This is a genomic window from Hymenobacter jeollabukensis, assembly GCF_005771675.1.
Lineage (GTDB): Bacteria > Bacteroidota > Bacteroidia > Cytophagales > Hymenobacteraceae > Solirubrum > Solirubrum jeollabukense.
Window position 1 is genome coordinate 1 of sequence record NZ_VAJM01000006.1, and the last position, 56,155, is coordinate 56,155.

Annotated in this window: 52 protein-coding genes (1 of these 52 cut by a window edge); 33 read left to right on the forward strand and 19 right to left on the reverse strand. The window is 64.9% G+C overall.

What is annotated here, in order from left to right; all coding sequences use genetic code 11:
• The first annotated feature begins 284 nt into the window (after positions 1-284).
• Positions 285-1,199: a helix-turn-helix domain-containing protein gene (locus tag FDY95_RS13755; RefSeq protein ID WP_138078428.1), complete on the forward strand. Its 915-nt coding sequence runs from the start codon at positions 285-287 to the stop codon at positions 1,197-1,199.
• 54 nt (positions 1,200-1,253) lie between these two features.
• Positions 1,254-2,003, forward strand: coding sequence for an ATP-grasp domain-containing protein (locus FDY95_RS13760; protein ID WP_138078430.1), 750 nt, complete (start codon positions 1,254-1,256; stop codon positions 2,001-2,003).
• A gap of 28 nt (positions 2,004-2,031) precedes the next feature.
• Here the strand turns inward: FDY95_RS13760 and FDY95_RS13765 are convergent, their stop codons facing one another.
• Both FDY95_RS13765 and FDY95_RS13770 read right to left on the reverse strand, forming a co-directional pair.
• Positions 2,032-4,476: a TonB-dependent receptor gene (locus FDY95_RS13765; protein ID WP_138078432.1), complete on the reverse strand. Its 2,445-nt coding sequence runs from the start codon at positions 4,474-4,476 to the stop codon at positions 2,032-2,034.
• A gap of 5 nt (positions 4,477-4,481) precedes the next feature.
• The gene (locus FDY95_RS13770; RefSeq protein WP_138078434.1) at positions 4,482-5,420 is read right to left on the reverse strand and encodes a DUF4249 domain-containing protein; all 939 of its coding nucleotides are present in this window, start codon (positions 5,418-5,420) and stop codon (positions 4,482-4,484) included.
• Between the two features lie 181 nt (positions 5,421-5,601).
• Here FDY95_RS13770 and parS point away from each other — a divergent pair, with 181 nt between their 5' ends.
• Complete coding sequence (gene parS, locus FDY95_RS13775) at positions 5,602-6,063, forward strand: type II RES/Xre toxin-antitoxin system antitoxin (protein ID WP_138078436.1); 462 nt, start codon at positions 5,602-5,604, stop codon at positions 6,061-6,063.
• Positions 6,064-6,066: 3 nt separating this feature from the next.
• Entirely contained in the window at positions 6,067-6,534 is a 468-nt protein-coding gene (locus FDY95_RS13780; RefSeq protein ID WP_138078438.1) for an RES family NAD+ phosphorylase, read from the forward strand.
• 131 nt (positions 6,535-6,665) lie between these two features.
• Here FDY95_RS13780 and FDY95_RS13785 read toward each other — a convergent pair whose 3' ends face one another.
• Both FDY95_RS13785 and FDY95_RS13790 read right to left on the reverse strand, forming a co-directional pair.
• The gene (locus FDY95_RS13785; RefSeq protein ID WP_138078440.1) at positions 6,666-7,085 is read right to left on the reverse strand and encodes a hypothetical protein; all 420 of its coding nucleotides are present in this window, start codon (positions 7,083-7,085) and stop codon (positions 6,666-6,668) included.
• 67 nt (positions 7,086-7,152) lie between these two features.
• Positions 7,153-7,803 carry a hypothetical protein gene (locus FDY95_RS13790; protein WP_138078442.1) on the reverse strand — a complete coding sequence of 217 codons (651 nt, stop codon included), beginning with the start codon at positions 7,801-7,803 and terminating at the stop codon, positions 7,153-7,155.
• 168 nt (positions 7,804-7,971) lie between these two features.
• On the opposite strand from FDY95_RS13790, the gene FDY95_RS13795 reads away from it, so the two are divergent.
• A complete protein-coding gene (locus FDY95_RS13795; protein WP_138078444.1) occupies positions 7,972-8,499 on the forward strand; it encodes a hypothetical protein in 528 nt (175 codons plus the stop codon).
• A 96-nt stretch (positions 8,500-8,595) separates the two neighbouring features.
• Here FDY95_RS13795 and FDY95_RS13800 read toward each other — a convergent pair whose 3' ends face one another.
• On the reverse strand, positions 8,596-9,099 hold the full coding sequence (locus tag FDY95_RS13800; RefSeq protein WP_138078446.1) for a hypothetical protein: 504 nt from the start codon (positions 9,097-9,099) through the stop codon (positions 8,596-8,598).
• A gap of 319 nt (positions 9,100-9,418) precedes the next feature.
• Between FDY95_RS13800 and FDY95_RS13805 the strand changes: the two genes are divergently transcribed.
• The 9 genes from FDY95_RS13805 (at position 9,419) to FDY95_RS13845 (ending at position 21,227) form a co-directional block, all read left to right on the forward strand.
• A complete protein-coding gene (locus tag FDY95_RS13805; RefSeq protein WP_138078448.1) occupies positions 9,419-12,631 on the forward strand; it encodes a tetratricopeptide repeat protein in 3,213 nt (1,070 codons plus the stop codon).
• A gap of 106 nt (positions 12,632-12,737) precedes the next feature.
• Positions 12,738-14,453, forward strand: coding sequence for a TonB-dependent receptor (locus FDY95_RS13810; protein ID WP_138078450.1), 1,716 nt, complete (start codon positions 12,738-12,740; stop codon positions 14,451-14,453).
• Between the two features lie 104 nt (positions 14,454-14,557).
• Positions 14,558-15,715 carry an HU domain-containing protein gene (locus FDY95_RS13815; protein ID WP_138078452.1) on the forward strand — a complete coding sequence of 386 codons (1,158 nt, stop codon included), beginning with the start codon at positions 14,558-14,560 and terminating at the stop codon, positions 15,713-15,715.
• A gap of 2 nt (positions 15,716-15,717) precedes the next feature.
• Positions 15,718-16,419 carry a MotA/TolQ/ExbB proton channel family protein gene (locus FDY95_RS13820; RefSeq protein WP_138078454.1) on the forward strand — a complete coding sequence of 234 codons (702 nt, stop codon included), beginning with the start codon at positions 15,718-15,720 and terminating at the stop codon, positions 16,417-16,419.
• 104 nt (positions 16,420-16,523) lie between these two features.
• Positions 16,524-16,928, forward strand: coding sequence for an ExbD/TolR family protein (locus tag FDY95_RS13825; protein WP_111476790.1), 405 nt, complete (start codon positions 16,524-16,526; stop codon positions 16,926-16,928).
• Between the two features lie 196 nt (positions 16,929-17,124).
• The gene (locus tag FDY95_RS13830; protein WP_138078456.1) at positions 17,125-18,039 is read left to right on the forward strand and encodes a hypothetical protein; all 915 of its coding nucleotides are present in this window, start codon (positions 17,125-17,127) and stop codon (positions 18,037-18,039) included.
• Between the two features lie 96 nt (positions 18,040-18,135).
• Positions 18,136-19,467, forward strand: coding sequence for a bifunctional folylpolyglutamate synthase/dihydrofolate synthase (locus tag FDY95_RS13835; RefSeq protein ID WP_138078458.1), 1,332 nt, complete (start codon positions 18,136-18,138; stop codon positions 19,465-19,467).
• Between the two features lie 142 nt (positions 19,468-19,609).
• Positions 19,610-20,269 (forward strand): tRNA (guanosine(46)-N7)-methyltransferase TrmB, encoded by a 660-nt coding sequence (gene trmB / locus FDY95_RS13840; RefSeq protein WP_138078460.1) that lies wholly within the window; start codon positions 19,610-19,612, stop codon positions 20,267-20,269.
• 118 nt (positions 20,270-20,387) lie between these two features.
• Positions 20,388-21,227 (forward strand): maleylpyruvate isomerase N-terminal domain-containing protein, encoded by an 840-nt coding sequence (locus FDY95_RS13845; RefSeq protein ID WP_138078462.1) that lies wholly within the window; start codon positions 20,388-20,390, stop codon positions 21,225-21,227.
• 84 nt (positions 21,228-21,311) lie between these two features.
• Here FDY95_RS13845 and trpF read toward each other — a convergent pair whose 3' ends face one another.
• On the reverse strand, positions 21,312-21,935 hold the full coding sequence (gene trpF, locus FDY95_RS13850) for a phosphoribosylanthranilate isomerase (RefSeq protein ID WP_171025680.1): 624 nt from the start codon (positions 21,933-21,935) through the stop codon (positions 21,312-21,314).
• 182 nt (positions 21,936-22,117) lie between these two features.
• Here trpF and mnmA point away from each other — a divergent pair, with 182 nt between their 5' ends.
• The 6 genes from mnmA to FDY95_RS13880 all read left to right on the forward strand — a co-directional run bounded on the left by mnmA (position 22,118) and on the right by FDY95_RS13880 (position 29,943).
• Positions 22,118-23,296, forward strand: coding sequence for a tRNA 2-thiouridine(34) synthase MnmA (gene mnmA / locus FDY95_RS13855; RefSeq protein WP_138078466.1), 1,179 nt, complete (start codon positions 22,118-22,120; stop codon positions 23,294-23,296).
• 21 nt (positions 23,297-23,317) lie between these two features.
• Positions 23,318-24,028: a hypothetical protein gene (locus FDY95_RS13860; protein ID WP_138078467.1), complete on the forward strand. Its 711-nt coding sequence runs from the start codon at positions 23,318-23,320 to the stop codon at positions 24,026-24,028.
• 141 nt (positions 24,029-24,169) lie between these two features.
• Complete coding sequence (locus FDY95_RS13865; protein WP_138078469.1) at positions 24,170-25,840, forward strand: S8 family serine peptidase; 1,671 nt, start codon at positions 24,170-24,172, stop codon at positions 25,838-25,840.
• A gap of 163 nt (positions 25,841-26,003) precedes the next feature.
• On the forward strand, positions 26,004-26,324 hold the full coding sequence (locus FDY95_RS13870; protein ID WP_138078471.1) for a hypothetical protein: 321 nt from the start codon (positions 26,004-26,006) through the stop codon (positions 26,322-26,324).
• Positions 26,325-26,710: 386 nt separating this feature from the next.
• The gene (gene rpe, locus FDY95_RS13875) at positions 26,711-27,409 is read left to right on the forward strand and encodes a ribulose-phosphate 3-epimerase (protein WP_138078473.1); all 699 of its coding nucleotides are present in this window, start codon (positions 26,711-26,713) and stop codon (positions 27,407-27,409) included.
• Positions 27,409-29,943, forward strand: a complete 2,535-nt coding sequence (locus FDY95_RS13880; RefSeq protein WP_138078475.1) for a TonB-dependent receptor — start codon at positions 27,409-27,411, stop codon at positions 29,941-29,943. The genes rpe and FDY95_RS13880 overlap by 1 nt, the downstream gene beginning before the upstream one ends.
• 135 nt (positions 29,944-30,078) lie before the next feature.
• Here FDY95_RS13880 and FDY95_RS13885 read toward each other — a convergent pair whose 3' ends face one another.
• The 4 genes from FDY95_RS13885 to FDY95_RS13900 form a co-directional block, all read right to left on the reverse strand.
• Positions 30,079-30,516, reverse strand: a complete 438-nt coding sequence (locus FDY95_RS13885) for a hypothetical protein (protein ID WP_138078477.1) — start codon at positions 30,514-30,516, stop codon at positions 30,079-30,081.
• A 9-nt stretch (positions 30,517-30,525) separates the two neighbouring features.
• Positions 30,526-31,254 carry a sterol desaturase family protein gene (locus tag FDY95_RS13890; protein WP_138078479.1) on the reverse strand — a complete coding sequence of 243 codons (729 nt, stop codon included), beginning with the start codon at positions 31,252-31,254 and terminating at the stop codon, positions 30,526-30,528.
• A 70-nt stretch (positions 31,255-31,324) separates the two neighbouring features.
• Positions 31,325-31,906 (reverse strand): Crp/Fnr family transcriptional regulator, encoded by a 582-nt coding sequence (locus FDY95_RS13895; protein WP_138078481.1) that lies wholly within the window; start codon positions 31,904-31,906, stop codon positions 31,325-31,327.
• 110 nt (positions 31,907-32,016) lie between these two features.
• The gene (locus FDY95_RS13900; protein WP_138078483.1) at positions 32,017-32,877 is read right to left on the reverse strand and encodes a DUF2911 domain-containing protein; all 861 of its coding nucleotides are present in this window, start codon (positions 32,875-32,877) and stop codon (positions 32,017-32,019) included.
• Between the two features lie 515 nt (positions 32,878-33,392).
• Here FDY95_RS13900 and hisG point away from each other — a divergent pair.
• The 8 genes from hisG (at position 33,393) to hisIE (ending at position 40,976) form a co-directional block, all read left to right on the forward strand.
• Entirely contained in the window at positions 33,393-34,244 is an 852-nt protein-coding gene (gene hisG, locus FDY95_RS13905; protein WP_138078485.1) for an ATP phosphoribosyltransferase, read from the forward strand.
• 115 nt (positions 34,245-34,359) lie between these two features.
• Complete coding sequence (hisD, locus tag FDY95_RS13910; protein WP_138078487.1) at positions 34,360-35,649, forward strand: histidinol dehydrogenase; 1,290 nt, start codon at positions 34,360-34,362, stop codon at positions 35,647-35,649.
• A gap of 104 nt (positions 35,650-35,753) precedes the next feature.
• Positions 35,754-36,803 carry a histidinol-phosphate transaminase gene (gene hisC, locus FDY95_RS13915; RefSeq protein ID WP_138078489.1) on the forward strand — a complete coding sequence of 350 codons (1,050 nt, stop codon included), beginning with the start codon at positions 35,754-35,756 and terminating at the stop codon, positions 36,801-36,803.
• 64 nt (positions 36,804-36,867) lie between these two features.
• Entirely contained in the window at positions 36,868-37,971 is a 1,104-nt protein-coding gene (hisB, locus tag FDY95_RS13920; protein WP_138078491.1) for a bifunctional histidinol-phosphatase/imidazoleglycerol-phosphate dehydratase HisB, read from the forward strand.
• A gap of 122 nt (positions 37,972-38,093) precedes the next feature.
• Positions 38,094-38,681 carry an imidazole glycerol phosphate synthase subunit HisH gene (gene hisH / locus FDY95_RS13925; protein WP_138078493.1) on the forward strand — a complete coding sequence of 196 codons (588 nt, stop codon included), beginning with the start codon at positions 38,094-38,096 and terminating at the stop codon, positions 38,679-38,681.
• Between the two features lie 10 nt (positions 38,682-38,691).
• Positions 38,692-39,411, forward strand: a complete 720-nt coding sequence (gene hisA / locus FDY95_RS13930; RefSeq protein ID WP_138078495.1) for a 1-(5-phosphoribosyl)-5-[(5-phosphoribosylamino)methylideneamino]imidazole-4-carboxamide isomerase — start codon at positions 38,692-38,694, stop codon at positions 39,409-39,411.
• A 64-nt stretch (positions 39,412-39,475) separates the two neighbouring features.
• Positions 39,476-40,234: an imidazole glycerol phosphate synthase subunit HisF gene (gene hisF / locus FDY95_RS13935; RefSeq protein ID WP_138078498.1), complete on the forward strand. Its 759-nt coding sequence runs from the start codon at positions 39,476-39,478 to the stop codon at positions 40,232-40,234.
• A 97-nt stretch (positions 40,235-40,331) separates the two neighbouring features.
• A complete protein-coding gene (hisIE, locus tag FDY95_RS13940; RefSeq protein ID WP_138078500.1) occupies positions 40,332-40,976 on the forward strand; it encodes a bifunctional phosphoribosyl-AMP cyclohydrolase/phosphoribosyl-ATP diphosphatase HisIE in 645 nt (214 codons plus the stop codon).
• Positions 40,977-41,060: 84 nt separating this feature from the next.
• Here the strand turns inward: hisIE and FDY95_RS13945 are convergent, their stop codons facing one another.
• The gene (locus FDY95_RS13945; protein ID WP_138078502.1) at positions 41,061-41,687 is read right to left on the reverse strand and encodes an autotransporter outer membrane beta-barrel domain-containing protein; all 627 of its coding nucleotides are present in this window, start codon (positions 41,685-41,687) and stop codon (positions 41,061-41,063) included.
• A 47-nt stretch (positions 41,688-41,734) separates the two neighbouring features.
• A complete protein-coding gene (locus tag FDY95_RS13950) occupies positions 41,735-42,409 on the reverse strand; it encodes a hypothetical protein (protein ID WP_138078504.1) in 675 nt (224 codons plus the stop codon).
• Between the two features lie 176 nt (positions 42,410-42,585).
• On the opposite strand from FDY95_RS13950, the gene FDY95_RS13955 reads away from it, so the two are divergent.
• Both FDY95_RS13955 and FDY95_RS13960 read left to right on the forward strand, forming a co-directional pair.
• Complete coding sequence (locus FDY95_RS13955) at positions 42,586-43,338, forward strand: glycosyltransferase (protein WP_138078506.1); 753 nt, start codon at positions 42,586-42,588, stop codon at positions 43,336-43,338.
• A gap of 15 nt (positions 43,339-43,353) precedes the next feature.
• Positions 43,354-44,052, forward strand: a complete 699-nt coding sequence (locus tag FDY95_RS13960; protein ID WP_138078508.1) for a lipid-A-disaccharide synthase N-terminal domain-containing protein — start codon at positions 43,354-43,356, stop codon at positions 44,050-44,052.
• Between the two features lie 93 nt (positions 44,053-44,145).
• Here the strand turns inward: FDY95_RS13960 and FDY95_RS13965 are convergent, their stop codons facing one another.
• On the reverse strand, positions 44,146-45,123 hold the full coding sequence (locus FDY95_RS13965; RefSeq protein WP_138078510.1) for a GDP-mannose 4,6-dehydratase: 978 nt from the start codon (positions 45,121-45,123) through the stop codon (positions 44,146-44,148).
• A gap of 155 nt (positions 45,124-45,278) precedes the next feature.
• Here FDY95_RS13965 and FDY95_RS13970 point away from each other — a divergent pair, with 155 nt between their 5' ends.
• The gene (locus tag FDY95_RS13970) at positions 45,279-46,955 is read left to right on the forward strand and encodes an ArnT family glycosyltransferase (protein WP_138078512.1); all 1,677 of its coding nucleotides are present in this window, start codon (positions 45,279-45,281) and stop codon (positions 46,953-46,955) included.
• 100 nt (positions 46,956-47,055) lie between these two features.
• On the opposite strand, the gene FDY95_RS13975 is transcribed toward FDY95_RS13970, so the two are convergent.
• The 6 genes from FDY95_RS13975 to FDY95_RS14000 form a co-directional block, all read right to left on the reverse strand.
• A complete protein-coding gene (locus FDY95_RS13975; RefSeq protein WP_138078514.1) occupies positions 47,056-48,063 on the reverse strand; it encodes a hypothetical protein in 1,008 nt (335 codons plus the stop codon).
• A gap of 722 nt (positions 48,064-48,785) precedes the next feature.
• Positions 48,786-49,907, reverse strand: coding sequence for a tetratricopeptide repeat protein (locus tag FDY95_RS13980; protein WP_138078516.1), 1,122 nt, complete (start codon positions 49,905-49,907; stop codon positions 48,786-48,788).
• Between the two features lie 67 nt (positions 49,908-49,974).
• The gene (gene gyrA / locus FDY95_RS13985; protein WP_138078518.1) at positions 49,975-52,521 is read right to left on the reverse strand and encodes a DNA gyrase subunit A; all 2,547 of its coding nucleotides are present in this window, start codon (positions 52,519-52,521) and stop codon (positions 49,975-49,977) included.
• 112 nt (positions 52,522-52,633) lie between these two features.
• Entirely contained in the window at positions 52,634-52,882 is a 249-nt protein-coding gene (locus FDY95_RS13990; RefSeq protein WP_138078520.1) for a hypothetical protein, read from the reverse strand.
• 61 nt (positions 52,883-52,943) lie between these two features.
• A complete protein-coding gene (locus tag FDY95_RS13995) occupies positions 52,944-53,621 on the reverse strand; it encodes an HD domain-containing protein (protein ID WP_138078522.1) in 678 nt (225 codons plus the stop codon).
• Between the two features lie 110 nt (positions 53,622-53,731).
• Complete coding sequence (locus FDY95_RS14000) at positions 53,732-54,961, reverse strand: hypothetical protein (protein ID WP_138078524.1); 1,230 nt, start codon at positions 54,959-54,961, stop codon at positions 53,732-53,734.
• A gap of 247 nt (positions 54,962-55,208) precedes the next feature.
• Between FDY95_RS14000 and FDY95_RS14005 the strand changes: the two genes are divergently transcribed.
• On the forward strand, positions 55,209-55,577 hold the full coding sequence (locus tag FDY95_RS14005; protein ID WP_138078526.1) for a 4-fold beta flower protein: 369 nt from the start codon (positions 55,209-55,211) through the stop codon (positions 55,575-55,577).
• A gap of 459 nt (positions 55,578-56,036) precedes the next feature.
• A protein-coding gene (locus FDY95_RS26965; RefSeq protein ID WP_262710185.1) for a hypothetical protein crosses the window boundary here: on the forward strand, positions 56,037-56,155 show its 5' portion. It continues 7 nt past the right edge of the window; only the first 119 of its 126 coding nucleotides appear in the window; the start codon lies at positions 56,037-56,039; its stop codon lies off the right edge, out of view.

Here is a 56,155-nt window from a genome sequence, read left to right on the forward strand (position 1 = left end):
GTTCATCTGCGCCCAACACCAGAAAAACCCGGCTATCTTCACTCGCGACCCGAACCACCTCACGCTGGGACTATACACCTAGCACGTCATGCTGAGCCCCGCGAAGCATCTCTACCGCTTCGTTGAATGGTATCCGACGAAGCGGTAGAGATGCTTCGCGGGGCTCAGCATGACGTTCTTTTATCCACTGTTCACACTCCCAGCCAACGTCAGCACGCGAGATGTCTCGACTTCGCTCGACATGACGTTCTTATTACCCCACCTAGCCGCCCGAATAACCGCCCATGAAACCCGCCGCCAAGGAATTTCGCGTGCTCAACACCGTGACGGACTACACCCGCTTCTACGGGCTGCCCGCGCCGGCGCACCCCTTGCTCACCGTCATCGACCTGGCGCAGGCCCGCTGCCTGCCGGCGGTGACCACGCCGGTGGTGCAGCAGCTCTACACCGTGGCCCTGAAGCGCGGGCTGAAGGGCACCATCATCTACGGCCGGCAGTCCTACGACTTCCGCGAGGGGGTGCTGTTCTTCGTGGGGCCGGGCCAGGTTTTCGCCGCCGACCCCGACCTGGACGTTTCCGAGCTGGAGGGCTGGATGCTGGTGTTTCACCCCGACCTGCTGCTGAAGTACCCGCTGGGCCGCAAGCTGGCCGGCTACGGGTACTTTTCCTACCAGACCAACGAGGCGCTGCACCTCTCGGCCCGGGAAGAGGAGCTGCTCAACGGCCTGCTGCTGGGCATCCGGCGCGAGTACGAGCTGCCCATCGACGGCTTCAGCCAGGACGTGCTGGTGGCCCAGCTGGAAGTGCTGCTCAGCTACGCCAACCGCTTCTACCACCGGCAGTTTCTCACCCGCGGGGCCGCCCAGCACGATGTGCTCAGCCGCTTCGAGCAGCTGCTCACCGACTATTTCGCCCAAGAGGGGCCGCAGCCGCTGCCCACCGTGCAGCACTTCGCCGACGCGCTGCACCTGTCGCCGGCCTACCTGAGCGACCTGCTGCGCAGCCTCACCGGCCAGACCACCCAGCAGCACCTGCACCACGCCCTCATCGATAAAGCCAAGCGCCTGCTGCTGAGCACCTCGCTGTCGGTCAACGAAACTGCCTTTCAGCTCGGCTTCGAGTACCCGCAGTACTTCAGCCGGCTGTTCAAGAGCAAAACCGGGCTGACGCCGGCCGCGTTTCGGTTTTCGGCCCAGTAGCCCGTCGGCAAGTGCGGTTTTATCCGCATTTTGGCGCCTCTGTCCCCCCGCCTTATGCGCGTTTTTATTCATCAGGACGCCGACGGCCACTGGTCGAACCCCAACAGCTTCGTGGCCCTCGACGGCTTCCGCCACATGGGCTGGGAAATCGTGCCCTTCCGCCAAACCGCCGAGCTGGAAGCCGTAACCCTGCCCGACCGGGAGCCCGCCGACGTGGTGGTGGGCCCCATCGGCGCGGTGCAGGCGGCGCTGCGGCAGCTGGGCGTGGCGGTGCCGGCCGAGGCCAGCTACCCCGAGGCCCTGCGGCCGTTTCTGGGCCGCCGCCTCTGGCAGTCCACCCTCGATACCGTGGCCGCTTCGCCCGACCTGTGGCCGGTGTTCGTCAAGCCCGTGCACGCGCTCAAGCAGTTTACCGGCGTGCTGGTGCGCAGCCCCCGCGACCTGGTGGGCTGCGGCACCCAGGGCCAGGACACCGCCGTGTGGTGCGCCGAGCCGGTGCGCTTCGTGGCCGAGTGGCGCTGCTTCGTGCGCTACGGCCGCATCCTCGACCTGCGCCTCTACCGCGGCGACTGGGCCGCCGCCCCCAGCCGGCAAGTGGTGGAGCTGGCCGTGGCCGCCTACGCCGCCGCGCCCCACGGCTACGCCCTGGACTTCGGCCTGACCGACAGCGGCGCCACGCTCATCGTGGAGGCCAACGAGGGCTACGCCATCGGCGCCTACGGCCTGGCCCCGGTGCCCTACGCCAAGCTGCTCGCCGCCCGCTGGGCCCAGCTCACCGGCACCAAGGACTATTGCGCCTTTTGACCGGGGCCAGCCGCCCCGCGCCGCGCCCTCAAAAGCTGCGTTCGTAGCTGATGGCCGGCAGAATGGGAAACAGGCTGAGCTGGTAGAGCTTTTTCTGCCCGGGCGTAAAATAGCTGTCCTCGGAGCCCCCGCTGTAATAGATGTAGTAGGGGTTGTGGCGGCTGTAGGCGTTGTAGGCGCCCACCCGCCAGATACGCTCCCCGTGCTTCACGAACTTGGTAAACGTAGCGCCCAGGTCCAGCCGGTGGTAGGCCCGCATCCGGAAGCTGTTCTTGCTGCCGTACAGCTCGGCCGAGGGAAAGAGGTAACGGTCCGCCGCCCGGCCGGCCAGGCGCCCGTAGCTCTGGTCGATGACGTTGTAGTGGGCCTGGGCCAGGGTCAGCGCGTTGCCCGTGCCGTACACCCAGGTGGCCGAGAGAGAGACGCCGGGGCGCAGCGCGTAGAGCAGGACCACCGAAGCGTCGTGCCGCCGGTCGTACTTGTAGGGGTACCAGTTGCCGGCGTTGAGTTGGGCAAACTGCCGCTCGTTGCGGCTGAGCGTATACCCGACCCAACCCGTGAGACGCCCGGTCTTGCGCTGCACTAGGGCCTCCACGCCCTGCACGCGGCCCCGGCCCCCGGTTACCACTTTGTCCTGCCAATCCTGCGAGCTGTTGTAGAACGTGGCGCCCTCCCGAAACTCGATCAGGTTGCGCAGGGTCTTGTGGAAGGCTTCCAGGCTGAGTTCCCACGCCCCGCCCGGCAGCGTGTGGGCCAGCCCCACGGCCACTTGCCGGGCCCGCTGCGGCGCTATCCGGGCCGTGGCCGGCACCCACAGGTCGGTCGGCAGGCCCGCGCCGTTGTTGGAGAGCAGGTGCAGGTACTGCCGCATGCTCGCGTACGAGGCCTTGAGGGCCGTTCGCTCGCCCACCAAGTAAGTCGTCAGCAGGCGCGGCTCCAGGCCCCCGTGGGCGCGGCCGTCCACCCAATAGCGCACGGCGCGCAGGCCGGCGTTGGCCGAGAGGCGCGGCGTGAGGCGCATCTCGTCTTCGGCGTACACGGCCGTTTCCCACGCCCCGATTCGCCGCGAGCCGAAGGTGGTGTCCTGCGCCTGGGTTGGGGTGCGGCTGGTGAAGTAGTTGCTGCCGGGCATAAACGAGTGGCGGATACCGGTGACGCCAAAGCGAATCTGGTGCGCCGGGCGCGGGTAGTACTCGAAGTCGGCCTTGGCCAGTAGGTCGCGCACGCCGGAAGTGAAGCTGGCGCGGCTGTCCTCGGCCTGCCCGCCCGCCGCCGAGCGGTCCTCCAGGCGGAAGGTCTGCCCGTTGTTGTAGTTAAAGCGCGTGGCCGCCACGGTGGTGGTGCCGAACAGCTGACGGGCCAGCTGCCGGTTCCAGCGCAGCGACCCCAGCGCGTTGCCGTAGCGCAGGTTGCTGGCGTTCTGGTAGCGCAGCTCGCCCTGCGGCCCCTGAATCGTCTGCGGCTTCTGGCGCACGAACAGCCGGTCGCCGCCCAGGTACAGCGCCACCAGCAGCTGGTCTTTCGGTGTGAGCTGATGACTCACCTTCGCGCTGGCGTCGTAGAAAGAGTAGCCCACCACGCTGTTGCCCTCGGAGGAGCGCTTGCTGGCCAGGCGCGAGAACAGGTCGAGGTTGCCGCGGCGGCCCGAGACGAGGAAGGTGGTCTTCCCGTTTTTCAGCGGGCCTTCCAGGGAGAAGTGCGTCGCCAGCACCCCCAGCCCGGCGTTGCCGCTGAGCTTTTGCCGGTTGCCTTCCTTCAGGCGCACGTCGAGCACCGAGGACAGGCGCCCCCCGTAGCGGGCCGGGAAGCCGCCCTTGATCAGGCGCACGTCGCTGACGGCGTTGGCATCGAAGACCGACAAAAAGCCGCCGACGTGACTGACGTAGTAGAGGGGCACGTCGTCGAGCAGGGTCAGGTTCTGATCGGGGGAGCCGCCGCGCACGTACAGGGCCCCGCTGCCCTCGCGGCCGGCCTGCACGCCGGGCATGAGCTGGAAGGCCCGCAGCACGTCGGCCTCGCCCAGCAGGGCCGGCAGCTGCTTGAGCTGCGCCACCGGAATCTGCAGCGTGCTCATCTCCACCCGCCGCTCCAGCGGGGCATCGGCGGCCCCGCGGATGCGCACCTCGGCCAGCTCCGTGTTCGGCGCCAGGGCAAAGGAATACGCGGCAGATTGGCGGGCGGGCAGCACGGCCACCCGCCGCGCATAGCCCAGGTAGCTGGCCGCTAGGCGAATGGTGTCCTGCGCCGGGAGCGTGAGCGAGTAGAAGCCCGCTGCGTTGGTGGTCGTGCCCGCCGTCCCGCCCACCACGTACACGGCCGCGCCCAGCAGCTTTTCGCCCGTGCGGGCATCCTGCACCGTGCCGGTGAAGGTGACGCGGGCGGGGCTCTGGCCGCGGGCCAGGGGCGTACTCAGCAGCAATAGTCCGGCGGCCAGGGCAGGCGCCAGCGGCCCGCGAAAGGAGGCGTACGACATAAACCCTAACGCAACGGTACCACGCGGTCTTCCTGGGCGTGGCCCACCACCACGCCGTAGCCCGGCTCCACGTTGGAGTACATGCGGGTCGGGTCGCCCAGGAACAGGAGCTGCGCCAGGTTGCCGTTGGGGCCGTGCGTGCCCTGGTTGTAGAGGTGCCGCGTCCAGCTTTTGCGGTACTGGTAATAGGCCCGGCTCACCGTGCGCAGCACCACGCGGACGCTGCCCAGGACGCGGGGCGGCACGGGCTGGCCGTTAACGGTGCCGCCGCTGCCGTAACCCTGGGCCTTGAAGGTCGCACGTAACTCGAAGGCTTGCCCGTTGAAAAGCTGGTCGGAGAAAACCAGCGTGGCCGGCATGAATTCCGCGTCGCCTTCCGCCGCCAGCGCCGCGTTGCCGCGCACGTCCAGTTCGTAGTCCTGGCTGCGGATAACGCGCGAGGGCGTTGCTTGCTCCTGGTAGGCCACTAGCTCGTAGTAGTTGCGGGTGGCGGCCGGGTCGTCGAAGCGCACCACGAGGGTGCCCAGCGGCTCGTTGTTGCGGTCGGTGCCGGTCGGGAACGAGTACCACGCCTCCCGGATGGGCACCCGCACCGGCAGCGTGTCGGTGGCCTGGGCAGTGGGGTAGCCCGGCGCCTGCACCCGCACCGTGTAGACGCCGCCGTCGGCCGGCCGGCGGACCGACGCGTACAGGCCCCGGCCCTGGTTGCGCAGCACCTCGGCCGGCTGGCCCGGCGCGAGCAGCCGGACCTCGGCAGCGGCCAACGCGCGCGCGGACGTATCCACGGCGCTGGCCACCCGGCTGACCTGCACCCGCACCACGCTGTCGGGCGTCAGGATGCTGTTTACCACCAGTACTTTGGGCGGGGCCGGCAGATCGGCGCTGATCTGATCGACGCAGCCGCTCAGGCCGAAGCCCAGCAGCAGGTATCGTTTCGGTAGCATCAAGCGGTTAATTAGGAGTTGACACGCTAATGGCCGCCTAAACGCTGCCGGGCGGCAAAAAGTACGGGCGAGGGGCCCGGCTCTACACTTGTTTATAATCTGCCACGGAACCCAAAAGAAAAATTTCCGCGTTATAAGGAAAAATTTCCCTAAGTTTCGACCGCCAATTCAACCGCCCGCTATGGCCACTGCCAGCCTCAAACCCAAAGACCCGACGGCCCTGCCCGTGGCCCTGCGCAAGAAATGGGCGGCCTGGGGCCGCACCGGCAAGGACTCCTTCGCCCTGGTGCTGGAAGCCCGCAAGGGCGTGCCCGCGGCCACGGCCTTCGAGGTGGCCCAGGCCTACCAGCTGCAGCCCAACGAGCTGGAGGCCATCTACGAGCTGTCGACCAAGACGCTGCGCAGCTACTCCCAGGAAAACCGCCCCCTGAGCGCCGCCAGCAGCGAGAAGACGCTCAAGATTATTGCCCTCTACAACCTCGGCGTGGAAGTTTTTGGCGAAGCGGCGGCCTTTCTGCGCTGGCTCGACAAGCCCGCCCACGGCCTCGACCAGGAGGTGCCCCTGCGCCTGCTCGAAACCTCCGGCGGCATCGACCTGGTGGCCGAGGAGCTGCAGCGCATTGCCCACGGCGACCTGTCCTAGCCCGTGCTGCTCTACCGCATCTGCCTGGCCAAGTACGCCGATGGCCTCTTCGCCTCGGGCTACCGGGCGCGCTGGAACTACAAGGACCAGTTCGTCATCTACTGCGCCAGTAGCCGCGCCCTGGCCTGCCTCGAAAACGTGGTCCACCGCAGCGGGGAGGGCCTCAACGAGCAGTTCCGCGTGCTCGTCATCGAAGTGCCCGACGACCTGCTGGTGGAAGAGGTGCTGCTGACCGAGCTGCCGCCCGACTGGGCCAAGGCCAGCCGCTACGCCCTGTGCCAGCCCCGGGGCAGCCAGTGGTACGAAGCCCGCCAGTCGGCCGTGCTGCGCGTGCCCTCGTCCATCGTGCCCCAGGAAAGCAACTATCTGCTCCACAGCCGCCACCCCGATTTCCCGCGCATCCGCATCGTGGCGCGGGAGCCGTTTAGCTTCGATGCCCGCATAAAGGCCTCCGACGCGGGGGCGGCGTAATGGCCGGCCACGTCGTCCGCGCCCTGGCATGGATGGCGCGCCAGGGCCCCGGCAAGCACGAAAACGCCCTTCCGGCCGCGCGGCCGGAAGGGCGTTTTGAGTAGCGGCTGGAATAGCGGGGGCGGGGTGCCCTACGCGGTGAGCGTGGCGCGGTGGGCGATGATACCGTCGCGCGCGGCCGTCAGGATATCCACCTGGCCCTGCACCTGTACCGCGTCGAGGCTGGCTTGAAACCGGGCGTTGCCGGTGCTGGCGCGGTTGTCGCGCACGATTTTCTTGCGCTGGGCCTGCAGCAGCTCCACCTTGTCGTCGGCGTCCAGCTGCTCCTGGGCGCTGAGGCCGGCTAGGCCCGCCTCGCCCTGTGCCCGGAGAATTTCGGCGTCTTTGCGGGCCAGGGCCGCCGCGCCGGCTTCCTGGCTGCGGGTGGCCCGGTCATCGGCCAGATCCAGGCCGTTGTCGCGGTAGCTGAAGGTTTTCAGCTCGTAGTTCACGTCTTTCAGGGCGGCGTCGCAGTCGGCCCAGGTGGTAAGCAAAGCGTAATCGGGAGTCATGGTAGAGAAGAGAAATAAAGGTGAAAAAGAACAGCACACTACTGCGTCGAATATAAAAAAGCCGCTTTCACATTTCCAAGCCCGTTGGCGGCAAGGCTACGGCCAGCGCCGCCGCCTCGGCCTGCAGCCCGGCGGCCTGGGCGCGCAGCCGGTGGTAGCGCGTGACTTCTTCGACGGACAAGGGCCGGGCGCGGTGCCGCAGCCAGCCCCGCAGCCAGCGGGCGTGGTCCTGGGCGCGGGTGGGGTCGTCGGGGTCGGCGGCCTGGGCCAGGGCGGCGGCCAGCGCCTGCCCGGCCGGGGTATCGGGCAGGGCGGCGCCGGGCTCGGGCGGGAGCAGGGCGGGCAAGGCCTCAGCCCAGCGGGCGGCCACGCGGGCGCGGCTGGCCAGCCCTTCGGCCTCGCGCAGCAGCCGGGCGGCGCGGTGCAGGCACGCGCGCCGCCGGAAGTCCAGGTCGGCCGCATCGGGCGCGGGCGTAGCGGGCGGCAGCGGGGCCTCGGGGTCGGGCGCGGCGGCCACCACTTCGGGCGGGGGCAGCTGGTGCAGCAGCGGCCCCAGCGCTACGCTGACGGGGTGGCTGAGGCCCCGCTGCCCGGTTTCGGTGGTGTGCAGCAAGGGTTGGCTGACGCCCAAGTAGAGGGCCAAATCGGGCTGGGCCAGGCCAAACCAGGCCCGGACCCGACCCAGCAACGAAGAGTTCGGGGCAATGCGACGCGGCATCGGGATGTTATACTATTTCGGAAAATCTAAAATAGTATAACATCCACGGCCAGCAAGCATGTTATACTATTTCAGAAAATCTAAAATAGTATAACATCGTAGGGCGCCAGTCAGCGGGCACCACCCGCCGCAGCGGGGCCAGCGAAACCGCTGCGCATCTTGCCCGCTATGCCCCCGCGCCGCTACACCCTTCGCTTACTGCTGCTCCTGGCAGCCGGGCTGTTGTCCGGCCACTTGGCGCAGGCCCAGGTCCACGAGCTACCGACGCGGTTCTACCTGCTGCCCCGCACCCAGCACCGCTACGACTCCGCGAACCGGCAACGGGTGACGCGCCGCTGCTGGCTGCTGCGCTACACGGAGCGCCGCTACGCCGTCGCGGACAACGGCACCTGGTACCTGGACGAGAAAGACCGGGCCTCCTGGTTTTTCGGCCGCGTCACCCGGCAGGTGCGCTACCGTCAGGATAAGACCAAAAGGCGAGTGTACCGCTACCGCCGCAACTTCTTGGATGAGCAGCTTCGGCCTATCAGTGAGGTCGGCAAAGAACACCTTGTCGCAGCGCGGTACTACCAGAAGGATGGTAAAGAGCGGATGGTAATACGGTACCGGGCCCAGTACTATAAACTAAAGCAGCGGCAAGCAGACGGGAAAATGCCTGGGTTTCATCGGTTGAGCTACCGGACCACTGTCCACTAAAGATGCTGGTTGACCAAGGGCCGAAAGCCCCCCGCCGCCCCGCGTGACGGGGGCGGCTGCGGGGCGGGGGCGGCTGCGGGGCGGGTGTTACGGCGCCTATCGGGGCAGCCGTACCCGCTGATACGCGGCCACCATTGCCGCTAGGTCGAAGTCCGGCAGCAGCGTGGGCATGGCCTGTGCAAAGCGGCGGGCCGTGCCGTCGTAGGGCGTGTAGGGGGCCTCCGGGGCCAGCGCAGCCAGTTCGAGCAGCACGTGCTGCCAGTGGAAGAAGCCCAGCGAGTAGGGCAGCAGCTGGTAGTAGCCCTGCACGTCCAGGCCCAGCGGGTAGGGCTCTTCCCCGAACTCGTAGTAGTAGAGCTGCGGGTCGGCGCGCTCGTCGTGGTAGAGGCCCACGCAGGTGTCGGGGGCAAACAAATCCACGGGCTTGAAGCAGCGCCGGCGCGGGTCTTCGTCAGGCGTGCCGTGGTAGACCGTTCCTGCCCAGTCACCGCCGTAGATTTTGGTCAGCGGCAGCAGGTTGATGGCGCCGTTGTACGACGGCTGTCCATTCGTTTGCCACGTTAGGTTAAAACCATTGCAGCGCCGCCCATAGTCCAACATGACTGCTGGAATCCAATCCGCATGCGGGATTCTTGCTAAGTCCCTTTTTGTGAGGTCAGAAAAACCTGGGATAGATGTTACTTGAGCAACCGCTTCGATAGGTTGTGCAATAAGACGAGCTGTGTCGAAATAAGAATACGGGGTCATGCAGGAGGCAGCAAGGGTAGACGAACCTTGCAATTTACAAACGGCTTCTATACCCCATTTCCCCCATTCCGCGTTGAAAGCAGCCTGCCGGCCGCAACCCGCGGGCATTTTTCCCTACTTTTGACCAGACCCGCTCCCGCCTGGGCGCGGCTTCCCCCGCAACGCACCGCCAATGAAGTTACTGCCCCGCCTGGCGCTGGCGGCCTCGCTCAGCGCCGCGACGCCCCTGGCCCTGCAAGCCCAGCACACCCAGAAATTCACCAACGAGGAACGCTACTACTTCGAAGGCCTCGACCTGTTCGACCGCGGCCAGTACGGCGCCGCCCAGCAGTCCTTCCAGCAGTACCTCGAGGCGACCATCCGCCGCACCGGCGAGCTGCGCGACCGAACCGCCGACGCGGAATACTACGTGGCCGTCAGCGGCCTCTACCTGTTTCACCCCGACGCGGAAGGGCGCATCCTGGCCTTCGCCGAAAACAACCCGGCCCACCCCAAAGCCGCCGCGGCCTACTTCGAGCTGGGCAAGTTTTACTTCGACAAGAAGGACTACAAGGCGGCGGTGAGCTACCTGAGCAAGGTGGCCCCGGATAATCTCACGGCCGAGCAGCGCGCCGAGGCCGAGTTCAAGCAGGGCTACGCGCACTTCCAGCTCAAGGAATACGACAAGGCCCGCCTGCTCTTCGACCGCAACAAGCAGGGCAACCACGAATTTCGCTACGCCAGCAGCTACTACGCGGGCTACCTGGCCTACCGCGCCGGCGACTTCAAGGCCGCCCGCACCGACCTGGCCACCGCCGAGCAGAACGACGCCTACCGCCCCGTGGTGCCGGCCATCATGAGCCAGATCTACTACAAGGAGGGCAACTACGACGGGCTGATCAGCTACGGCACCAAGGCCCTGGCCCAGACCCCGCCGCCGCAGTCGGCCGACGAGATTCAGCTGCTGGTGGGCGACGCCTTTTACCAGAAGCAGGACTGGGCCAAAGCCGCCGAGTACTTCGACAAATACGCCGCCGGCCGCAAGAAAATCGAGCCGATGGTGCAGTACAAAATCGGCTACGCCAACTTCAAGCAGGGCGACTTCAAGGGCGCCGCGGCGGCCCTGAAGGGCATTGCCGCCGGGCGCGACTCCCTGGGCCAGAACGCGGCCTACCACCTCGGTCTGAGCTACCTGCAGACGGGCTCCAAGCAGCTCGCGCTGAACTCGTTCGATGCGGCCCGCAAGGCCACCTTCGACAAGCAGGTGGCCGAAAACGCGGCCCTGAAGTACGCGCAGGTCAGCTACGAGCTGGGCAACACCCCCGACGCCATTACGGCCCTGGAGGAGTTCGGCAAGAAGTACCCGCGCTCCAAAAACCGCGCAACCGCCAACGAGCTGCTGGCCGACGCCTACCTGACCACGACCGACTACGCCCGCGCCCTGGCCTACCTGGACAACGTGGATGAGCGCACCAGCAAGCTCAACGCCTCCTACCAGCGCATTGCCTACTACCAGGCTGCCACGCTCTACAACAACGGGCAGTACCAGCAGGCTCTGCCGGTGCTGGAGAAAAGCCTGAAGTACTCCCAGGACGACGCCATTCGGGCCGGGGCCGAGGTGCTGCGCGGCGACGTGTACAGCATCGGGCAGGAGTTTCCCAAGGCCATCAGCAGCTACACCGCCGCCCTGCGCACCGCCCGCGACGGGGCCGCCGCCGACACCGACTACGACCAGAAGGCCCGCTACGGCCTCGGCTACGCCTACTACAACACCAAAAAGTACGACCAGGCCCGGCCCTACTTCCAGCAGTACCTCGGCGACCCGGTGGCCAAGCCCGCCAGCGACCCGAACTACTACGACGTGACCCTGCGCCTCGCGGACACCTACTACATCAGCAAAAACTACGCGCAGGCGCTGGAGCTCTACAACAAGGTCATTCAGGCCAACGCGGCCGACAAGGACTTTGCCTACTACCAGAAAAGCCTCACGCTAAGCCTCATGGGCCGCCGCGACGAGGCCGCCCAGACCCTGCAGACGCTGCTGCGCGTGTCGCCCAACTCGCGCTACGCCGAGGACGCGGTATACCAGCAGGCCAACCTGGACTACGAAAGCGGCAACTTCCAGCCGGCCGTCGAAGGCTTCTCGAAGCTCATCGACAACCGGCCCAACTCCACGCTGATTCCCTCGGCGCTGGTGAAGCGCGGCACCTCGTACCAGAACCTGCAGCAGTACGACAAAGCCGCCGCCGACTTCAAGCAGGTGCTCCAGCAGTTTCCGCGCACCAAGGCCGCGGCCAACGCCATTGCCGGCCTGCAGGAAAGCCTCTCCTCGGGCGGCAAGGCCGAGGAATTCGACCAGTACCTGGCCCAGTACAAAGCCACCAACCCCGACGACAAGTCGGTGGAAAGCGTGGAGTTTGAGGCGGCCAAGTCGCTGTACACGGCTGAGAAGTACGCCCAGGCCGTGCCCCGCCTGGAGGCCTACCTGAAGCAGTACACCAGCAGCACGCTCGCGGCCGACGCCCGCTTCTTCCTGGCCGACTCCTACCTGAAAACCGGCCGCAAGCAGGACGCGCTGCCCCGCCTGCGCGCCGTGGTCGACGAAAACAAGAGCGAGTACGTGAACCGGGCCGTGGCCCGCGTGGCCGACCTGGAGTTCGAAAACAAGAACTACGCCGAGGCCGCCAAGTACTACGACCGGCTGCGCCAGAGCACCCGCGTGGCCCGCGAGCGGGCCACGGCCGGCCTGGGCTTGGTGCGCAGCTACTACGAAGCCGCCAACTACCCGGAAGCCAAGCGCGTGGCCGCGGAAATCGTGACCGAGGGCAGCGCCGCGCCCACCATCATCAGCGCCGCCAAGCTCTACGTGGGCAAGGCCGACTACAAAGCCGGCAACCTCGACGCGGCCGTGGCCGGCCTGACCGAATCGGCCCGCACGGTGGACGTGAACGGGGCCGAGGCCCAGTACCTGCTGGCCGACGTGCTCTACCAGCAGAAAAAGTACGAGCCCGCCCTCGACGCGGCCTTCAAGCTCAACTCCGACTTCAACCAGTTTGACCTCTGGCTGGGCCGCGCCTTCCTGCTCATCGCCGACATCTACCGCGACCAGGGCGAAGCCTTCCAGGCCAAGGCCACGCTGAACTCCATCATCGACAACAAATTCCCGGTGCCCGAAATCATCGAGGAAGCCAAGCGTAAGCTCGCCGCCCTCGACGCCGCCACCCCGGCCCCGACGACCCCGGCCACCGGCAAGGGCAAAACCACCAGCACCCCGACCAAGCCCGGCACCACCAAAGCCCCGGTGAAAACGCCGGCCGGCAAGACCGGCGCCCGCCAGTCGCTGGTGCCGCCCGCCGACACCACCAACACCGATACGGCCGCGCCAGCGCCGGCCGATGAGGAATAGGAGTGAGGTGCTTTTGGAATTTATAGTCAACTGAAAAAGAATGCGCTGCGGCCCCGGGGCTCCAGCAACGCCCGAAGGCCGTAGCGCATCCATCATACCCCCGTACATGAGCGTTAGCCCTTCCCAACGCCTTGCCCTGACCGCCCTGCTGGCCACCGCCGCCGGCGCCACATTGGCCCAGGGGCAGCCCACCAAGCCCCGCACCCGAGGCACCATCGAGGACGCCGAAATCGAAGTGGTGAAGGAGCGGGAAAACCAGCTGCCCGAAGCCGCCCGCAACTACGACAAGGTGGAGCTGCCCGCCCCGACCAAGGCCGACCGGGTGGTGAAATACACCTTCCCCGACTTCCGCCTGCCCAGCCAGAACCTCAACCCCACGGTGCGGGTGCTCACCATCAAGCAGGAGGAGCTGGCCCCGCTGCAGGGCAACTACGCCCGCCTCGGCGTGGGCAACTACGCCTCGCTCTTCGGCGAAGCCCATGCCCACACCACCCGCAACGAGGACCACGCCCTGGGCCTGGATCTGCGCCACCTGTCCTCGGCCCGCGGGCCCGTCGACGGCAAGAACTCCGCCGTGAGCCAGAGCCGGCTGGGGCTGAACGGGGAGCTGTACCGCGGCGCCGTGACGCTGGGCGCCAACGTGAAGCTGGGCCGCGACCGGGCCAACTTCTACGGCTACAACCCCACGACTGAGCCCAAACCCTCGCCGGACTCCATCAAGCAGACCTTTTTCCGCACCGACGCGCAGGTGTTCGTACGCAACCGCGACCGGGACGCCAAGTTTCAGTACGACCTGGCCGGCGGCTACCGCTACTGGAAAGACCGGTTCGAAGCCAAGGAATCGGACCTGTACGCCCAGCTGCGCACGGCCTACTACGTGACCGAAAAAGGCCGCGTGCGCCTCGACGGGGACCTGTCGTTCATTTCGCAGAAAGACTCGGCCTTCTCGGTGAGCCGCCCCTTCGTGCAGGCCACGGCCCAGTACGAGCAGCGCATCGGCGACCGGCTCGACGTGGGCATCGGCGCCACCCTGGGCTACACCGGCGACACCATCAACGACGCCAAGCAGGTCACGGTGTTTCCGGCCATCCGGGTGGGCTACGCCGTGGTGCAGGACAAGTTCGTGCTCTTCGGCGGCCTCGGCGGCGGGCTGCAGCGCGTCACGCTCTACGACCTGAGCCAGGAAAACGCCTGGCTGGGCAAGCGTCAGCAGGTGGCCGACACCCGCCGCGGCCCCTCGGTGTTCTTCGGCTTCAACGCTGCCCCGGCCCGCGCCCTGCAGGCCTCGGTGAAGGTGACCCTGGCCAACGACTACAACCTGTACTTCTACAACAACTCCCGGCGCGACTCCTCGCGCTTCGACCTCGTCTACAACCGCGACGGGAGCACCCAGCTGGTGAACGTGCACGGCGAGCTGATTTACAACGCGGCCGAGAAGCTGCGTATCGGCACCAAAGTGGACTACAACGGCTACAAGGTGAAGACCCTGGCCAAGCCCTTTCACCGGCCCAACTTCCAGGGCGTGTTCTTCGGTTCGTACAACATGAACGAGAAGCTCATGCTCGGCGGCGAGCTGTACGTGCTCAATTCGAGCTACGGCTCGACGCTGCGCCGCAGCTCCCTGCTGCCGCTTACCTACACCGAAACCGTGCAGAAAACCGACGCCGTCATCGACCTGAACCTGCGGGCTGATTACCGCTTTTCGGAAAATCTCTCGTTCTTTGTTTTGGGCAACAACCTGCTGGGCCGCAAGTACGAGCGTTTTCTGAACTACCCGTCCAAGGGCGTCAACGTACTCGTGGGAGCCGGCTACCAGTTTTAAGGTGAACTGGTGAGATGGTGAAATGGTGAGTTTGATGTTCACGCATCAGCCACTGTTTCACCATCTTGCCACTCACCACTTCACCACTTCACCATCTCACTGCTTTGCAGCTTACCGACCACATCCAGCACCTGCTCCGGGACCATGACTGCGTCATCATTCCGGACTTCGGCGGCCTGATTGCGGACTACGAGCCGGCCCGCCTGCACCCGGTGCGCCACACCCTGGCCCCGCCGGCCAAGCGCGTGGCCTTCAACCAGGCCCTGACCCGCAACGACGGCCTGCTGGTCGACACGGTGAGCCGCCGCCTGAGCCTAACGCCCGGCATGGCCCGCCAGCAGGTGCGCGACGCGGTGCAGCGCATGCAGCAGGAGCTGGACGAGCAGCAGCGCACCGAGCTGCCCGGCATCGGCATCTTCCGCCAGGCCCCCGGCCGCGGCCTCGACTTTGAATACACCGGGCACCAGAACCTGCTGCCCGCCAGCTTCGGCCTGCCCGAGCTGACCTCGCGCCCCGTGCGCGCCACCGATGCGCTGCTGGCCCGCGAGCGGGTACACCAGGCTCCGCTGCCCGTGCTGGCTCCGGCCCGCCGTAAAGCCCTGCGCCGGGTGCTCAACGGAGTGTTGGGGGCCAGCATCGTCGGGCTGGTGCTGGCGGCCAACCTGCAGTTTGCCCAGCAGATGGGCTATTGGCCGAAGGAATGGTGGCCCAATGGCGCCGCCGGCATGGCCAGCACCCCGCAGGTACGTCCGCAGGTGGCCAACCTGGCCGCCCAGCCCTGGACGGAAACCGCCGTGCCCGACGGTACGCCGGAGGATGCGCCGGAAATCAGCAAGCCCGCCGTGGCCGCGCCGGCTCCCAAGGTCGCCTCAGCGAAAGCCGCTGCAACCCCGGCCGCCACGACGGCGTCCGTTGCCGCAGCTACCAAAGCCGCGGTAGAAGGCCGCAAGGCGGCCCAGCCGGTGGCGAAGCCGGCCGCCGTGGCCGCGGGGCGCAACACCGTCTCGGGCGTGTCGAACCGCTGGTACGTGGTGAAGGCCACGTTCAACTCCCTGGCCGGGGCCCAGCAGGTGCAGCACAACTACGCCGGCAAAGGCGTGGCCGCCAAAATCCTGCTGCCGCGCTGGGGCCACCGCGGCGTCGTCAATACCAAGAAGTACCGCGTCACCGTTGCTGATTTCGCTGACAAGAAATCGGCCACCCAAAGCCTGCCCGCACTGAAGAAGCAGTTCGGCAACGAAATTCTGGTTTACCCTTACTAAGCATGCTCGCAACCCTGCTGCTGCAGACCGCTGTAGTCACCGCCGACTCTACCGCCACCGCCGCCGCTGCCACGGCCGCCGTCCAGCCCTCCTCCATTTCGGTCATCGACCTGATCCTGAAGGGGGGCTGGATCATGTTACCGATTTTCGCCCTCTCGCTGGTGTCGTTCTACATCATCATTGAGCGCTACATCACCATCCGCAAGGCCGCCGCGCTGCCCGACGGGTTCATGAACCAGATTCGGAACCTGATGGTGAAGGGCGACCTGCAGGGCGCCAAGATGCTCTCGGCCCAGACGGCCTCGCCGCTGGCGCGCATGATCGAGAAGGGCATCCGCCGCATCGGCCAGCCGCTCAAGGACATCGAAACCAGCGTGGAAAACGTGGGCAAAGTGGAAATTGCCCGCCTCGAAAAGAACATCAGCATCCTCGGCATCATCGCCGGCATTGCGCCGATGCTCGGTTTCGTGGGTACCATCGTCGGCGTAATCAACATCTTCTACGCCATTGCCTCGACCGGCGACTTCGGCATCGCCCAGATTTCGGGCGGTCTGTACACGAAGATGGTCACCTCGGCCGCCGGCCTGATCGTGGGCATGATTGCCCACATCGGCTACCACTGGCTCAGCATCATGGTGGAGCGCCTGGTGTTCCGCATGGAAAACTCGGCCATCGAGTTCATGGACATTCTTCAAGACAATTAGCGTTAATGTGGTTGAATGTGCGGAATGTGGTAAATGTGCCTGTTCTGATTTAAGCAGGTTCATTTCTCACATTCTGCACATTCCCACATTTTCTACATTAGAAAATGGACCTCAGCCGCCGTCGTAAGCTTTCTTCGCACGTCGAGACCAGCTCGATGAACGACATCATGTTCTTTTTGATGCTGTTCTTCCTGATCGTGTCGACCATGGTGAACCCCAACGTCATCAAGCTCATGCTGCCCAACGCCCGCTCGGGCAAGCAGGCCATGAAGCAGCCCATTACCATCTCGGTGGACGCCAACGGGCAGTACTTCATCGACCGGCAGCCGGTAACGGCCACCGAGCTGGAAGCCGACCTAGGGCGCCGCGTGCAGGGGCTGGAAAGCCCCACCGCCGTGCTGCGCGTCGACAAGTCGCTGAACGTGCAGAAACTGGTCGACATCCTGGAAATCGGCAACCGGCTCAAGATCAAAATGGTCATGGCCACCGCGGCCGAATCGGGCAAATAGCCCGGCCGCCGCAGCAACCTGGCCCGACCCTTGCCCAACCCTGGCCCCGGTGCGCTGAACCCCAGCCGCACCGGGGCGCGTTGTTTAAGTCGGAGCGAGTAGGGGAAGAAGGAGCCGCCAGCAGCCGCTGTCAACCCCACCTTCCCTCGCTGACTCCCAAACTCCTTAACTCATCACCTCCGAAACTCCCGCTGTCATGGCTGAATTTCGTCACGAGCACCGCCGCGAAGCCCTGATTGGCACCATTGCGTTTCACGCGCTGCTGGCGCTGCTGTTCCTTTTCATCGTCTTCAAAAACCCGCCCGACAGCATTGCCGAAATGGGCGACGGGGGCGGCGTGGAGCTGAACTACGGCATGGACCAGGTCGGCGACGGCGACGTGCAGACCTCGGCCCAGGCCAACGCGTCGCCGAACCGCGAGGACTCCAAGCCGCCGGCCCAGCAGCCCGACCCCGAGCCCCAGCAGGCCAGCACCCCCACGCCGCCCACGCCCGCCGAGGACGTGCAGGAAAAGGTGGTGACCAGCGAGGCGGAGGAAAACGACGTGAAAATTCCACCGGTGGACAAGCCCACCCCGCGCCCCCGCGAGGAGCCGGTGCGCGAGCCGGTGAAGGAACCCGAACCCGAGCGGCCCAAGGTGAATCAGCGCGCCATCTTCACCCCGCGCGGCGCCACGGCCAACACCGGCGGCAACGGCGTGAACGGCACGAGTGACGCGCCCGCCGGCAACAACAACGGCGACAACCCCGGCACCGTGGGCGACAAAGGCGACCCGCGCGGCACCTACACTGGCAAAGCCTACTCCGGTGACCCCGGCAGCGGCGGCGGCTCGGGCGGCGGCGACGGCGACGGGTTCGTGGGCGGCGGCTGGGCCTTCGCCGCGACGCCCAAGCCCGAGCCCGTCGACAACCAGAACGGCTACCTGCGCTTCAAGATCAAAATCAACTCCGACGGCGAAATCGAGTCGGTGGAGAAGGTGGGCGGCAACATGTCGGCCGAGCAGGTACGCGTGTGCCGTAGCCTGATTCAGGAGCGGTTTGGAGTACGCAAGCTCAAGGCCGAGGCCGGCCCCGCCACGGGCTTCTTCACCTTCCGCTTCAAGGTAGAATAGCCGCACCTCGCCGCGCTTATCTGGCAAAAGCTGACGCCGCTGGTCGGAATTCTCCGGCCGGCGGCGTTTTTTTGCACCCTGATTTCCCCGCCCGCCATGACTTACCAGGAAACGCTCGACTTTCTCTACGGCCAGCTGCCGATGTTTCAGCGGGTGGGCGCCGCCGGCTTCAAGGACGGACTGGTGGGCGTGCAGAAGCTGGTGGCAGCCATGGGCCACCCGGAACACAAGTTTCGCAGCGTGCACGTGGCCGGCACCAACGGCAAGGGCAGCAGCTCGCACCTGCTGGCCGCCATCCTGCAAGCGGCGGGCTACCGCACCGGGCTCTACACCTCGCCCCACCTGCGCGAATTCACCGAACGCATCCGGCTGAACGGCCGGGAGCTGACGCCCGAATACCTGGTGGCCTGGGTGGCGCGGTGGCGCGGGCTGTTTGAGGAGGTGCAGCCGTCCTTTTTCGAAATGTGCGTGGCCCTGTGCTACGACTACTTCGCCGCCGAGCGGGTGGACGTGGCCGTCATCGAAGTGGGCCTGGGCGGGCGGCTGGATTCCACCAACATCATCACCCCGCTCATCTCGCTCATCACCAACATCAGCTACGACCACCAGGCCATCCTGGGCGACACGCTGCCGCGGATTGCGGCCGAAAAAGCGGGCATCATCAAGCCCGGCGTGCCCGCCGTGGTCAGCCAGACGCAGCCCGAGGTGCAGGCCGTGTTCGAGCAAACCGCCGCCGAGCGCGCCGCCCCGCTGCTCTTCGCCGATACCCGCTACCGCGCCGAGCTGCTGCGCGATGAGCCGGCCGCGGCCAGCCAGCAACTGCGCCTCTGGCGCGACGAGCAGGTGTGGCTGGACGAGGTGGAACTGGCCCTGGTGGGCGACTACCAGCGGCTGAACCTGCCCGGCGTGCTGGCCACCGTGGACGAGCTGCGCCGCCAGGGTTTCCAGATTACTGACGAGCACATCCGCCAGGGCCTGCGCCAGGTGCGCGAGCTGACCGGGCTGCGGGGCCGCTGGCAGATCATCGGCCGCCAGCCGCTCACCATCTGCGACACGGGCCACAACGAAGCCGGCATCCGCCTGGTGGTGCAGCAGCTCGGCCGGTTGCACTACCAGCGCCTGCACGTGGTGCTCGGCATGGTGGCTGACAAGGACCTGGGCAAGGTGCTGGCCCTGCTGCCCACCGAGGCCACCTATTATTTTTGCGCCGCCAACATTCCGCGGGCGCTGCCGGCGGCTGAGCTGGCGGCCCAGGCGGAGGCCCAGGGCCTGCGCGGCCCGGTGTGCGGCTCGGTGGCGAATGCGCTGGCCGCAGCGCGGCGGCAGGCCGGACCTCAGGACGTCATCTTCATTGGTGGCAGCACCTTCGTGGTAGCCGAAGTGCCCGACCTGTACGAAGCAGAACCCGGGCCCGAAACCGCGGCCTAGCAGTGGGCGGCGGTAGGGCCGAGGCCCGCAGCAACAACGGCCGTCAAGCCGCGCCGGTCCGTCACAGGGGAAGGCTGCAAAGCAGGGTCAAGCGCCCCCCCAAAAAACTCACCACTTCACCATTTCACCAGTTCACCTCTAGATGGGTCGAATCAAACTCCGGCGCTTCGCCGAAAATGCCCAGCGGGCCGACATCGTCGAGCCGGGCAAGGACACCTTCGGGGCGCTGCGCGGCCGCTGGCAGGCCGATTTCTTCAAGAACGATAACCCCATCACTCTGGAAATCGGCTGCGGTAAGGGCGAGTACACCGTGGGCATGGCCGAGCGCTACCCCGAGCGCAACTTCCTGGGCCTCGACATCAAGGGGGAGCGGATGTACCGCGGCAGCAAGCTGGCCGAGGAAAAGGGCCTGACGAACGTGGGCTTCCTGCGCATGCAGGCCGAAAAGCTGCTGGAGCACTTCAGCCCCGGCGAGCTGGACGAAATCTGGATTACCTTCCCCGACCCGCGCCCCAGCCTGGGCGACACCAAGCGCCGCCTCACGGCCCCGCGCTTCCAGGAGCTGTACCGCCAGCTGCTGCGCCCCGGCGGGCTGGTGCACCTCAAAACCGACTCCGACCTGCTCTTCGACTACACCCTGGAGCTGCTGCAGGAGCAGCCGGCCCCAAACCTGGTCTTCACCAAAGACCTCTACCAGACCACCGGCCTGCTGCCGCACGCGTACGACATCCAGACCACTTACGAGCGGCGGTACCGCGCGCTGGGCGTGCCCATCAAGTATCTGCACTTTTCGTTTGAATAGGCAACAGGTGATAAGTAACACGTGACAGGCTGGCCGTGCTGACCTGTCACGTGTCACCTGTTACTTGTCACCTCATCACCCAGAAATCCTGTCACGTGTTACCCGTCACCTGTTACCCATGAAGCAACCGCCTATCGTTACGCTGCCGCTGTTTGCCGAGCTGGACCGGCTGCTGCTCGACTTTCTGCGCACGCTCACGCCCGAGGAATGGGAGCGGCAGACGCTGGCCCCGCGCTGGCGGGTGATGGACGTGGCCCTGCACCTGCTCGACGGCAACCTGCGCACCCTCTCCATGCTGCGCGACGGGCACTTCGGCGTGGCGCCCACCGGCGACATGGGCACCCATACCGGCCTGGTGGAGTTTCTCAACCAGCTCAACGCCGACTGGATTACGGCCACCCGCCGCCTGAGTCCGCAGGTGGTCGTGTGGCTGCTGGAGCTGACCGGCCGCGAGTACAGCGCGTTTCTGCCGACCCTCGACCCCTGGGCGCCGGCCGCTTTTGCCGTGGCCTGGGCCGGAGAGGCCGAGTCGGCGAACTGGTTTCACGTAGCGCGGGAGTACACCGAAAAGTGGCACCACCAGCAGCAGATCCGCCAGGCCGTGGGCCGCGGCGAAGACGCCCTGCTGGCCCCGACTCTGTACGAGCCCTACCTGCAAACCTCCATGCGCGCCCTCCCGCACCACTACCGCACGGTGCTGGCGCCCGAAGGCACCCAGCTGCGCGTGCGCTTGAGCGGCCCGGCGACCGGGGAGTGGCAGCTGGTGCGCACCGCCGACCACTGGGAGCTGACGCCCGAGCGCCCCACGCCCGACGCCACCGTCACCATCGACGGCGCTGTGGCCTGGCGGCTCTTCAGCAATGAGTTGGACCCCACCGACGCCGCCCGCCACGTGCACACCGAGGGCGAGCAGTGGCTGGGCGAGAAAATCATGGACTTAGTGGCCGTGATGGTGTAATGCCGATGAGTAGATGAGCGGCTGAGTAGATAGGGGGGACATTCTATCCACTCATCTACTCAGCCGCTCATCTACTCATCTGATTCAATCCACTTCCAGCTCCTCGAACACGGTTTCCATTTCGCTGAAGTCGCGCACGCCGGGGCGGATTTCGTCGCCGCCTTCCAGCACCAGGCCGCGGGGCTGCACCGCGTCGAGCAGCTGCCGCACCGTGCCGGGGGCAAAGCCGGGCGCCAGCCAGATGGGGTAGGTGCGGGCCTGCTCGGTGAGGCGTGTCAGCTGGGCCTCGGTGAGGGGCTGCGGGGGCAATTCGGCAAACACGAAGCCGGCCACGTGCGGGGCCAGCAGCTGGAAGCGGCGGTCCACGTCTTCGGGCAGCATGTCGGGCACCCAGCCCACCAGCAGCCAGGCGGGCAGGGCCAGCTCGTCCATTTCTTCCACCGAACGGAGCCCGTGCAGCAGGACCGCGTGCAGGCCGCACTGCCGGGCCAGGGCGTTGATCTGCTCGGCCGGCATAGTCCCAAACTCGCCGATCAGCTCCACGCCGGCCACCCAGCCACTCAGCTCCTGCACCAGCTCGGGCGTGACGGCGCCCGGCAGGGCCGGGTCGAGGCGAAACGTGAGGAAGTCGGCCCCCATGCCGGCGCAGTAGCGTGCGTCGGAGAGGTTGTTGATGCCGCGAACCAGGACGGAAGTCAGAAGAGCCAAGGCGGTGAAATCGTGAAATGGTGAAATGGTGAGTTGATGTTCGGGCATCCTGGCAGCGTGAACGACACTCACCATTTCACCATCTCACCATCTCACCGCCGCGAAGGTAGGAAACCCGGAGCGGGCTTCCGGTGTTACCTTTGCCATTCGGCCGGGAACTTTGACCTCCCGGGCGCTACTCTATGACCGTAGAAACTACCCCCGGCGCCGGCTCGAAAGGCCGCGTCCTCGTCGCGATGAGCGGCGGCATTGATTCGTCCGTAGCGGCCGTGATACTCCACGAGCAGGGCTACGAAGTGGTCGGGATGACCATGAAAACCTGGGACTACGCCTCGGCCGGCGGCTCCAAGAAAGAAACCGGCTGCTGCTCGCTCGATAGCATCAACGACGCGCGCGACGTGGCCGTGCAGCTGGGCTTCCCGCACTTCATCATCGACATTCGCAACGAGTTCGGCGGCCACGTCATCGATGATTTCGTGGAAGGCTACCTGGCCGGCCGCACGCCCAACCCCTGCGTACTCTGCAATACCCACATCAAGTGGGACGCGCTGCTGCGCCGCGCCGACCAGCTCGGCTGCCAGTACATTGCCACCGGCCACTACGCCCAGGTGCGCGAGGAAAACGGCCGCTACGTCATCACCAAAGGCCTCGACGAGGGCAAAGACCAGTCGTACGCCCTCTGGGGCGTGTCGCAGGAAAGCCTGGCGCGCACCATCTTCCCGCTGGGCAAGCTGCGCAAGGCCGAAATCCGCCAGATGGCCACCGACCGCGGCTTCATGGAGCTGGTGAACAAGCCCGAGAGCTACGAAATCTGCTTTATCCCCGACAACGACTACCGCGGCTTCCTCAAGCGGCGCGTCGAGGGCCTGGAGGAGCGCGTGGCCGGCGGCAAGTTCGTCCTGACCGACGGCACGGTGGTGGGCGGCCACGAGGGTTACCCGTTCTACACCATCGGGCAGCGCAAGGGCCTGGGCGTGGCCCTGGGTTTCCCGGCCTACGTGGTCGAAATCCGCCCCGAGGCCAACGAAGTGGTGCTCGGCAACTTCGACGAGCTGGCCCGCACCGCCACGGTGGTCGGCCGCCTCAACCACGGCAAGTTCGCCTCGCTGGAAGGACGCGGGCTGGTGCCGGCCATTACCAAGGTGCGCTACAATCATTCGGGCGCCGCGTCGTTCCTGGAGGAAAAGGACGGAAAAATGTACGTTTACTTCCCCGAGCCCGTACACGCCATTGCCCCGGGCCAGGCCGCCGTATTCTACGACGGGCTGGACGTGCTGGGCGGCGGCTGGATCGAGCGCAGCCCCGCCGGGCTCAGCGTGCCGACCCTGCCCGTGGTCGGCCGCGCCGGGGTATCCGCCTAAGCCATCCACTTTATTGTCGTTATGAAGCGTCTGTTATTTCCCGTAGCGGCCGGCCTGCTGCTCAGCCTGGGCCTCGTCGGGGCTTGCAAAAACACCAGCGAAGCGCCCACCGCCTCGGGCCGCGACTATTACCCGCTGAAAGTGGGCACCGAGCGCGTGTACGACGTGGTGGACCGCAGCTACACCAACAACCGCCCGACCGAAACCCGCTCGCAGGTGCGCGAGCAGCTGACCGAGTCCTACCAGGATGCCACCGGCGCGCTGACCTACAAGCTGGTGCGCTCCTCGCGGGCCTTGGCCACGGATGCCTGGCGCGTCGACAGCGTGCAGACGCTGACGGTGAATGCCCAGAACCTGCTGCTGACCCGCAGCAACTGGCGTACGGTGGAGCTGATTTTCCCGGTGCGCGATGGGGCCGAGTGGAACAAGAACGCCTTCAACGACCGCGACACACTCGTGGCCGTTAACCGCCGCTACGAGGCCGTGGGCGCCAGCGTCGTGGCCGGTGCGCGCAGCTACGACAACACCCTGACCACCTACGACGACGACCCGAACCGCAACAACCTCTACCAGGAGTTCAACTCGCGGCAGGTGTTTGCCAAGGGCATCGGGCCGGTGCTGCGCGAGTCGCGGGCCCTGAACTACTGCCAGGGTACGGGCGGCGTCACCTGCCAAGTCGGAACCAACTACATCGTTTCGGGCAAGACCCACACCGAAACGCTGGCGCAGTAAGTCCGGCGGCTTCAACCCAAACAAGTAACGCCCGCTGGCGCAAGCCGGCGGGCGTTTTTGTGCCCACCAAGCTGTCAAAGCGGTCCGTTGGGGCTCCTCGGCTAATTCAGTATCTTGCCTGTCCCATTTTCCTTCGTGTTCATGCGTCTTTTTTCTTTGGGACTCGCGCTGGCGGCCCTCGCGCTGGCCGCGCCGGCGGCGCAGGCCCAAACCGTGCAGCGGCACCTGGTGTATTTCCGTGACAAAACCGGCACGCCCTACTCGGTGGCGCAGCCGCAGGCCTTTCTGTCGGCGCGGGCGGTGCAGCGCCGCACCCGGCAGGGCATTGCCGTGCTCCCGCGCGACCTGCCGGTGACGCCCGCCTACGCCACGCAGGTGCGCAACACCGCCGGCGTACGCCTGCTCTACACCTCGCGCTGGTTCAACGCCGCCGTGGTGGAATGCAACGCCACGGCGCTGGCCCAGCTGCAAACGCTGCCCTTCGTGCGCACGGCCACCACCCTTAACCGCAATGCGGCCGCCTCGTTGCCGGTCCGTAACCCCGTGCGGCAACAGGCCCCCGCCGCCGCGCCGCGCACCACCGCCGTGCCCGCTGACTACGGCCTGGCGTATGGCCAGGCCCAGATGATCGGGGCCGTGGCCATGCACAACGCCGGCTACCGGGGCGAGGGCATGCAGATTGCCGTGTTCGACGCGGGCTTTCCGGGCGTGGACCAGATGGCGGCCTTTGCCTCGCTGCGGCAGGATGGACGTCTGCTGAGTACTTTCGACTTCGTCGACAAGGACCGTGGCGTGTACGAGAAGAACGACCACGGCACGCTCACGCTTTCGACGCTGGCGGCCAACCAGGCGGGCTACTTCATCGGCACGGCGCCCAAGGCCAGCTACCACCTCTGCATCACCGAGGACATCAGCTCCGAACACCCGGTGGAAGAGGCCAACTGGCTGATTGCGGCCGAATACGCCGATTCGCTCGGCGTCGACGTCATCAGCTCCTCGCTGGGCTACACCACGTTCGATCCGCCCTCCACCGACCACACCTACGCCGAACTGAACGGGCGCACCACCATTGCCAGCCGCGCCGCCAACCTGGCCGCCCGCGTGGGCATTCTGGTGCTGAACTCGGCTGGCAACGACGGCAACAACAGCTGGCAGTACATCGGCGCCCCCGCCGACGCCGACTCGGTGCTGACCGTGGGCGCGGTGGATACGCTGCTGGTGCGCGGCAGCTTCAGCTCCATCGGCCCCTCGGCCGACGGGCGCATCAAGCCCGACCTCGCGGCCCGGGGCGTGCGCGCCACCGGCCTCTCGCCCGGCAACGGCATTCTGCAGGGCAACGGCACATCCTACGCCTGTCCCATCCTGGCGGGCATGGCGGCCGGTTTCTGGCAGGCCAACCCCACGCTCACGGCCCAGCAGGTGCGGCAGTACCTGCGCAGCAGCGGCACCCAAGCTACCAACCCCGACAACTTCGTCGGCTACGGCGTGCCCCACTTCGTGCGGGCCTACAACCTGGCCAACCCCGGCGCCCCGCTGGCCGCCGGTGCCCCCCGCAACCCCGCCGACGAGCTGGGCGTGTTTCCCAATCCCGCCGGCTCGGAGCTGACGTTGCAGCTGCCCGGGGCCTTCCGCCGCCAGGCCCTGCGCGTGAGCATCCGCGACAGCCGCGGGGCGCTGGTGCACGAGCGGCGCTTGGCCGCGACGGGCCGCGAGCAGGCCCCGCTGCAGCTGCCCACCCTCAGCCCCGGCGCCTACACCTGCACGGTGGAGGCCGGCGGCGAGACGCGCACGGTGCGCTTTGTGCGGCAGTAAACCGGTTTCAGCAGCTCCTGGCGGACTGTTTGTTTTCGAGCCCTCTCGCTGGTCAAGTCAGCGGGAGGGCTTTTTAGTTAAGCTAATTGCTAATTATTTTGGATTGCTAAAAATATTGGTTATCTTTAAATCGTATTGCAGAACCATTCAAGCACAGCGCATCATGCTCCAACTGATGACCTCCAAGCGAATTGGCCGGCGCCAATTCCACTTCACCGTACAAGGCGGCTCCTTCCACGAAGTCGTGGCCGAGTACGACCGATTGAGCTTTCCCGACGTGGCCGCCTGCGGCCTCTGCGGCTCCGATAACCTGGACCTGACCTCGCGCGTGGCCCAGGACAAATTCAAGTACACCTCCGTCAAGTGCCTGGACTGCCGCGGCGACCTGACCTTCGGCAAAATGCAGCGCGACGACCAGACCGTATTCCTGCGCCGCCGCGAATCGGGCGAGCTGGACTGGCAGGCCTGGAAGAAAGGCGAGTAGAAACGGTGACGCGTACTACGTGACAGGTAACAGGTGAAAAGTTGAGTTAGAAGGTGACTGGCGGTTGGGCCGGGGCGTGTGGTGAGACGCCCGGTCCGGTGCCCGCAGCTTACCCGGTGCGACTATCGGCTTATCAACGGCCCGGCCATACTTTGTGGCCGGGCCGTTCGTTTAGGGGCAGTTCGGTCGGGGCCAGGTCTTGTTCTCCCAGCTCATCGGCGATACTGGCCGGCGCCTGGCCGTTGTCACGACCGGCCTCGGCTAACGAATAAGCCGGAACACCCCGCCCGGTGGCACCTGGTTCCTTAATCACCTAATTACTCAATCACTCCTAACCTGTCACGTGTCACCTGTTACTTGTCACCCCATTGCCTAATTTCGCGGTCATGAGCACTTCTCCCCGCCGCATCACGCCCTTGCTAGCGCCGTCCTTGCTGGCCGCCGACTTTGCCAACCTGCAGGCCGAAACCGAGCGCCTGGCCGGTAGCGCCGCCGACTGGCTGCACTGCGACATCATGGACGGGCGCTTCGTGCCCAATATTTCCTTCGGCATCCCTGTGCTCCAGGCCATTCACCGCCACGCCAAGCAGCCCCTCGACGTGCACCTGATGATCGAAGAGCCGCAGAACTACCTGCAGGCCGTGCGCGACGCCGGCGCCGCGGGCATCACCGTGCACTACGAGGCCTGCCCGCACCTGCACCGCGTGCTCCAGCAGATCAAGAAGCTGGGCTGCCGCGCCGGCGTGGCCCTGAACCCGCACACGCCCGCCTGGGTGCTGCAGGACATTGCCCAGGACGTGGACCTGGTGTGCGTGATGTCGGTAAACCCTGGCTTCGGCGGGCAGAGCTTTATTCCGCACACCCTGCAGAAAGTGGCCGAGCTGAAGGAGCTGCTCACCGACGCGGGCTCCGAGGCGCTGATTGAGGTGGACGGCGGCGTGAACGAGCAGAACCTGCTGCCGCTGGTGGAAGCCGGCGCCGACGTGCTGGTGGCCGGCTCCTTCGTGTTCAACGCCCCCGACCCCGTAGCGACCCTGGCCGAGCTGCGCGCCCAACTCAACGGCCTGTTTTCCGCCGCGAATTAATGACGAAACGTCGACCCTCGTTCTGGCCGACCGTAACGGTGCGGGCCCTGCTGCTGGCCGGCCCCGCCGCGGCCGTAGTGCCCGCCACCGCCCTGGCCCAGCAACCCGCCACCGGCCGCGTGGAGCTGCGCGGCACCGTGCGCGACGCCGACGGCAAGCCCGTGGAGCAGGCCTCGGTATCGGTGGAAGGCCAGCCCGGCGGCACCAGCACCGACGAGGCTGGGCGGTTTCGGCTGAGCGCGGCCCGACCCACCAGCAGCTCCCTGGGCGGCGGTTCCTTGACGGTGGTGGTGCAGCGCCTGGGCTACGCCACCGTGCGCCGCACGCTCTCGGTCCGGGAACTGGCCGACGGCGCTGCCGAGCTGAGCCTGAGCTTGCAGGCCAGTACCCGCGCCCTCGACAACGTGACCGTGCGCGGGCAGCGCGGCCTGGACACGCGCGAGCAAATCAGCCTGACCACGCTGGAGCCGCGCACGGCCAAGGAAATTCCCTCGACCTTCGGCGACTTCAACGCCATTCTGAAGACCCTGCCGGGCGTGCAGTCGACCAACGAGCTGACGAGCACCTACTCGGTGCGCGGCGGCAACTACGACGAAAACCTGGTTTACGTCAACGGCATCGAGATTTACCGGCCGTTCCTCGTCACGCAGGCCCAGCAGGAGGGCCTGAGCTTCGTCAACCCCGACCTAGTGGACCGGGTAGAGTTTTCCTCGGGGGGCTGGCAGCCGCGCTTCGGCGACAAGCTCTCCTCGGTGCTCAACATCGAGTACAAGCAGCCCACGCAGCGCGGCCTCACGGCCACGGGCAGTTTGGTGGGCGGGGCGCTGAGTTACGAAAACGTGTCGAAATCGGGCCGGGTGAGCTACCTGGGCGGGGTACGCTACAAAAACGCGCAGTACGTGCTGCGCTCCTTGCGCCAGCAGAGCGGGGCCTACAACCCGACTTTCGCCGACGGGCAGCTGTACGTGCGCATCGGGCTCGGGCCCAAGGACGACCTGCAGAAAACCAGCCTGGGCGTGCTCGGCTCCTGGGCCCACAACAACTACCGCTTCGCCCCGCAGTCGGGGCAGGTGACGTTCAGCACCGGCACCAACCAGTTCCAGCGCCTCTTCATCTACTACGACGGGCACGAGCGGATGCAGTACGACACCTACCAGGGCGGGCTGAACCTGACGCACCACTTCACCCCGAAGCTGACCGGGGAGCTGATCGGCGGCGGCCTGCTCACCCGCGAGTACGAGCTGCGCGACGTGGAAGCGGCCTACCGCCTGGCCGATATCAACCGCGACCCGAACTCGCCGGACTTCAACCAGGCCGTGCGCCAGCGCGACGTGGGTTCCCGCTTCGACCACTCGCGCAACCGCTTGGCGGCTTGGCTGGGCACCCTGGAAGCCCGCGCCACCTACAACCCGGCCCCGCGCCACGAGCTGCGCTTCGGCGTGAAAGCCGGCCGGGAGCACGTGGACGACCAGCTCAACGAGTACGCCTTCACCGATTCGGCCGATTACGTGCCGGCCAAGCGCTTCACCCGTCTGCAGACGCAACTGGACCTGACCTCCACGCGGGTGCAGGGTTACGGGCAGCACACCTGGCGCCTCGACTCGCTGCGGACCGTGACCTACGGCGTGCGCCTGCACTACTGGTCGGTGAACGAGCAGCTGACGGTGAGCCCGCGGGTGCAGTTTTCGGCCCGCTCGCGCCGTCACCCGAGCGTGTCGTACAAGGCCGCGACGGGGGTGTATTACCAGCCGCCGTTTTACCGCGAGCTGCGCAACCAGCAGGGCGTGCTCAACCCCGAGCTGCGGGCCCAGCGTTCCGTACATGTCATCGGGGGCACCGAGTACAACTTCAAGAACTGGGGGCGCCCGTTCAAGCTCACCGGCGAGGCTTACTTCAAGTACCTCACCGACGTCATCCCGTACGACGTGGACAACGTGCGCCTGCGCTACTTCGCCAAGAACCTGGCCACGGCCTACGTGGCCGGCGTCGACGGGCGCCTGAGCGGGGAGTTCGTGCGCGGGGCCGAGTCGTGGTTTAGCCTGGGCGTGCTCACCACCCGCGAAAACCTGCGGGGCGACTCGCTCACGGTGTTCGACGCCGACGGCAAGGCCATCGGCAAGAAGGAAAAAGGCTACATCCGCCGCCCCTCGGACCAGCGCGTGAACCTGGGCATCTTCTTCCAGGACCACCTGCCGAACAATCCCTCGGTGCGCGGCTACGTGAACTTCGTCTTCGGCTCCGGCCTGCCCTTCAGCCCGCCCGATGTGCCCGAGCTGCGCGGTACCAGCAAGCTCACCCGCAGCTACAAGCGCGTGGATTTGGGCTTCTCGAAGGTGCTGAGCTTGCGCACCATCAAGTCCAGCAAGTTCTACCAGCCCGAAAGCCTGTGGCTGGGTCTGGAAGTGCTCAACGTGCTGGCCGCCAACAACGTGGCCGGCTACAGCTACATCCAGGACCTGAACGGGGCCACCTACGGCGTACCCAACTACCTCTCGCAGCGCGTGGTGAACCTGCGCGTCATTGCCCGGTTCTAAACCCGCTACAACGGCCCAAATGCGGCGTGCCCGCCCCGAAGTTCGGGGCGGGCACGCGTTTGTATAAAGCGGTAGCTATTGAGCGTAAGGATGCAACACGTGGATCAAGGGAGAGGCACTGCTGGCCAAGGCCGGTTAGAAACCCAGGCGCTGGGAGCAGGACAAGTACAGCGCAAGGCCGAGCGGAAACAGCAATAAGATGGCCGCCTTGCCGGGCCAGGGCCGGGGAGCGGGCGTGACCAGGTCAATCAGCTGGGTGAAGACGCCCAAGCCGCTGGCCAGCGTCATCAGCAGCATCCAGCCGCGCCCGGCTGTGTCGAGGGTACCGCCAGCAACCAGCACCAGGCCCATGTGCTGCAGGCAGACCAGGCCGAGGGTAGCCAGGGCAAAGCCGCCGCGCCAGCCGCGACGGGCAGCCGCGGCGTTCAGGGGTTTGACGGATTGGTAGAGTACTACCGGGGAAATCAGCCAGCCGAGCGGGGCGAAGAAATGGGCCGCCAGCAGCGTGAGTATCAGTAGAACGGCCGCAAAGACCAGGGTGGGGCCGAACGAGCAGGAAGGGAGCGGACGCATCGGCGTGGATTACTTCTCGGCGTCCTGGTGCACGTCGCGGAAGCGCAGCATGTCGAGCAGGCGCTGCTCCTTCGCGTTGTCGAAGCCGCAGGTGGCGCGGAATTCCCGGGGGTTGCGGTAGGTGCCGAAGAGCATGTCCCACCACACGATGTCGCCGTAGTTGTGGGCGTGGTGCTCGTATTCGTGGTGGATGCGGTGCATCTCGGGCCGCTGGAAAACGTAGCCCACCCACTGCGGCGTGCGCACGTTGGTGTGGTAGAAAAACTCGCCCAGGGCCGTGCACAGCGTGTAGATGGCCCCGGCCGCCGGGCTCAGCCCCAGCAAGGTGAATACCAGCAGCGTGCCGATGAGGGAGTTGACGACCATTTCCACCGGGTGCTTGTAGAAGGAGGTAATGACTTCCAGCCGTTGTGGGCTGTGGTGAATCTGGTGGAAGTGCCGCCACAGAAAATCGACGCGGTGACGCCAGCGGTGCCACCAGTAAAAGACGAACGTGGCCACCAGGTAGGCCAGCAAGCCGCCCAGCACCGGCCCCACGTGCCGGGAAAGGTGCAACACGGAGTAGGCCGACAGCCACTTTTCCCAGCTGATGCCCGCCAGCAGCACCACCAGCAATTGGACGGCATTCAGCAGGAGCACCCGGGCGGGCCAGGTGGGCACCACGGGCAGGCGCCAGCCGGGGCGCAGGCGTTCGAGCACGAAACAACCCGCGAAAACGAGGAAAATGATGGGTAACATGGGCCTGGGGTCTGGGGTGAAACGATGTCCCAAAAGTCCCGCGCCGCCGCTGGCCCGCGCTTGATAAATATCAATTTCGCTCCCGGCCGGCGGCCTGGGCCCGGATGCGGCTGATAGTTTCGGGCGTCACGCCGAGGTAGGAGGCCAGGTGCTTGAGCGGCACGCGCTGCAGCACCTCGGGAAAGGTGTGCACCAGCTGGGCGTAGCGCTGCTCGGCCCGCAGCAGGCGCAGCTGCTGGGTGCGCTGTTCACTGAGCACGTAGTAATGCTCCGTCAGCATCCGGCCCACGTAGTTGAATTCGGGGAAGTCGCAGTAAAGCTGCTGCAGCTGCTCGTAGCTGATGGAGTAGAGCACACTGTCCTCCAGCAGCTCGATAAACTCCTGCGACACGGTGCGCGTGAGGAAGCTCACGATGGAAATCAGAAAGTCGCCCTCGTGCATAAACCAGGTGTTGGCCTCGCGCCCCTCGTGCAGGTAGTAGCCCCGCGCCAGCCCGCTTTCCACGAAGTAAATGCGACCCGCCACCTGGCCCGGGGCCAGCAGCGCCCGGCGGGCCGGCAGCTCCTCGCGGCGCATGAGCTGCGTAATCGTCTGCAGGCAGCGGTCGGAAAGGGGGTAAAGGGCCCGCAGGCGGTGCAGCAGCGCGTCCATAAGCGAATCGGGAAAAGGAAATCTGGTGTGCCCTGAAAAAGCCCGCCGCCCCAAAAGTCCGGAATTCCGGGCTCTTGGGGCGGCGGGCGTATATCAAGACGCTGCGCGGGCTAGTACGCCTTCGACTGCCACTGCGTGAGGGCCACTTTCATGCCCGGCAGCTGGGTTTTGAACTTGTCGTCGTCCTTGTCCCCGGCTTTGATGGCGCGGCGGGCGCTTTCCACGGCCGAGAGGTAGTCCTCTTTCTGGGCCATCAGGCGGGCTTTCAGCCAGAGGTTGGTGTAGCTCTCATTCAGCTCGATGGCGCGGTTGATGTACTTCAGCGCCAGCTCGGCCTCGATCTGGTTCTGAATCAGGTAATCGGCGGCGGCGGCCAGCAGCTGCGGGTCGTTGGGCGTTTTGCTCATGGCCGCCTGCATGCTCTGCAGCACCTTGGCGTGCACGTTGGTGCGGATAAACACCGAAATGGTCTTCGTTTCCCACGACAGGTTCAGGCGGGCGGCGTTGGGGCGCACGTCCGAAAACCAGTAGTGCAGCGACTCGCGCATGGGCGTGGTTTCGGGCAGCACCGGCACGCGCAGCACGTCGTCCTCGGCCTTGTAGCCCTCGTTGCCCCAATGGTTAGTCACCTTGTTGAGGATGAGCTGCCAGTCGTGGTCGGCCGAGGGCAGCACGTAGAGCGAGTAAGTGCCCGCGGCCACGGGCTTGCCGCCGAGGCGCACCGAGTCGGCGAAGGTGATGAGGGTGTTTTCGTTGGCGCCGGCCCGCCACACCTGCTCGTAGGGTACCAACTGCCCCCAGATTTTGCGGTTTTTCACGCCCGGCGTGTGGTAATCCACGGTCACGTCCGTCAGGCCGATGGTCTGGGTGACAACGGCGTGCGGGCTGGCCTGGGGCTGTACGAATTGCTGGGCGTGAACTTCGGCCGCGCCGAGCAGGGCGGCCAGAATAAGGCAAAAGAAGCGGGACATAGCGGGTGCAGTGGGTGTGTTCGTAACGAGGCAGTCCGAAAGAAAAGTGCCAAGGTACGACAGCTGGGGCGCTTCAGGGTTTAATTCACATCATCATGTGAGCCGCCGACGCGGTGAGTCCAAGCACGTTAGCGGGGGAAGAAAATACGGCAATGGCAATTTCTCGGGCGGATTATTTCGGGTTTTGATTTTCCCGCGTACCTTTGCCCGCATAATTCCCAAATCCCGCATGTCCCTCGTCGCCTCGTTGCGCCTTACCACGTCGCCGGCCGCCCCGCATGGGGCCGCTGCGGCTGGGCATGCCGGTCATCATCACCACCATTCCTCCCCGGGAGAGGAATAATTACGTATAGGCGTTCGGCTACGGTCCGAACCTACGTCGCCCCGCCGGTTTTGGCCCCTTGCCGCTGACAGCAGCCCCGCTTCGGACCTCGGCCCCCTTTGATGATGTTTTCGACAACGCAGCGGTGCGCTTTGCCGCGGCCGGCGTTGTTTCCCGCTTTTCCTTCCTTTCCATGATTCGTCTGGCCATCCAGAAATCTGGTCGTCTGAGCGAAGACTCGCTCGGCCTGATCCGCGAATGCGGCATCGGTTTCGTCAGCAGCTCCTACAAGCTCAAAACCGAAGCCACCAACTTCCCCCTCGAAATCCTCTTCCTGCGCGACGACGACATTCCCGGCTACGTGCAGGACGGCGTGGCCGACCTCGGCATCGTGGGCCAGAACGTGCTGGTGGAAGCCGGTCTGCCCCAGCTCGAAGTCGAGCCCCTGGGCTTCAGCAAGTGCCGCCTCTCGCTGGCCGTGCCCCGCGGCGAGGCCTACACCTCGGTGGCCGATCTGCAGGGCAAGAACATTGCCACCTCGTACCCCGAAATCCTGGGCACGTACCTGGCCGGCCAGGGCGTGCAGGCCCAGCTGCACACCATCAGCGGCTCGGTGGAAATTGCCCCGAGCATCGGCCTCGCCGACGCCATCTGCGACATCGTGTCCTCGGGCTCCACCTTGCTCGGCAACGGCCTGCGCGAGGTGGAAACCGTATTTCGCTCCGAAGCCGTGCTCATTGCCAGCCCGCAGCTGACGGAGGAAAAGCACCGCCTGCTGGAGCAGCTGCGCTTCCGCATGCAGGCCGTGCGCCGCGCCCGCCGCAACAAGTACATCCTGCTCAACGCCCCGGTGGCGGCTCTCGACGCGGTCAAGGCCCTGCTGCCCGGTATCAAGTCGCCCACGGTGACGCCGCTGGCCGAAGCCGGTTGGGTGTCGGTGCAGTCGGTGGTCAACGAGGACGACTTCTGGCACATCACCGACCAACTCAAATCCGTCGGCGCCGAAGGCATCCTGGTACTGCCCATCGAGAAGATGATTAGCTAAGCGGTGAACTGGTGAGATGGTGAAGTGGTGAGTGTCGTTCTGATTGCGCGAAATGCGCAGTTCCGGCCTCCCGAACATCAAACTCACTAGTTCACCATCTCACCAGTTCACCGAAATGCAACGAGTTGATTTTCCCGCCCCGGCCCAGTGGCCGGCGCTGCAGCAGCGCCCCGCCCAGGCTGAAGCCGCCGAGGTGGAGCAGCGGGTGCGCGCCATCTTCGACGACGTGCGCCAGCGCGGCGACGCGGCCCTGCGCCACTACGCGGCTACTTTCGACGGCGCCACTTTGACCGAGTTACGGGTTTCCGCCGCCGAGCTGGCCGCCGCGGCCGCCGCGGTGCCCGCCGACTTGCAGGCCGCCATTCGGCAGGCTCGCCAGAACATCGAGCGGTTTCACAGCGCCCAGCGCGAGGCCGAGCTGCGCCTCGAAACCATGCCCGGCGTGGAATGCTGGCGCCGCCCGGTGCCGGTGCAGCGCGTGGGCCTTTACATTCCGGGCGGCACGGCGCCGCTGTTCAGCACCCTGCTGATGCTGGGCGTGCCCGCCCGCCTGGCCGGCTGCCCCGACATTGTGCTGTGCACGCCCCCCGGCAAGGACGGCTCCGTCAACCCGGTTATTCTGTTCACCGCCGCGCTGCTCGGCATCGATACCGTCATCAAGGCCGGCGGGGCCCAGGCCATTGCCGCCCTGACCGGCGGCACCGAATCCGTACCGGCCGTCGACAAAATCTTCGGGCCCGGCAACCGCTACGTGACGGCCGCCAAGCAGCTGGCCGCCCAGCGCGGCGTGGCCATTGATATGCCCGCCGGCCCCTCGGAGGTGCTGGTCATTGCCGATGCCTCCGCCAACCCGGTATTCGTGGCGGCCGACCTGCTCAGCCAGGCCGAGCACGGCCCCGACTCGCAGGTGGTGCTGCTGTCCGATTCGGCGCCGGTGCTCGACGCCGTGACGGCCGAGGTGCAGCGGCAGCTGGCCGACCTGCCCCGCCGCGACGTGGCCGCGCAGGCCCTGCGGGAAAGCCGGGCCATCCTGCTGGCCAGCGCCGCCGAGATGCTGCAGTTTTCCAACCAGTACGCGCCCGAGCACCTGATCCTGGCCACGGACAATGCCGAGGAACTGGCCGCCGGGGTGACCAGCGCGGGCTCGGTGTTCCTGGGCCACCTCACGCCCGAGGCCGCCGGCGACTACGCCTCCGGCACCAACCATACCCTGCCCACCAACGGCTACGCCCGCAACTACAGCGGGGTGTCGCTCGACTCGTTCGTGAAAAAAATCACCTTCCAGCGCATCACGCCGGCGGGGCTGCGGGCCCTCGGGCCGGTGGTCGAAACCATGGCCGAAGCCGAGGGCCTGCGCGCCCACGCCCGCGCCGTGACCCTGCGGCTGGAATCAATTGGCAATTAACAATGAGCAGTGAACCATGAGCAATAGGGAGGAAGCGCGCCGACTTTTGCGTCGGACATCCCCAGCATTGCTCATGGTTCATTGATAATTGATCATTGAACGCAATGAACCTCGACGAACTCATCCGGCCCAACGTGCGGGCCATGAAACCCTACGCCTCGGCCCGCGACGAATTCCAGGGCACGGCGCAGGTCATGCTCGACGCGAACGAGAATAGCCTCGGCTCGGCCGGCGGGCAGGCCTTCAACCGCTACCCCGACCCGCTGCAGCGCGCCGTGAAGGCCGAAGTGGCCCGCCTCAAGCAGGTCAGCCCCCAGCAGATTTTCCTCGGCAACGGCTCCGACGAAGCCATCGACCTGCTGCTGCGCCTGACCTGCGTGCCCGGCCAGGACCGCATCCTGATTTTGCCGCCCACCTACGGCATGTACGAAGTGGCCGCCAACCTCAACGACGTGGCCATCGAACGGGTGCCGCTGACGGCCGACTTCCAACTCTCCGACGACGCCATTAATAAGGTGTTGGCCTCACCGGCGAAACTGGTGTTCATCTGCTCGCCCAACAACCCCACCGGCAACCTGCTGCACGCCGAGGCGGTGGAGCGTATCCTGCGCGGCTTCCCGGGCCTGGTCGTGGTCGACGAAGCCTACATCGACTTCGCCGCCGCGCCCAGTTGGACTTCGCGCCTGGCGGAGTTTGAGAACCTGGTGGTGCTGCAGACGTTTTCCAAGGCCTGGGGCCTGGCCGGGCTGCGCCTGGGCATGGCCTTCGCCTCGCCCGCGCTCATTGGCTACCTCAACAAGATCAAGCCGCCCTACAACGTGTCGGAAACCACCCAGCAGCACGCGCTGGCCGGCCTGGCCGATACCGGTGGTTTCGAGCAGATGCGCCGGGAGCTGCTGGCCGAGCGCGAAAAGTTGGCGGTGGCTTTGCCCGCCGTCGGCATCGTCGAGCACGTGTTTACCTCCGACGCGAACTTTCTGCTGGTGCGTTTCCGCCCCGATGCCACCGCCGTGTACGAATACCTGCTCCGGTGCGGCATCGTGGTGCGCAACCGCACCACCCAGCCCGGCTGCGCCGGCTGCCTGCGCCTGACCGTGGGCACGCCCGCCGAAAACCAGCAGCTGCTCGCCGCCCTGCACCAGTATCCCGGCTAGGCCCTTGCCGGCCCGCCCGTTCTTTCCGACCACGACCACCGCGCCCCACGACGGCGCGCCTGCCATGAAAAAAGTACTCTTCATCGACCGCGACGGGACCATCCTCGTCGAGCCGCAACCCAGCCAGCAGGTCGACTCCTTCGACAAGTTTCAGTTTCTGCCCGGCGCCATCACCGGACTTGCGCGCATTGCCCGCGAGCTGGACTACGAGCTGGTGCTGGTGACCAACCAGGACGGGCTCGGCACCGATTCCTTTCCCGAGGAGACGTTCTGGCCCTGCCAGAACCTAATGCTCGACATTTTGCGCGGAGAAGGGGTGGAGTTTGCCGCCGTCCTCATCGACCGCAGCTTCCCCCACGAAAACCTGCCCACGCGCAAGCCCGGCCTCGGCCTGCTCGGCCCGTACCTCGACCCCGCCAACGGCTACGACCTGCCGGGCTCCTTCGTGCTCGGCGACCGGCTCACCGACGTGCAGCTGGCCGAGAACCTGGGCTGCCGGGCCATCCTGCTCAGCGAAGTACTCAGCGACGAGCGCGCCGCGCTGACCACTACCAACTGGGACGCGATATACCAGTTCCTGCGCCTGCCTGCCCGCCGGGCCGTGGTACAACGCGACACCAACGAAACCAAAATCCGAGTTGAGCTGAACCTGGACGGCAGCGGCCGGCATAGTATAAAAACCGGCCTCGGGTTTTTCGACCACATGCTGGACCAGCTGGCCAAGCACAGCGGGGTGGACATGCTGGTGGAAGTGCAGGGCGACCTGCACATCGACGAGCACCACACCATCGAAGACGCCGCCATTGCCATTGGCGAAGCCTTCACCCAGGCCCTCGGCGACAAGCGCGGCCTGGCGCGCTACGGCTTCCTATTGCCGATGGACGACGCCCTGGCCCAGGCGGCTATTGACTTTTCCGGCCGGCCCTGGCTGGTGTGGGATGCCCAATTCAAGCGTGAGAAAATCGGGGATATGCCCACGGAAATGTTTTACCATTTCTTCAAAAGCTTCGCCGATGCCGCCCGCTGCAACCTTAACATCAAGTGCGAGGGGGACAACGAGCACCACAAGATTGAAGCCATTTTCAAGGCCGTTGCTAAGGCCATCAAAGCAGCTTTGCAGCGGGATGCCAGCAAGATGGAAATACCCAGCACCAAAGGAGTGCTGTAGTCTTTATACAAATGTTTAAACAAATGGATAAAGCTGGTGATGCGTCTCAAAAGCTCTTGATCAGGGCTAATTCCCGCATATTTCGTGTTTGCTCATTTGTATAACAAGACAAGCTTCAGCAAATGGAAATAGCCGTCATTGATTACAAGGGAGGCAACGTACAGTCGGTGCTGTTCGCCCTGGAGCGCCTGGGCGTGCAAGCCACGTTGACCGCCGAACCCGACGCCATCCGCCGGGCCGACAAGGTCATATTCCCCGGCGAAGGCGAAGCCGCCTCGGCCATGCGTGAGCTGCGGGCCCAGGGTCTCGACCAGTTGCTGCCCACCCTGACGCAGCCCTTTCTGGGGGTGTGCCTGGGCATGCAGCTGCTGGGCCAGCACAGTGAAGAGGGCGACACCGAGTTGCTCGGCATCCTGCCCTTCGCGGTGAAACGCTTCCAGCCCGACCCGCAGCACAAAGTGCCGCATATGGGCTGGAACACCTTGCGCAATCTTCGCTCCCCGCTGTTTCGCGGGCTGCGCGAAGACGACTACGTGTACTTCGTGCACAGTTACTACGCGCCGGTGGGTACCTACACCATTGCCGAAGGCGCCCACCCGGGGCCGTTCAGCGCGGCCGTGCAGCACCAGAACTTCTACGCGGTGCAGTTTCACGCCGAGAAAAGCGGCCCCGTCGGCACGCGCATCCTCCAAAACTTCCTCGACCTGTAATCGACCCGCCATGGAAATCATTCCCGCTATTGACCTGATCGGGGGCCAGTGCGTGCGCCTGACCGAGGGCGACTTTGCCCAGCAGACCACCTACGATTCCGACCCGCTGGCCGTGGCCCAGCGCTTCGAGCAGCACGGCTTGCGCCGCCTGCACCTGGTCGACCTCGACGGCGCCCGAGCCAGGCAGCCCGTCAACCTGGCCGTGCTCGAACGCCTGGCCCGCCATACCACCCTGCATATCGACTTCGGCGGCGGGCTGCAGCACGAGGACGCCGTGCGCCAGGCCTTCGACGCGGGCGCCGCGCAGATTACGGCCGGTAGCATTGCCGTGCGGGAGCCCGCCACCGTGCAGCACTGGCTGCGCACCTTCGGGGCCGAGCGCATCATCATCGGGGCGGATTTTCGCGACCAGCGCATTGCCATCAACGCCTGGGCCGAACAATCGGAGCGGACCCTGCGGGGGTTTGTGGCCGAGTACCTGGCCGCCGGGGCCCGCAGCTTCGTGTGCACCGATGTGAGCAAGGACGGCAAGCTGCAGGGCCCGGCGCTGGAAACCTACCAGCAGCTGCGGGCCCAGCTGCCGGCCGCCCAGCTGGTGGCCAGTGGGGGCGTCACCACCGTAGCCGACCTGGAAGCCCTGGCGGCGCTGGGCATGCACGGCGCCATCATCGGCAAAGCCATCTACGAGGGCACCATCAGCCTGCCGGAGCTGGCGCGCTTCGTGCATTAACGGCGCGACCGGCCGCCGCTCGTGCCCCCGCCAATCACTCATTCACTCATTCACTCATTCACCGTTGCTGACCAAACGCATCATTCCCTGCCTCGACGTCAAGGACGGGCGCACCGTCAAGGGCGTACGGTTCGAGGGCCTGCGCGACGCGGGCGACCCGGTGGCCCTGGCGGCCCAATACGCCCGCCAGGGCGCCGACGAGCTGGTGTTTCTCGACATCACCGCCACCAACCAGAAACGCCAGACGCTGGTGGCCCTGGTGCGCGACGTGGCGCGCGAGCTCGATATTCCCTTCACCGTGGGCGGCGGCATCTCGGCCGTGTCCGACGTGGAGGCCCTGCTGCTCAACGGGGCCGACAAGGTTTCCATCAACTCCGCCGCCCTGCAGCGCCCCGAGCTTATCGACGAGCTGGCGCGCCGCTTCGGTTCCCAATGCATCGTGGTGGCCGTGGATGCGCGCCATACGCCCGAGACGGGGTGGCAGGTATACACCCGCGCCGGCACCCAGGCCACCGGGCGCGACGCGGTGCAGTGGTGCCGCGAAGCTGCCGAACGCGGGGCAGGGGAGCTGCTGCTTACCTCCATGAGCCACGACGGCACCAAGGACGGCTTCGCGCTGGACGTGACCGGGGCGGTGTGCCGGGCCGTTACGGTGCCGGTAATAGCCTCGGGTGGGGCGGGCCGGATGGAGCACTTCACCCGCGTGTTTGAGCAGGCCGGCGCCGATGCCGGGCTGGCCGCCAGTATCTTTCACTTCGGCGAAGTCGGTATTGCAGACCTCAAGCAGCATCTGCGGTCGGCCGGCGTAGCAGTAAGAATGTAATTTTGTTTACTATATTAATCAGTGATAAAATAAACTTATTTACTTTAAGCAAAATAGCGTTGATTAACAACGTATTAACCATCCAACGAAAGACACCATGAACCTAGACTTTGAAAAAATGGGCGGCCTGATTCCGGCCGTGGTGCAGGATGCCGATACTGGACAGGTGCTCATGCTCGGCTACGTAGATGAGGAAGCAGTGCGCCAGACCGAGCAAACCGGCCGGGTAACGTTCTTCTCGCGCTCCAAAAACCGCCTCTGGACCAAGGGCGAAACCAGCGGCCACTTCCTGACGCTGGTGAGCCTGCACCCCGACTGCGACCAGGACGCGCTGCTTATCCGCGCCCGGCCCGACGGTCCGACCTGCCACCGCGGCACCACCAGCTGCTTCGAACAGGCCGCGCAGACGGCCCTACCCACGGCGCCGGTCAGCTTTCTGGCCGAATTGGAGCGCCTGGTGCAGCGCCGGCAGCAGCGGCCGGAGGAAGAGCCCAATTCTTACACCGCGAAGCTGTTCCAGCGCGGGCTGCCCAAGATTGCCCAGAAAGTCGGGGAGGAGGCCGTCGAAACCGTGATTGATGCCGTGGCCGGCAACACCGAAGGCCTGAAGGGCGAAGCTGCCGACCTGCTTTATCACCTGCTGGTGCTGCTGGCCGCCTCCGGCCTCCGCCTCGATGATGTGGTGCAGGTGCTGCGGCAGCGGCATACAACCATTGCGGCCGGGGAACGGCGGGACTCTTAAGTCCAGGAATAGGTGTTCAACAGAACGCCCCTCGCCAATCCTGAACGGGTGGGCGAGGGGCGTTCTGTTTGTCGGCAGGAGCGACTAAAACCGGTAGCTCAGTTGAAGGCCGGCCGTGGCGTGGAGAAACTGCGGGGAAGCGAAGGAAAGGGTGTAGATGGAACGCGAGCGTTCCAATCCCAGATACGTGTCCAGGCTCAGCCGTTGACCCAACGCCCACTGGCGGCCTATCCGGACCTGGGGTGTGAGGTCGAATCGTTGCCGGCTATAGGTTGGGCCCTCGCCGGCCGTGACGGTGTGGCGCAGGAAGTAATAGTTGCCCTGCAGGCCGAGGTCGGCGTACCAGCCAATAAGCGCCGGCTGGCGGCTGGAAAAGTTGTAGCGGCCGTGCACCCCGGCCGCGAGCTGCCGCTGGCGAATGGTGCTGCGGTAGCTGTAGATGCTGTCGGGGGAAAACACGTAGTCGTAGCCGCTGGAAGAGGAGGAGCCGGAGTAGCTGCCGCTGACTTCGAGTGCGAATTGCGGGGCCACCTGCCACTCGTAAGCCAGCGTGGGCCGGATGCCCGACAGGCCGGCGACGGCTTGCACTCCAAGCTTAACCTGGTGCGTGCGGGACGCGGGAGCGGACGAGGGCGCCTGGGCGCGGGCCGTGTGAGTGGTGAGGAGCGGGGTAGCCAGGGCGATGCTGGCCAGTAGTACACGGGTAACCATGAAACAAAGGGGGGGGGCTGGAACGGAATAGGAAGGGAAGCAAAGGATCAAAAGCGGTACCCGGCCTGCAGGGCCATGCCGAAGGCGGGCCGGGCGTAGAAATACCGCTCTGACCCCAGGGCGTAAAAGCCGGTGTTGGCATTGTAAACGTAACGGGGCTCGGTACCCACAACCAGTTCTGGCCCCAAGCCCACGTCGAAGGTGAAGCGCGGGCCCAGCTGGCACTGCCGGCCGAAGCGCAGCTGCAGGTTTTGCTCGTGGTAGTGGTTGCGCTCGGTATGCCCGTCGTCGAAACGGTAGCGGGTCCACTGGCCCAGCAGCTGCGCCCCGGCCCCCACGTACCAGCCCGCCAGGGCGGGTTTGGTGGGTTGTAGGTAGCGGCGCAGCTGCACCGTGAGGGCCAGGCGTTGCCGGCGGGCGCGGTAGCGCTGAAGCGGGACAGGGTAGAAATAAGCGGAGTCGTACACGAACCCGCGGCCGCCGTCGTAGCCGTTGAACCAGCCGCCCAGGGAGGCTTGCAGGCTGGTGCGCGGAGCCAGTTGCCGCTCGTAGCTGAGGCCGATGGTTTCGCTGGAGAAGAGGCCGAGCTTAAGGGCCTGCCGGGGTGTAGCCGGCGGCGCGGGGGCGGCCACAGCGGCGTTGGTGGTCTGGGCAGCGGCCGGGGCCGCCGACAGCAGCAGGAGCAAGGCCGGTAGGGCCGGGGGACAGGCGGGAAGCTTCACGCAGGATGTAACGTAAGGATATCAAACAAGCCAAACAACGCCGCCGCGGACGGGTTTGGTATGGCAATAATACGCCGGCGCGGGGCACGGCCCCAACTTCCCGGCCCGCGCGGGCGTAGAGCCGGCACGCGGCCCGCCGAAATCCTGGCTACCTTGCGCGCCGTTTTGCTGTTTTTATGTCCGACAACGCTTCTTACCTGGCCACGCAGTCGCTGACCGTGCTCGTCCCCGTGTACAACGAAGAGGAGAGCCTGCGGCAGTTCGTGGTGGAGATGAACAAGTACCTCGAACTAGCCCCGGTGGCCACCACCGTGCTCTTCGTCAACGACGGCTCCACCGACGGCTCGCTGGCCATCCTGCGCGACATCTGCCGCCACGACTCGCGCTACGAGTTCGTTTCGCTGGCCCAGAACCGCGGCCTGAGCACCGCCATCAAGGCCGGCATCGACCACGCCCGCGGCACGCTCGTCGGCTACATCGATTCCGACATCCAGACCACGCCGCTGGATTTCGTGGAGCTGCTGCGCTTTTTCCCCGAGTACGACATGGTCACCGGCATCCGGGCCAAGCGCCAGGACTCGGCCGTGAAGCTGCTTTCCTCGAAGATTGCCAACAACTTCCGCCGGCTGATGATCAACGACGGCATCGTGGACACGGGCTGCCCGCTCAAGATTCTCAAAACCGAGTACGCCCGCCGCATTCCGCTGTTCCACGGCATGCACCGCTTCCTCGGGGCCCTGGTGCAGCTGCAGGGCGGCCAGGTCAAGCAGTTGCCCGTGCGCCACTTCCCGCGCTTTGCCGGCACGGCCAAGTACAACCTCTGGAACCGCCTCTGGAAGCCCTTGGTTGACACCTTCGGCTACCGCTGGATTCGCTCCCGCTGGAAGAACTACGAAATCGGGGAGAAGCACCACCAATCCGCGGCCTAAGCGCCGGCTGCCGCCATGAAAACCGAAACCGTCGCGCTGCTGATCGGGCTGACCTCGCAGCTGCTCTTCTCCAGCCGCATCGTGCTGCAGTGGGTGCAGAGCGAGCGGGCCAAGCGGGTGCTGGTGCCCACCTTGTTCTGGCAGATCAGCCTGATATCATCGTTTCTGATGATCATCTACGGCATGCTGCGCCACGACCCGGTGATTCTCGGCGCCCAGCTCATTAGCTACGGCATCTACATCCGCAACCTGCAGCTATTGGGGGAGTGGCGCAAGCTTAACGCCTGGTTCCGGGCTGGGGCCTACGTGTTTCCGCTGGCCGTGCTGGCCTGGTTCGTGGTCGGCAACCAGCACTTCAGCCTGCAGCAGATGCTGCGCAACCGCATTCCGGGCGGGGTGCTGGCCCTGGGCGCCATCGGGCAGACCATTTTCCTGCTGCGCTTCGTGTACCAGTGGATTTACTCGGAGCGCAAGGGCGAGTCGGTGCTGCCGCTGGGGTTCTGGGTGGTCAGCTTCGTGGGCTCGGTGCTCATCCTGACCTACGCCGTGCTCCGCCGCCCCGTCGACGTGGTGCTCATCGTGGGCAACGTGTTCGGCACGGTGGTTTACGCCCGCAACATCGTGCTGCTGCGCCGGGAGCTGCGCCGCTCGGCCCGTTCCTTGGCGCAACCCAATGCCGCGCTGAACCCGGAACAAGCCGCTGCCACTGGCTGATGTCTCTGCTTCAATCAACCTAAAACGCCAGCGGGCCGGATGAGAATCCGGCCCGCTGGCGTTTACAACAGAGTTCTGAACGACAAGCACGTCCTAATCCTCCTGCTCGTTCAGCCAGTCGACAAACTGCCGGAGCCCGTCGGCCAGCGGGGTTTGGGGGGCGTAGCCGAGCAGGGCCTGAGCCTTGCGGATGTCGGCAAAGGTCACGTCCACGTCGCCGGCCTGCATGGGCTGAAACTGCAGCCGGGCCTCCACGCCCACGGCCGTGGCCACGGCCCGAATGAGTTCGAGCAGGGGCACGGGGCGGTTGTTGCCGAGGTTCACCGTTTCGTACACGCCTTCGTGGCTCAGCAGGTAACGCACGCCGCGCACCACCCCGTCCACCGTGTCGGCCACGAAGGTGTAGTCGCGGGCCGTCGACCCGTCGCCGTACACCGGAATGGGCTGGCCCGCGCGCAGCAGGCGGGCGAATTTGTGGATGGCCAAGTCGGGGCGCTGCCGGGGGCCGTACACGGTGAAAAACCGCGCGTTGAGCACGTTGAGCCGGTAGAGGTGGTGGTAGGTGTAGGTCAGCTCCTCGCCGGCCAGCTTAGTGGTGGCGTAGGGCGAAATGCAAGCCTGCTGCAGCTGCTCTTCCTCGTTGAAGGGCAGGTGGCGCGTATTGCCGTACACCGACGAGGACGAGGCAAACAGCAGGCGCCCGATGCCGCGCTGCCGCAGCCACTCCAGCAGGTGCCCGGTGGCCAGCACGTTGTTGTCGAGGTAGGCCAGGGGCTGCTGCACCGACGGGCCCACCCCGGCCTTGGCGGCCAGGTGCACCACCACGTCGGGCGTGTCGGTAGGGTCGGGCCAGGCGTTTTCCAGGGCCGCGGCGCCGGCGCGCAAATCCAGCTCGCGGAACGAAAACCGCGGCTCGGCCAGTAAGGCCCGCAGGTTGCGCTCTTTCAGGCGACGGTCGTAGAACGGGTCAAAATTGTCGAGGCCCAGCACGCGAAACCCGTCGGCGAGCAGGCGCTGACACAGGTGGGAGCCGATAAAACCTGCGCAACCGGTGACAAGAACCGTGGGCATACAGCGGAGCAGTAGATAAAGGAGTCGGGAGCCCGGGGCCGGGAAAGCCGAGGACCGGGAAAGGCGCGCAAAGGTAGCCGAAAAGCTGTCCTACGCGACGTCCATGACGTAGCTTTCGGGCCCCGGGACCGTATACGCTCCGATTCTACACTGGTATGGCTGACTCTTTTCTGACCCCCGCGGGCTGGCCGCGGCCGTGGGTGCAATGGCTGGTGCTGGCCGTCGTGCTGGGCATCGGCTTGTTTGTGCGCCTCGACGCGCCGGAAATCGGCCTGATGGAAGCCCGCAACTTTGTGGCCGCCCGCGAAATCCACGCCGGCGGCTCCTGGCTGCTGCCCACCATGAACGGGGAGCTGCGCCTGGCCAAGCCCCCGCTGCCCACCTGGCTGGTGGCCGCGGTGATGCACCTGACCGGCTCCACCACCGACCTGGGCCTGTTGCGCCTGCCCTCGGCCGTGGGCGCCTGCCTGCTGGTGCTCTTCTTCCGGGCCCTGGCCCGCCGCCTCACGCCGCCCCAAGATCAGGGTCGCACCGCCTGGCTGGCCACCGTGGTGCTGGCCAGCAGCCTGCTGCTGCTCACTGCCGGCCGCGACGGCAACGGTTGGGACATTTACGCTTATTGTTTCATGACCGGGGCCCTGGCCGCGGCCGTGCGCGGCCTGCAAAGCCCAACCCGGGGCCTGGGGTGGTTTGCCGGCTCCGGCCTGCTGATCGGCCTGTCGATTCTCAGCAAAGGCCCCGTGGCGCCCTACGGCATGCTCTTACCATTCCTAGTTGCCTACGCCCTGCGCGGCGAGCGGGCCGCCCTGCGTCGGCAGTGGCCCGGCCTGCTGCTGATGGCCGTGGTGGGGTTAGGAGTGGGGGGCGTCTGGCCCCTGTATGTGCTCAGCCAGCACCTGAGCGAAGCCAGCCAGGTAGCCCATACCGAGTCCACGTCCTGGGCCAACCGCCACGTGCAGCCGCTGTGGTTCTACGCCAGCTTTCCGGCCTTTATGGGCCTCTGGGCTTTGGCAGCAGTGGCCACCTTGGCCTGGCCCTACGCGGCCCCGCGCATCCGCCCGTACGCGCCGTATGCGCTGCTGCTGGCCTGGGTGCTGGCCACGTTGGTGCTGCTGAGCCTGGTCCCCGAAAAGAAGGAGCGTTACCTGCTGCCCGTATTGCCGCCGTTGTCCTTGCTCACTGCCGGCTTGCTGCGCTACTGGCTGAGCGAAGACCGCCGCACAAGCCCGGTCGATAAATGGCTGCTGCGGGGCTGGGTAGGGGTGGTGGTGCTGGTGCTGCTGGCCTTGCCGCTGGCCCTTCGCATCGTGGGCCTGGCCAGCTTTGCACCCGATACGCCGCGGTACTGGCTTGCCAGCGGGCTGGCCGTGGCCGCAGCCGGCGGGGCGGTGTGGCTCTGGTGCCGCAGCGCACTGCCCCAGGCGGCCGTAGCCGTGACGCTGGCGACGGTGCTGCTGGCCAGCGGCCTGCTGATGCCGGCCTATCCCGAGTGGCAGCGCCGCCGCGACGACCCGGGCCTCCGGCCCCTGGCCCGACTCGTGCGCGAGCGGGCCGAACTGCGCCGGGCACCGGTCTACAGCGTAGGGGAGATGCAGATCAAATGGATCTGGGCGGCGGGGCGGGTGGTGCCCCAATGGCACCCTGAAACCGATTCCCTGCCGTTGCAACGTCTACCGGTGCTGGTCTATGCCGGGGCCCGCGGAGCCGCACCGTTTCCGGCGTCCCTGGCCCGCCGCTTTCAGGTCGAAACGGTTGACAGCTTCGATTTGAGCCACCAGTTCGCCGATGGGCGGTGGTATGTGACGGAAATCCGGGCGCGCTCCGGGCGCTAGTTAACATAATAATGTTCCCGGAGCGAAGCGCCAGCCACCGGGGCAGGGCAGGAGTTGGCCAAAGTTGCTCTCCCGCCTCGCTCCGGCGGCTTGTCCGTGTTTATACCAGCCGCTGCAGGTGCTTGCGGATTTTTTCCAGCAGTGCTTGTACGATCAGCAAATCGGCATCCTCCTGCACCGACAACTGCGTATCCAGACCCGGCCCCGTGATGCGGATGGTATATAGCGCGCCCGGATCATTTGCTCCCGTGGTTATCGGACTTGTAGAAGGTACATGTACGGCCTGAGGCGGAATGCCGGGCTCCGGAGCTGGTATGACGGGGGTATATGCGGGCGGAGCCGACTCGGGAACTGGCAGAGCGCTACTACTGGCCGCGCTATTGCCGCTGAGGTGTGGTACAAGGGGCACCTGCGCTGTAGACTGCTGAGCGCTGCCGGCTAGCCCGAAGAGGCTGGCAATGGCATCATCGGCAAAGGGCGGCATGTTAATCGTAGGAGCAGCCGTTGGACTTGACTCAAGCGTTTCTGCGGGGTGGCTCTTGTTGTTGCTTGTTGAGGTATCAGGTTCCGTGCGGAACAGATTTACGTTCATGCCAGGGCTGGCGAGTTCCCGGCGTGGTGAAGCCTTGGCCAGTAGATCGATATCCGCGATGAAGTTGCGCTCATCCAGAATATCAACCATGCGGGCGCCCTCAACAAATGCCTTCGCGACATTCTGGGCGTTGATTTCTTCGACATCAAACTCCCGCACGAGCATCACGTCCAGCATGTGTACTGGCAATTCCCGGTTGCGGAACTTCCGGCAGATGTGCGAAAACAGCGGGGGATGCAGAAACGCCTCTCGGTGGTAAATCTTCTCTTCCGTCTTATCATAGGCATTCTTGATACGACGAAACAGGTTGGTAGTGGTGAGCATTTCCCGCTTGCTGATCAGCAGACCAAACTTTACGGCCGAGCCCAGGATAGCCTTGAAGCTTCCACTGACCTTGCGGTTGAGTTTCCGTGCGCAAGCGTCAACTGAGCACTTGCCTCCAGTATCATCTACTACTTCAGCTGCCTCCCAGGCAGATAAATAATTGGTGCGTGGGTAGTCAATGGTCTTAGGCATACGACAGGGTTTGGTACAAACATATGACATATAGTACATAATAGCCATAAAAGCATAAAAAAGTATAAACTAGCATATGCCATTTTGTACTTATTGTGCTTTTTTATACTATTAAAAGCAAGCAATATCCATAACCCTTTTATCCTTTACATATCATATATATAAAATCTATCTAACGACAAGGGGGCGGATAATAGGAGAGAGGCTTTGTAACCCATCTTCAAAGCGTTACAAAGCCTTCAACAAGCCACTACACTTTCCCAGGCTGAAGATTCAGCCAACCAAGAGATGATTCGCTTAGAAAGAAGAATAAGGGCCAAGGAAACCATAAGCAGCGATGGAAACTCTCTGAATAGTAGAAATGGTACAACCGAATTCTAGGCTGCGTGGACAGTAAGCCAAAAGAACCTCAGGCTGAGCTTGTCGAAGCATAACGGCCTAGGAAGCACAGAACACCATTTTTACTCACTGTCCACAGATACTAGGTCAATGAATAAAGTACCATCGTCCTCAACAGTAAGCTGAAATAGCGGAGAGATAGGCCAGGCTACTATGTCAAGTCTTAACTACCGGGAGGCCCTAACACACCAGATACCGCTGGAATCCAAAGCCAGCTGCACCTGCAAAACCAGATCTATATTGTGTTATAATTTATATTATGTTAAGTATTCATTCCAAAAACAGGCCCGGCGAACAGCCGGGCCTGTTTTTGCTTGTCTACCCTATTTCATTAGACGCTCGGCATCGGCCTTGCGTCCTACTGTTATGTAGGCTTTCTGCAACGCAGCTCGTACGCCCGCATCATCTGGTTTCAACTGCATGGCCGTTTCGAAATAGGGAATGGCTTGCTCCATGTACTTCTTGCCATCCACTTCCATCTTCTTGCCCTTGGCCTGGTAGCTCTTAATATCCATTTTGTTGACCACCTTGAAGATATCCGCGCCCTTGTTGTAGTAGTATACCCCAAGGTTGTACTGCGAGTCGAAGTTCTTCGGATCGAGCTCAATGGCTTTCTTATGAGCAGCCAGCGCATCATCCGGGCGCTTGCTTTGCTCATAAACGGAGCCTAGCACCGAATACAGGTTGGAGTTGCCCGGATCGGCGGCAATGGCTTTCTGAATCTTGTCGATGGCTTCGGGGCCACGGCCGGTGCTCAGCGCCATGTTCAGGTCTTCGAGCAGGAATGCTTTGTTCGTCGGGTACGCCTGCAAGGCCTGCTGCACCACACGCTGCGCCTCCGCTTCGTTGTTTTCCTGCCGGGCAATGCGCAGCAGGCGGTCGTACAGCTGAGGCGACTTGTAGTTGATGGCGACGAGCTTGTTGTAATTCTCCTTCGCCTGGCCCATATCCTGCTTAGCTTCGGCCGCATAAGCCGCGTACAGCAACGCCGTCGTATCCTGCGGACGGATCTGCTGCGCCATGCGGTACGCAGTCAGCGCGTCGTCGTACTTCTGGGCATTATAATTTTCAACGCCCGTGTTCAGCGCCATGCCGTAGATGTTATCCAGGCGCTGGGTAGCCTGCTTGCCGTAGTCGCTGTCTTTGCCCTCCAGCGAAATAGCCTTCTGATACGATTCAAAAGCCGTTTTGGCTCCCTCACCCGGCTGCAGCGTCTTGCCGTAGATCGGGCTTTGCGCGAGGCCTTCGTAAATCTCGCCGCGTACGTACCAGGTTTTGGCCTTATCCGAGGTCTTCGGGTTGGTAATAGCCTTGTCGATTTCTGTGCGGGCTTTGTCCAGCGTGCCGTTTTTCTGCAGCAACTGAGCGTTGTTCACGGCCGAGTTTTGCGCGACGGCGGCGTGCATGGCCAACGCCGGCAAAATCGTCAGAAAAGTCTTTTTCATGGGAATGAAAAGAGTGGGAAACTTAGGTTGAGAGAATTCGTGGGAAACGGGAAATCCCGGCGCCGGGTTATTCGGCGCCGGGGGTTTCTTCGTCGAGGATGGGCTCGGCGCCGGAATCAACCGACTCCCCTGCCACCGGCAGCTCCGCCAGGTCGACGGCCAGCTCTTTGTCGTCGGCCGCTACCTTGGCCACCGACGAGATTTCGTCGCCGTCGCTGATTTTGATCAGGCGCACGCCCTGCGTGGCCCGACCAATGGAGCGCACATCCGCCACGCGCAGGCGAATGGCAATGCCCGAGCGGTTGATGATCATCAGGTCGTCGTCGTCGTTGACATCCTTGATGGACACCAGCGCCCCGGTTTTATCGGTGATTTTCAGCGTGCTCACCCCTTTGGCCCCGCGGTTGGTGATGCGGTAGTCATCGATGGGGCTGCGCTTGCCGTAGCCGTGTTCCGACACGACGAGCAGCTCCTTGTTCGGATCGGCCAGGCAGACCATGCCCACCACGCGGTCATCCGCGTCTTCGGCCAGGGTAATGCCGCGCACCCCGGCGGCGGTGCGGCCCATCGGGCGCACGTTTGCCTCGTTGAAGCGCACGGCGCGGCCCAGTTTCGAAGCCAGAATCACTTCGCTGGAGCCCGTCGTGAGCTGCACGTCGAGCAGCCGGTCGCCCTCGTTGATGGTAATGGCGTTGATGCCGGCGGTACGGGGGCGCGAGTAAGCTTCGAGCGTGGTCTTTTTCACTGTACCCTGCTCGGTGCAGAACATCAGGTAGTTGTTCTGGGCGTAGTCCGGGTCGCGCAGGTCGCGCACGTTCAGCACCGAGCGCACCGGGTCGTTGGCCAGCTCCGGAATCAGGTTCTGAATCGGGCGGCCCTTAGCCGCTTTGCCGCCTTCGGGCAGCTCGTAAGCCTTTTTCCAGAACAGGCGGCCGCCTTCGGTGAAGAGCAGCAGGAAGTCGTGGGTAGAGGCTACGAACAGGTGCTCGGTGAAGTCGGTGTCCTTGGTCGACACGCCCTTCGCTCCCACCCCGCCGCGGCCCTGGGCGCGGTACTCGTCGAGCGAGGTGCGCTTGATGTAGCCTTCGTTGGAGATGGTAATAACCATCGACTCCTCGGCAATCAGCGACTCAAAGTCAATTTCGCCGCCGGCGTACTCGATTTCGGTGCGGCGCGAGTCGCCGTACCGGTCGCGGATGTCCTGCAGCTCCTGGCGAATGATGTCGCGCTGCAAATCGGGCGACTCCAGCACGGCCTTCAGGTGGTCGATGAGCTTCATCAGCTCGTTGTACTCGTTCACGATTTTGTCGCGCTCCAGGCCGGTCAGGCGCTGCAGACGCATATCGAGAATGGCGCGGGCCTGCACGTCGCTGAGCGAGAACCGCTCGATGAGCTGGGTGCGGGCCAGCTCCGGGTCGCGCGAGCTGCGGATCAGGGCAATGACCTCATCAAGGTGGTCCAGCGCGATGAGCAGACCTTCCAGGATGTGGGCCCGCTTCTGGGCTTCGGCCAGCTCGAAGCGCGTGCGGCGCACAATAACGTCGCCGCGGTGCTCCACGAAGTGGTGAATCAGGTCGCGCAGGTTGAGCGTCATCGGGCGGCCCTTCACCAGGGCCACGTTGTTGACGCCGAAGGTCGACTGCAGCTGGGTGTACTTGAACAGGTTGTTCAGCACCACCTGCGGCACGGCGTCGCGCTTCAAATCGTACACGATGCGCATCCCGTCGCGGTCCGACTCGTCGCGCAGGTCGGCAATGCCCTCGATTTTCTTCTCGTTGATCAGCTCCGCGGTCCGGGCAATCATGGCCGCTTTGTTGACCATGTATGGCACTTCCGTCACGATGATCTGCTCCTTGCCCGAGGGCAGGGTTTCGAAGGTCGCCTTGGCCCGCATCACCACGCGGCCGCGGCCGGTTTCGAGGGCCTGCCGCACGCCTTCGTAGCCGTAAATCACGCCGCCCGTGGGGAAGTCCGGCGCTTTCACGTACTCCATCAGCTCCTGCACGGTGATGTCGGGGTTGGCCAGGTAGGCCACGATGCCGTCGACCACTTCCGTCAGGTTGTGCGGGGCCATATTGGTGGCCATGCCCACGGCAATGCCGGAGGAGCCGTTGACCAGCAGGTTGGGGAACTTGGCCGGCATCACCGACGGCTCTTCCAGCGAGTCGTCGAAGTTGGGCTGGAAGTCCACCGTGTCCTTGTCCAAGTCGCCGAGCAGCTCGTCGGCGAGGCGCTTCAGGCGGGCTTCGGTGTAGCGCATGGCGGCCGGCGAGTCGCCGTCGATGGAGCCGAAGTTGCCCTGACCGTCGACCAGCGGGTAGCGCAGCGACCAGTCCTGAGCCATGCGCACCATGGTGTCGTACACCGAGGAGTCGCCGTGGGGGTGGTATTTACCGAGCACCTCCCCCACGATACGGGCGCTCTTCTTGTGGGCTTTGGTGTAGGATACGCCCAGCTCCGACATGCCGTAGAGCACGCGCCGGTGCACGGGCTTGAGGCCGTCGCGCACGTCGGGCAGCGCGCGGGAGATGATAACGGACATCGAGTAGTCGATGTACGCACCGCGCATCTCGTCCTCGATGTTGATGGGAATGATTTTTTCGCCTTCAGCCATTAGTCAAAACGAAAGGCCCGCGGCACCCCCGAAATGGGGGCCGCAGACGCCGGATGTGAAGTGGTATTTAAGCTGGCAAGATACCGAAAAAAGGCCGTTTTTCCTAGCAGAATCACGGTTTTGACTTGCTCCGGTCGTTGCCCATTTTCTTGTCGGGCTCCTGGTGCACTTTGATCTTCTCGCCTATCTCGGGGTTCTGCTTTTTCCAGAGCGGCTGCCCGCGGTATTTCTGCCCGCCGTGAATGTGCACCTTGCGCACGTGGCACGAGGCAATGGGACAGGTGCGGCAGCTGGCCAGGGCCGTGAGCAGCAGCACCGGCAGCCACCACGCACGGCGAAACAGGGAGGTTTTTGTTTTCATCTTACCAGCAAAACAACGCAAAAATGCCCGCTTTCGTGCCGGCAGGATTGGATAAAACCGATTAACGGCCCGGCAGCAGGTCGCTTCCCTCCCACTCTTTCAGAAACTGCGCCAGAAACTGTTCCATAAAACCGTGGCGCTCCTCGGCCACGCGGCGGGCAGCGGCGGTGTGCAGCCGCTCGCGCAGGTGCAAGAGCTTCTCGTAGAAGTGGTTGATGGTCGGGCCGCCGTTGGATTTGTACTCGGCGAAGGTGCCGTGCTGCACCGGCGGCTGGGCCGGGTCGTGCAGCGCCCGGCCCTTATGCCCGCCGTAGGCAAAGGCCCGGGCCACCCCAATAGCGCCAATGGCATCGAGGCGGTCGGCATCCTGCACGCAGGCGCCTTCCAGGCTGGCCACGGGAGTGGCCACGCCGGCGCCCTTGAAGGAAACTTCGCGGATGATGGCCTCCACGCGGGCAATCAGGGCTTCCGGGGCGCCTTGCGCGACCAGCCAGGCGCGGGAGGCGCGGGGGCCGGCTTCTTCGTCGCCGCCGTGGAACTTCCAGTCGGCAATGTCGTGGAGCAGGGCGGCCAGCTCGGTGACGAGCAGGTCAGCGCCTTCGGCCTGGGCCAGGGCGCGGGCGGCCAGCCACACGCGGCGGATGTGGGCCCAGTCGTGGCCGGAGCCTTCGCCGGTGAATTGGGCTTCGACCATGGCGGCGGTGCGGGCCACCAGATCAGCGGATGCGTCGGAAGTCATGGGGCAAAAATGCAACGGCCGCGGCGAAGGAAGCCGCGGCCGCGCTGCGGGGCCCGCATCAGTGGAGCCAAGCGGCCTGACGCTCTGCGCCAAAGGCCGGGCGAAAAAAGCTAATCGATGACCGGATGGCGGTGGAATTCGCGGGTGCGGTCGAACAGGTAGCGCAGGGTCTGGTGCTCCCGCCACGGCTGCCCGCCGATGAGCTTGACCACGCTCATCATCTTGGGGTTGAAGTCGCCGATCCAGTTCATCACCGTCTGGGTGTAGGGCACGGCGCCGGGCTTTTGAATCAGCAGCGACGAGGCGTACACCATAGCCGCCTCTACTCCCTTGCGCTGGTGCTCCGGCACCACGCCGAATACCACCCCGAACAAGGTCTTGACGGTGCCGCGCAGCTGATGATACTTAAACTGAATCTTCTGCCACCAGCCCAGTTTGCCGTTAAAGAAGCGCAGGATTTCGTTGATTTCGGGCAGATTGATGTAGAAGGAAACTGGCTCCCCATCGTAGTAGCCAAACCAGATGATGCGCTCATCCAGGATGTCGAGCATGCTCTTCATCAGCTTGATGGACGCCTCGGGCGTCATCGGTTTCACGCCCTCGTGCTTCACCCAGGCTTTGTTGTAAATGATGCGGAAGTCCTCGGCGTACTTTTTCCAGTCCTTTTTGCGCATGTGGCGGAATTCGTACTTCGGGTCGTTAGCAATGCGCTCGGCCCGGATCTGCACGGACGGGTGCAGCTGCGCCGCCACGGTGCGGTAGTAGGAAACCTGCTTGTAGAACGTCTCGAACCCATACCGGCGGAAAAGCTCGACGTAGTACGGCGGGTTGTAAGCTGCTCCGTAAATGGGCGAGCCGTAGTTGTCCGTCACCACGCCCCAGAACCGGTCCCGGTCGCCGAAGTTGATGGGGCCGTCCATGCCCTCCAGCCCGCGCGCGGCCAGCCAGTCACGGGCCGCGTCGAAGAGCTGATTGGCCGCGGCCTGGTCGTCGATGCAGTCGAAGAAGCCAACACCGCCAATGCCGCGGGCAAAATCCTCCCTGGATGGCGTGGCCTCTGCTTCGGTGGACGCTGGCGGAGCGGGTTTCTCGGCGGGAAACGCCGTTTCACGGTTGAAAAACGCGGCGATACGCCCGATGGTCTGCCCCCGGTCATCGAGCAGCAGCCAGCGCGTGCATTCCCCTTTCTGAAACAGCTTGTTTTTGGCCGGATCAAATACCGCTTCGATATCCTGATCGAGCGGGCGGATGTAATTCGGGTCGCGGGCGTACACCACGCGGGGCGGAAACTCCAGGAACTCGCGGGCCTGAGCCGGGGAATTGACTTCAACTAGCTGCATGCAAAGGCGCAATACGGTAGGACAACAGAGCGCGAAATAACGCAAAAGCTATGGCTTACCGGGTTTGGTCCTGCTCTCGAACCGGATTTGAGAAATTGTGCTTACCTTGGCCGTACCAAAACTATTCTTTCGCGCCCCGTTGGCTTCGGCCGGCGGGGCGTTTTTGGTTATTGCCCCGCGCGGGAGTCCCAATCCGCCGGCCACGAAGTTTCGTTTATGCGCTATCCATTAACCACATCCGTTAACGATGATACCGCTATACTCGCCGGCGGGCACGGCCGTAGCCTTTGCCGACGATGCCTGCCGCCTGGTGTACTTTCCCGATGGGCGCTTGGCCGCCTGGCTCGACGACGGCCTGCTTTACGCGCCCGGCGGCCGCTACCTGGGCTGGGTGCACCACGGCTGGATTCTTGACCGTACGGGCCGGGCCGCCTTATTTGCCGACAACGCCGCTGGCAAGCCCGCCCGCCCACCCGTGGCCACTCCTCCGCCCGCGCTCTGGCCCCGCCCGGGCCATTGCCCGCAGCGGCCCGCTACCCGCAGCACCCGCCCAGCACGCCGCCGGCGAGTGGCGGAATGGTCGAAGCACGCCGGCCAAGCTTATTTCGTTCAGTGAACCCATGTACTGGAACCGCATAGGCCTGTCACAATTCATATAATTAACTAGTACTTCAAGCGTCATCTTTGCTTAAATATCGAGTCGAAATGGCGAATGAAACCACATAGGGCAATCATTTACCCAATATATCTATGTCACATAACAACTAGTGTCTTCCTGTTTTACAGCACCCAAGCAGAGCTACCTTGCGCAGAAATCTTACTGCGTCTTCGATGACTTCCTGCCCGCTTCCGCTTGTTGCCCTTGCTCTGATGCTCACCGCCGTGCAGCTGCCGGCTATTGCATCCTCCTCCGAAGCGGCTGGATAGGCTACCATTCCTTTTCCCCAACAGACGGTGACGCCCGGCCACGATTCACGCGGTTGGGCGTCACCGTTTTGCTTCAGGTAAAAAGACGTCCACAGCCGAAGCCCTGGACCGCGCGGTAGTTTTTTACGAAAGAGCACGCGGTGGTACAGTGGCGGCCGACAAAGCCTACGACACCAACCTCGTGCTCGGCACATTGGCCCAGCACGAGGCCGAAGCCGTCATCCCACCCAAAGCCATTCGCCTCAACCAACGCCACTACAACGAAAA

Bases quoted from the DNA above. Each gene is read 5' to 3' on its own strand.
- FDY95_RS13945 (WP_138078502.1), bottom strand. From the start codon at position 41,687: ATGGTTACCCGTGTACTACTGGCCAGCATCGCCCTGGCTACCCCGCTC.
- hisIE (WP_138078500.1), top strand. From the start codon at position 40,332: ATGAACCTAGACTTTGAAAAAATGGGCGGCCTGATTCCGGCCGTGGTG.
- FDY95_RS13810 (WP_138078450.1), top strand. From the start codon at position 12,738: ATGAGCGTTAGCCCTTCCCAACGCCTTGCCCTGACCGCCCTGCTGGCC.
- FDY95_RS13755 (WP_138078428.1), top strand. From the start codon at position 285: ATGAAACCCGCCGCCAAGGAATTTCGCGTGCTCAACACCGTGACGGAC.
- FDY95_RS13805 (WP_138078448.1), top strand. From the start codon at position 9,419: ATGAAGTTACTGCCCCGCCTGGCGCTGGCGGCCTCGCTCAGCGCCGCG.
- FDY95_RS13860 (WP_138078467.1), top strand. From the start codon at position 23,318: ATGAAGCGTCTGTTATTTCCCGTAGCGGCCGGCCTGCTGCTCAGCCTG.
- FDY95_RS13970 (WP_138078512.1), top strand. From the start codon at position 45,279: ATGGCTGACTCTTTTCTGACCCCCGCGGGCTGGCCGCGGCCGTGGGTG.
- FDY95_RS13790 (WP_138078442.1), bottom strand. From the start codon at position 7,803: ATGCCGCGTCGCATTGCCCCGAACTCTTCGTTGCTGGGTCGGGTCCGG.
- FDY95_RS13880 (WP_138078475.1), top strand. From the start codon at position 27,409: ATGACGAAACGTCGACCCTCGTTCTGGCCGACCGTAACGGTGCGGGCC.
- FDY95_RS13865 (WP_138078469.1), top strand. From the start codon at position 24,170: ATGCGTCTTTTTTCTTTGGGACTCGCGCTGGCGGCCCTCGCGCTGGCC.
- FDY95_RS14005 (WP_138078526.1), top strand. From the start codon at position 55,209: ATGATACCGCTATACTCGCCGGCGGGCACGGCCGTAGCCTTTGCCGAC.
- parS (WP_138078436.1), top strand. From the start codon at position 5,602: ATGGCCACTGCCAGCCTCAAACCCAAAGACCCGACGGCCCTGCCCGTG.
- hisB (WP_138078491.1), top strand. From the start codon at position 36,868: ATGAAAAAAGTACTCTTCATCGACCGCGACGGGACCATCCTCGTCGAG.
- FDY95_RS13890 (WP_138078479.1), bottom strand. From the start codon at position 31,254: ATGTTACCCATCATTTTCCTCGTTTTCGCGGGTTGTTTCGTGCTCGAA.
- FDY95_RS13760 (WP_138078430.1), top strand. From the start codon at position 1,254: ATGCGCGTTTTTATTCATCAGGACGCCGACGGCCACTGGTCGAACCCC.
- FDY95_RS13955 (WP_138078506.1), top strand. From the start codon at position 42,586: ATGTCCGACAACGCTTCTTACCTGGCCACGCAGTCGCTGACCGTGCTC.
- FDY95_RS13990 (WP_138078520.1), bottom strand. From the start codon at position 52,882: ATGAAAACAAAAACCTCCCTGTTTCGCCGTGCGTGGTGGCTGCCGGTG.
- FDY95_RS13845 (WP_138078462.1), top strand. From the start codon at position 20,388: ATGAAGCAACCGCCTATCGTTACGCTGCCGCTGTTTGCCGAGCTGGAC.
- hisD (WP_138078487.1), top strand. From the start codon at position 34,360: ATGCAACGAGTTGATTTTCCCGCCCCGGCCCAGTGGCCGGCGCTGCAG.
- rpe (WP_138078473.1), top strand. From the start codon at position 26,711: ATGAGCACTTCTCCCCGCCGCATCACGCCCTTGCTAGCGCCGTCCTTG.
- FDY95_RS13870 (WP_138078471.1), top strand. From the start codon at position 26,004: ATGCTCCAACTGATGACCTCCAAGCGAATTGGCCGGCGCCAATTCCAC.
- FDY95_RS13835 (WP_138078458.1), top strand. From the start codon at position 18,136: ATGACTTACCAGGAAACGCTCGACTTTCTCTACGGCCAGCTGCCGATG.
- gyrA (WP_138078518.1), bottom strand. From the start codon at position 52,521: ATGGCTGAAGGCGAAAAAATCATTCCCATCAACATCGAGGACGAGATG.
- FDY95_RS13800 (WP_138078446.1), bottom strand. From the start codon at position 9,099: ATGTTGGACTATGGGCGGCGCTGCAATGGTTTTAACCTAACGTGGCAA.
- FDY95_RS13900 (WP_138078483.1), bottom strand. From the start codon at position 32,877: ATGTCCCGCTTCTTTTGCCTTATTCTGGCCGCCCTGCTCGGCGCGGCC.
- FDY95_RS13820 (WP_138078454.1), top strand. From the start codon at position 15,718: ATGCTCGCAACCCTGCTGCTGCAGACCGCTGTAGTCACCGCCGACTCT.
- FDY95_RS13980 (WP_138078516.1), bottom strand. From the start codon at position 49,907: ATGAAAAAGACTTTTCTGACGATTTTGCCGGCGTTGGCCATGCACGCC.
- trmB (WP_138078460.1), top strand. From the start codon at position 19,610: ATGGGTCGAATCAAACTCCGGCGCTTCGCCGAAAATGCCCAGCGGGCC.
- hisH (WP_138078493.1), top strand. From the start codon at position 38,094: ATGGAAATAGCCGTCATTGATTACAAGGGAGGCAACGTACAGTCGGTG.
- FDY95_RS13825 (WP_111476790.1), top strand. From the start codon at position 16,524: ATGGACCTCAGCCGCCGTCGTAAGCTTTCTTCGCACGTCGAGACCAGC.
- FDY95_RS13785 (WP_138078440.1), bottom strand. From the start codon at position 7,085: ATGACTCCCGATTACGCTTTGCTTACCACCTGGGCCGACTGCGACGCC.
- FDY95_RS13885 (WP_138078477.1), bottom strand. From the start codon at position 30,516: ATGCGTCCGCTCCCTTCCTGCTCGTTCGGCCCCACCCTGGTCTTTGCG.
- FDY95_RS13960 (WP_138078508.1), top strand. From the start codon at position 43,354: ATGAAAACCGAAACCGTCGCGCTGCTGATCGGGCTGACCTCGCAGCTG.
- FDY95_RS14000 (WP_138078524.1), bottom strand. From the start codon at position 54,961: ATGCAGCTAGTTGAAGTCAATTCCCCGGCTCAGGCCCGCGAGTTCCTG.
- FDY95_RS13795 (WP_138078444.1), top strand. From the start codon at position 7,972: ATGCCCCCGCGCCGCTACACCCTTCGCTTACTGCTGCTCCTGGCAGCC.
- mnmA (WP_138078466.1), top strand. From the start codon at position 22,118: ATGACCGTAGAAACTACCCCCGGCGCCGGCTCGAAAGGCCGCGTCCTC.
- FDY95_RS13965 (WP_138078510.1), bottom strand. From the start codon at position 45,123: ATGCCCACGGTTCTTGTCACCGGTTGCGCAGGTTTTATCGGCTCCCAC.
- hisA (WP_138078495.1), top strand. From the start codon at position 38,692: ATGGAAATCATTCCCGCTATTGACCTGATCGGGGGCCAGTGCGTGCGC.
- FDY95_RS13895 (WP_138078481.1), bottom strand. From the start codon at position 31,906: ATGGACGCGCTGCTGCACCGCCTGCGGGCCCTTTACCCCCTTTCCGAC.
- hisG (WP_138078485.1), top strand. From the start codon at position 33,393: ATGATTCGTCTGGCCATCCAGAAATCTGGTCGTCTGAGCGAAGACTCG.
- FDY95_RS13995 (WP_138078522.1), bottom strand. From the start codon at position 53,621: ATGACTTCCGACGCATCCGCTGATCTGGTGGCCCGCACCGCCGCCATG.
- FDY95_RS13830 (WP_138078456.1), top strand. From the start codon at position 17,125: ATGGCTGAATTTCGTCACGAGCACCGCCGCGAAGCCCTGATTGGCACC.
- hisC (WP_138078489.1), top strand. From the start codon at position 35,754: ATGAACCTCGACGAACTCATCCGGCCCAACGTGCGGGCCATGAAACCC.
- FDY95_RS13765 (WP_138078432.1), bottom strand. From the start codon at position 4,476: ATGTCGTACGCCTCCTTTCGCGGGCCGCTGGCGCCTGCCCTGGCCGCC.
- FDY95_RS13770 (WP_138078434.1), bottom strand. From the start codon at position 5,420: ATGCTACCGAAACGATACCTGCTGCTGGGCTTCGGCCTGAGCGGCTGC.
- FDY95_RS13975 (WP_138078514.1), bottom strand. From the start codon at position 48,063: ATGCCTAAGACCATTGACTACCCACGCACCAATTATTTATCTGCCTGG.